Origin of the sequence: Lactobacillus sp. JM1 (assembly GCF_009834385.1) — a bacterium.
Lineage (GTDB): Bacteria > Bacillota > Bacilli > Lactobacillales > Lactobacillaceae > Lactobacillus > Lactobacillus paragasseri.
The window spans coordinates 807,401-863,115 of sequence record NZ_CP044412.1; the positions used below are offsets into that span (position 1 = coordinate 807,401).

Annotated in this window: 71 protein-coding genes, 1 tRNA gene and 1 pseudogene (2 of these 73 running past the window's edge); 71 read left to right on the forward strand and 2 right to left on the reverse strand. The window is 35.8% G+C overall.

The window, feature by feature from the left end; genetic code table 11:
* The 62 genes from F3I00_RS04105 to yjeM form a co-directional block, all read left to right on the forward strand.
* On the forward strand, window positions 1-914 hold the 3' portion of the coding sequence (locus tag F3I00_RS04105) for a site-specific integrase (RefSeq protein WP_065169450.1). The gene continues 34 nt to the left of window position 1, outside the view; only the last 914 of its 948 coding nucleotides appear in the window; its start codon lies beyond the left edge, outside the window; it ends in the stop codon at window positions 912-914.
* A gap of 1 nt (window position 915) precedes the next feature.
* The gene (locus F3I00_RS04110) at window positions 916-1,548 is read left to right on the forward strand and encodes a methylase (protein WP_065169449.1); all 633 of its coding nucleotides are present in this window, start codon (window positions 916-918) and stop codon (window positions 1,546-1,548) included.
* The gene (locus F3I00_RS04115; RefSeq protein WP_159310996.1) at window positions 1,539-2,159 is read left to right on the forward strand and encodes a helix-turn-helix transcriptional regulator; all 621 of its coding nucleotides are present in this window, start codon (window positions 1,539-1,541) and stop codon (window positions 2,157-2,159) included. Before F3I00_RS04110 ends, F3I00_RS04115 begins: the two co-directional genes overlap by 10 nt.
* A gap of 21 nt (window positions 2,160-2,180) precedes the next feature.
* Window positions 2,181-2,891 carry a Rha family transcriptional regulator gene (locus F3I00_RS04120; protein ID WP_159310997.1) on the forward strand — a complete coding sequence of 237 codons (711 nt, stop codon included), beginning with the start codon at window positions 2,181-2,183 and terminating at the stop codon, window positions 2,889-2,891.
* Window positions 2,891-3,040 carry a hypothetical protein gene (locus tag F3I00_RS04125; RefSeq protein WP_155761823.1) on the forward strand — a complete coding sequence of 50 codons (150 nt, stop codon included), beginning with the start codon at window positions 2,891-2,893 and terminating at the stop codon, window positions 3,038-3,040. Before F3I00_RS04120 ends, F3I00_RS04125 begins: the two co-directional genes overlap by 1 nt.
* Window positions 3,041-3,057: 17 nt before the next feature.
* Window positions 3,058-3,246: a helix-turn-helix domain-containing protein gene (locus F3I00_RS04130; RefSeq protein ID WP_065169446.1), complete on the forward strand. Its 189-nt coding sequence runs from the start codon at window positions 3,058-3,060 to the stop codon at window positions 3,244-3,246.
* Window positions 3,247-3,257: 11 nt separating this feature from the next.
* Window positions 3,258-3,473, forward strand: coding sequence for a hypothetical protein (locus tag F3I00_RS04135; protein ID WP_159310998.1), 216 nt, complete (start codon window positions 3,258-3,260; stop codon window positions 3,471-3,473).
* Window positions 3,474-3,482: 9 nt separating this feature from the next.
* Window positions 3,483-3,632, forward strand: coding sequence for a hypothetical protein (locus F3I00_RS10695; RefSeq protein ID WP_172620129.1), 150 nt, complete (start codon window positions 3,483-3,485; stop codon window positions 3,630-3,632).
* A gap of 277 nt (window positions 3,633-3,909) precedes the next feature.
* Window positions 3,910-4,254 (forward strand): hypothetical protein, encoded by a 345-nt coding sequence (locus F3I00_RS04140; RefSeq protein WP_065169444.1) that lies wholly within the window; start codon window positions 3,910-3,912, stop codon window positions 4,252-4,254.
* On the forward strand, window positions 4,248-4,514 hold the full coding sequence (locus tag F3I00_RS04145; RefSeq protein ID WP_065169443.1) for a hypothetical protein: 267 nt from the start codon (window positions 4,248-4,250) through the stop codon (window positions 4,512-4,514). The genes F3I00_RS04140 and F3I00_RS04145 overlap by 7 nt, the downstream gene beginning before the upstream one ends.
* Window positions 4,501-5,169: an AAA family ATPase gene (locus F3I00_RS04150; RefSeq protein ID WP_159310999.1), complete on the forward strand. Its 669-nt coding sequence runs from the start codon at window positions 4,501-4,503 to the stop codon at window positions 5,167-5,169. The genes F3I00_RS04145 and F3I00_RS04150 overlap by 14 nt, the downstream gene beginning before the upstream one ends.
* Window positions 5,166-5,492, forward strand: a complete 327-nt coding sequence (locus F3I00_RS04155) for a hypothetical protein (RefSeq protein WP_065169441.1) — start codon at window positions 5,166-5,168, stop codon at window positions 5,490-5,492. Before F3I00_RS04150 ends, F3I00_RS04155 begins: the two co-directional genes overlap by 4 nt.
* A gap of 9 nt (window positions 5,493-5,501) precedes the next feature.
* Complete coding sequence (locus F3I00_RS04160; protein ID WP_065169440.1) at window positions 5,502-5,762, forward strand: hypothetical protein; 261 nt, start codon at window positions 5,502-5,504, stop codon at window positions 5,760-5,762.
* Window positions 5,762-7,126: a DEAD/DEAH box helicase gene (locus tag F3I00_RS04165; RefSeq protein WP_159311000.1), complete on the forward strand. Its 1,365-nt coding sequence runs from the start codon at window positions 5,762-5,764 to the stop codon at window positions 7,124-7,126. The genes F3I00_RS04160 and F3I00_RS04165 overlap by 1 nt, the downstream gene beginning before the upstream one ends.
* Window positions 7,126-7,326 carry a hypothetical protein gene (locus F3I00_RS04170; RefSeq protein WP_065169438.1) on the forward strand — a complete coding sequence of 67 codons (201 nt, stop codon included), beginning with the start codon at window positions 7,126-7,128 and terminating at the stop codon, window positions 7,324-7,326. Before F3I00_RS04165 ends, F3I00_RS04170 begins: the two co-directional genes overlap by 1 nt.
* Before the next feature lie 165 nt (window positions 7,327-7,491).
* Window positions 7,492-8,121 (forward strand): DUF669 domain-containing protein, encoded by a 630-nt coding sequence (locus F3I00_RS04175; protein WP_065169437.1) that lies wholly within the window; start codon window positions 7,492-7,494, stop codon window positions 8,119-8,121.
* Window positions 8,122-8,131: 10 nt separating this feature from the next.
* Window positions 8,132-8,365 carry a hypothetical protein gene (locus F3I00_RS04180; protein ID WP_065169436.1) on the forward strand — a complete coding sequence of 78 codons (234 nt, stop codon included), beginning with the start codon at window positions 8,132-8,134 and terminating at the stop codon, window positions 8,363-8,365.
* 13 nt (window positions 8,366-8,378) lie between these two features.
* A complete protein-coding gene (locus F3I00_RS04185; protein ID WP_065169435.1) occupies window positions 8,379-10,721 on the forward strand; it encodes a phage/plasmid primase, P4 family in 2,343 nt (780 codons plus the stop codon).
* A 317-nt stretch (window positions 10,722-11,038) separates the two neighbouring features.
* On the forward strand, window positions 11,039-11,392 hold the full coding sequence (locus F3I00_RS04190) for a helix-turn-helix transcriptional regulator (protein WP_065169434.1): 354 nt from the start codon (window positions 11,039-11,041) through the stop codon (window positions 11,390-11,392).
* Window positions 11,393-11,413: 21 nt separating this feature from the next.
* Window positions 11,414-11,998 (forward strand): hypothetical protein, encoded by a 585-nt coding sequence (locus F3I00_RS04195; RefSeq protein WP_065169433.1) that lies wholly within the window; start codon window positions 11,414-11,416, stop codon window positions 11,996-11,998.
* Window positions 11,999-12,023: 25 nt separating this feature from the next.
* The gene (locus F3I00_RS04200) at window positions 12,024-12,305 is read left to right on the forward strand and encodes a hypothetical protein (RefSeq protein WP_065169432.1); all 282 of its coding nucleotides are present in this window, start codon (window positions 12,024-12,026) and stop codon (window positions 12,303-12,305) included.
* Window positions 12,305-12,769 (forward strand): hypothetical protein, encoded by a 465-nt coding sequence (locus F3I00_RS04205; protein WP_065169431.1) that lies wholly within the window; start codon window positions 12,305-12,307, stop codon window positions 12,767-12,769. The genes F3I00_RS04200 and F3I00_RS04205 overlap by 1 nt, the downstream gene beginning before the upstream one ends.
* 2 nt (window positions 12,770-12,771) lie before the next feature.
* Window positions 12,772-13,065 carry a hypothetical protein gene (locus tag F3I00_RS04210; protein ID WP_065169430.1) on the forward strand — a complete coding sequence of 98 codons (294 nt, stop codon included), beginning with the start codon at window positions 12,772-12,774 and terminating at the stop codon, window positions 13,063-13,065.
* Window positions 13,065-13,547 (forward strand): hypothetical protein, encoded by a 483-nt coding sequence (locus F3I00_RS04215; protein WP_065169429.1) that lies wholly within the window; start codon window positions 13,065-13,067, stop codon window positions 13,545-13,547. The genes F3I00_RS04210 and F3I00_RS04215 overlap by 1 nt, the downstream gene beginning before the upstream one ends.
* Before the next feature lie 226 nt (window positions 13,548-13,773).
* Window positions 13,774-14,019 carry a hypothetical protein gene (locus tag F3I00_RS04220; RefSeq protein ID WP_065169427.1) on the forward strand — a complete coding sequence of 82 codons (246 nt, stop codon included), beginning with the start codon at window positions 13,774-13,776 and terminating at the stop codon, window positions 14,017-14,019.
* Window positions 14,016-14,282, forward strand: coding sequence for a hypothetical protein (locus F3I00_RS04225; RefSeq protein ID WP_065169426.1), 267 nt, complete (start codon window positions 14,016-14,018; stop codon window positions 14,280-14,282). The genes F3I00_RS04220 and F3I00_RS04225 overlap by 4 nt, the downstream gene beginning before the upstream one ends.
* On the forward strand, window positions 14,269-14,541 hold the full coding sequence (locus F3I00_RS04230; RefSeq protein WP_065169425.1) for a hypothetical protein: 273 nt from the start codon (window positions 14,269-14,271) through the stop codon (window positions 14,539-14,541). The genes F3I00_RS04225 and F3I00_RS04230 overlap by 14 nt, the downstream gene beginning before the upstream one ends.
* On the forward strand, window positions 14,534-14,785 hold the full coding sequence (locus tag F3I00_RS04235; RefSeq protein WP_065169424.1) for a hypothetical protein: 252 nt from the start codon (window positions 14,534-14,536) through the stop codon (window positions 14,783-14,785). Before F3I00_RS04230 ends, F3I00_RS04235 begins: the two co-directional genes overlap by 8 nt.
* On the forward strand, window positions 14,769-14,996 hold the full coding sequence (locus F3I00_RS04240; RefSeq protein ID WP_065169423.1) for a hypothetical protein: 228 nt from the start codon (window positions 14,769-14,771) through the stop codon (window positions 14,994-14,996). Before F3I00_RS04235 ends, F3I00_RS04240 begins: the two co-directional genes overlap by 17 nt.
* Window positions 14,986-15,156 (forward strand): sporulation protein Cse60, encoded by a 171-nt coding sequence (locus F3I00_RS04245; RefSeq protein WP_144842183.1) that lies wholly within the window; start codon window positions 14,986-14,988, stop codon window positions 15,154-15,156. Before F3I00_RS04240 ends, F3I00_RS04245 begins: the two co-directional genes overlap by 11 nt.
* Window positions 15,157-15,235: 79 nt before the next feature.
* A complete protein-coding gene (locus tag F3I00_RS04250) occupies window positions 15,236-15,457 on the forward strand; it encodes a hypothetical protein (RefSeq protein WP_231110754.1) in 222 nt (73 codons plus the stop codon).
* Complete coding sequence (locus F3I00_RS04255) at window positions 15,457-15,783, forward strand: hypothetical protein (protein WP_065169422.1); 327 nt, start codon at window positions 15,457-15,459, stop codon at window positions 15,781-15,783. Before F3I00_RS04250 ends, F3I00_RS04255 begins: the two co-directional genes overlap by 1 nt.
* Window positions 15,767-16,120, forward strand: coding sequence for a VRR-NUC domain-containing protein (locus tag F3I00_RS04260; protein ID WP_065169462.1), 354 nt, complete (start codon window positions 15,767-15,769; stop codon window positions 16,118-16,120). The genes F3I00_RS04255 and F3I00_RS04260 overlap by 17 nt, the downstream gene beginning before the upstream one ends.
* Window positions 16,104-16,595 carry a hypothetical protein gene (locus F3I00_RS04265; RefSeq protein WP_065169421.1) on the forward strand — a complete coding sequence of 164 codons (492 nt, stop codon included), beginning with the start codon at window positions 16,104-16,106 and terminating at the stop codon, window positions 16,593-16,595. The genes F3I00_RS04260 and F3I00_RS04265 overlap by 17 nt, the downstream gene beginning before the upstream one ends.
* A 90-nt stretch (window positions 16,596-16,685) precedes the next feature.
* A complete protein-coding gene (locus F3I00_RS04270) occupies window positions 16,686-17,129 on the forward strand; it encodes an ArpU family phage packaging/lysis transcriptional regulator (protein ID WP_159311001.1) in 444 nt (147 codons plus the stop codon).
* Between the two features lie 309 nt (window positions 17,130-17,438).
* Window positions 17,439-18,293, forward strand: a complete 855-nt coding sequence (locus tag F3I00_RS04275; protein ID WP_065169419.1) for a terminase small subunit — start codon at window positions 17,439-17,441, stop codon at window positions 18,291-18,293.
* Window positions 18,280-19,554 (forward strand): PBSX family phage terminase large subunit, encoded by a 1,275-nt coding sequence (locus F3I00_RS04280; protein ID WP_065169418.1) that lies wholly within the window; start codon window positions 18,280-18,282, stop codon window positions 19,552-19,554. Before F3I00_RS04275 ends, F3I00_RS04280 begins: the two co-directional genes overlap by 14 nt.
* Before the next feature lie 15 nt (window positions 19,555-19,569).
* Window positions 19,570-21,066: a phage portal protein gene (locus tag F3I00_RS04285; protein ID WP_159311002.1), complete on the forward strand. Its 1,497-nt coding sequence runs from the start codon at window positions 19,570-19,572 to the stop codon at window positions 21,064-21,066.
* The gene (locus F3I00_RS04290; RefSeq protein WP_236547648.1) at window positions 21,011-21,283 is read left to right on the forward strand and encodes a ribosomal-processing cysteine protease Prp; all 273 of its coding nucleotides are present in this window, start codon (window positions 21,011-21,013) and stop codon (window positions 21,281-21,283) included. Before F3I00_RS04285 ends, F3I00_RS04290 begins: the two co-directional genes overlap by 56 nt.
* Before the next feature lie 6 nt (window positions 21,284-21,289).
* The gene (locus F3I00_RS04295) at window positions 21,290-22,372 is read left to right on the forward strand and encodes a minor capsid protein (protein ID WP_159311003.1); all 1,083 of its coding nucleotides are present in this window, start codon (window positions 21,290-21,292) and stop codon (window positions 22,370-22,372) included.
* Window positions 22,373-22,525: 153 nt separating this feature from the next.
* Entirely contained in the window at window positions 22,526-23,170 is a 645-nt protein-coding gene (locus F3I00_RS04300; RefSeq protein ID WP_159311004.1) for a DUF4355 domain-containing protein, read from the forward strand.
* A 12-nt stretch (window positions 23,171-23,182) separates the two neighbouring features.
* Window positions 23,183-23,548 carry a hypothetical protein gene (locus F3I00_RS04305; RefSeq protein WP_065169414.1) on the forward strand — a complete coding sequence of 122 codons (366 nt, stop codon included), beginning with the start codon at window positions 23,183-23,185 and terminating at the stop codon, window positions 23,546-23,548.
* A gap of 26 nt (window positions 23,549-23,574) precedes the next feature.
* On the forward strand, window positions 23,575-24,624 hold the full coding sequence (locus F3I00_RS04310) for a major capsid protein (RefSeq protein WP_065169413.1): 1,050 nt from the start codon (window positions 23,575-23,577) through the stop codon (window positions 24,622-24,624).
* A 26-nt stretch (window positions 24,625-24,650) separates the two neighbouring features.
* Window positions 24,651-24,950 carry a phage head-tail connector protein gene (locus F3I00_RS04315; RefSeq protein WP_065169461.1) on the forward strand — a complete coding sequence of 100 codons (300 nt, stop codon included), beginning with the start codon at window positions 24,651-24,653 and terminating at the stop codon, window positions 24,948-24,950.
* The gene (locus tag F3I00_RS04320) at window positions 24,947-25,300 is read left to right on the forward strand and encodes a hypothetical protein (protein WP_159311005.1); all 354 of its coding nucleotides are present in this window, start codon (window positions 24,947-24,949) and stop codon (window positions 25,298-25,300) included. Before F3I00_RS04315 ends, F3I00_RS04320 begins: the two co-directional genes overlap by 4 nt.
* Complete coding sequence (locus F3I00_RS04325; RefSeq protein ID WP_065169411.1) at window positions 25,293-25,841, forward strand: HK97-gp10 family putative phage morphogenesis protein; 549 nt, start codon at window positions 25,293-25,295, stop codon at window positions 25,839-25,841. Before F3I00_RS04320 ends, F3I00_RS04325 begins: the two co-directional genes overlap by 8 nt.
* Complete coding sequence (locus tag F3I00_RS04330) at window positions 25,842-26,210, forward strand: hypothetical protein (RefSeq protein WP_159311006.1); 369 nt, start codon at window positions 25,842-25,844, stop codon at window positions 26,208-26,210. It begins immediately after the preceding gene.
* A gap of 3 nt (window positions 26,211-26,213) precedes the next feature.
* Window positions 26,214-26,705 (forward strand): phage tail tube protein, encoded by a 492-nt coding sequence (locus F3I00_RS04335; RefSeq protein ID WP_159311007.1) that lies wholly within the window; start codon window positions 26,214-26,216, stop codon window positions 26,703-26,705.
* A 72-nt stretch (window positions 26,706-26,777) separates the two neighbouring features.
* On the forward strand, window positions 26,778-27,191 hold the full coding sequence (locus F3I00_RS04340) for a DUF6096 family protein (RefSeq protein ID WP_113779158.1): 414 nt from the start codon (window positions 26,778-26,780) through the stop codon (window positions 27,189-27,191).
* Between the two features lie 92 nt (window positions 27,192-27,283).
* Entirely contained in the window at window positions 27,284-27,571 is a 288-nt protein-coding gene (locus F3I00_RS04345; RefSeq protein ID WP_113779159.1) for a hypothetical protein, read from the forward strand.
* Window positions 27,571-33,639, forward strand: a complete 6,069-nt coding sequence (locus F3I00_RS04350) for a lytic transglycosylase (protein ID WP_159311008.1) — start codon at window positions 27,571-27,573, stop codon at window positions 33,637-33,639. The genes F3I00_RS04345 and F3I00_RS04350 overlap by 1 nt, the downstream gene beginning before the upstream one ends.
* Before the next feature lie 17 nt (window positions 33,640-33,656).
* A complete protein-coding gene (locus F3I00_RS04355; RefSeq protein ID WP_080558343.1) occupies window positions 33,657-34,013 on the forward strand; it encodes a DUF6711 family protein in 357 nt (118 codons plus the stop codon).
* A 13-nt stretch (window positions 34,014-34,026) separates the two neighbouring features.
* A complete protein-coding gene (locus F3I00_RS04360) occupies window positions 34,027-38,817 on the forward strand; it encodes a hypothetical protein (RefSeq protein WP_159311009.1) in 4,791 nt (1,596 codons plus the stop codon).
* A complete protein-coding gene (locus F3I00_RS10700) occupies window positions 38,810-38,968 on the forward strand; it encodes a hypothetical protein (protein WP_175532621.1) in 159 nt (52 codons plus the stop codon). The genes F3I00_RS04360 and F3I00_RS10700 overlap by 8 nt, the downstream gene beginning before the upstream one ends.
* Window positions 38,952-39,212, forward strand: coding sequence for a hypothetical protein (locus tag F3I00_RS04365; RefSeq protein WP_065169404.1), 261 nt, complete (start codon window positions 38,952-38,954; stop codon window positions 39,210-39,212). The genes F3I00_RS10700 and F3I00_RS04365 overlap by 17 nt, the downstream gene beginning before the upstream one ends.
* Window positions 39,212-39,607: a hypothetical protein gene (locus F3I00_RS04370; protein WP_065169403.1), complete on the forward strand. Its 396-nt coding sequence runs from the start codon at window positions 39,212-39,214 to the stop codon at window positions 39,605-39,607. The genes F3I00_RS04365 and F3I00_RS04370 overlap by 1 nt, the downstream gene beginning before the upstream one ends.
* Before the next feature lie 13 nt (window positions 39,608-39,620).
* The gene (locus F3I00_RS04375) at window positions 39,621-39,839 is read left to right on the forward strand and encodes a hypothetical protein (protein WP_065169402.1); all 219 of its coding nucleotides are present in this window, start codon (window positions 39,621-39,623) and stop codon (window positions 39,837-39,839) included.
* Complete coding sequence (locus F3I00_RS04380) at window positions 39,836-40,180, forward strand: holin (protein ID WP_065169401.1); 345 nt, start codon at window positions 39,836-39,838, stop codon at window positions 40,178-40,180. Before F3I00_RS04375 ends, F3I00_RS04380 begins: the two co-directional genes overlap by 4 nt.
* Before the next feature lie 2 nt (window positions 40,181-40,182).
* Window positions 40,183-41,136, forward strand: coding sequence for a GH25 family lysozyme (locus F3I00_RS04385; protein ID WP_065169400.1), 954 nt, complete (start codon window positions 40,183-40,185; stop codon window positions 41,134-41,136).
* A 193-nt stretch (window positions 41,137-41,329) separates the two neighbouring features.
* Window positions 41,330-41,467: a hypothetical protein gene (locus tag F3I00_RS10705; RefSeq protein WP_196767637.1), complete on the forward strand. Its 138-nt coding sequence runs from the start codon at window positions 41,330-41,332 to the stop codon at window positions 41,465-41,467.
* Between the two features lie 142 nt (window positions 41,468-41,609).
* Window positions 41,610-41,831, forward strand: coding sequence for a hypothetical protein (locus tag F3I00_RS04390; RefSeq protein WP_065169399.1), 222 nt, complete (start codon window positions 41,610-41,612; stop codon window positions 41,829-41,831).
* A 257-nt stretch (window positions 41,832-42,088) separates the two neighbouring features.
* Window positions 42,089-43,597 (forward strand): glutamate/gamma-aminobutyrate family transporter YjeM, encoded by a 1,509-nt coding sequence (gene yjeM / locus F3I00_RS04395; RefSeq protein ID WP_020806897.1) that lies wholly within the window; start codon window positions 42,089-42,091, stop codon window positions 43,595-43,597.
* Window positions 43,598-43,661: 64 nt separating this feature from the next.
* Here the strand turns inward: yjeM and cls are convergent, their stop codons facing one another.
* Window positions 43,662-45,149, reverse strand: coding sequence for a cardiolipin synthase (gene cls / locus F3I00_RS04400; RefSeq protein ID WP_020806896.1), 1,488 nt, complete (start codon window positions 45,147-45,149; stop codon window positions 43,662-43,664).
* A 135-nt stretch (window positions 45,150-45,284) separates the two neighbouring features.
* On the opposite strand from cls, the gene F3I00_RS04405 reads away from it, so the two are divergent.
* From F3I00_RS04405 to F3I00_RS04415, 3 genes are all read left to right on the forward strand, one after another.
* Window positions 45,285-46,241, forward strand: coding sequence for a thymidylate synthase (locus F3I00_RS04405; protein ID WP_020806895.1), 957 nt, complete (start codon window positions 45,285-45,287; stop codon window positions 46,239-46,241).
* A gap of 29 nt (window positions 46,242-46,270) precedes the next feature.
* Entirely contained in the window at window positions 46,271-46,780 is a 510-nt protein-coding gene (locus F3I00_RS04410) for a dihydrofolate reductase (RefSeq protein WP_020806894.1), read from the forward strand.
* A 166-nt stretch (window positions 46,781-46,946) separates the two neighbouring features.
* Window positions 46,947-48,290, forward strand: coding sequence for an SLC45 family MFS transporter (locus F3I00_RS04415; RefSeq protein WP_159311010.1), 1,344 nt, complete (start codon window positions 46,947-46,949; stop codon window positions 48,288-48,290).
* Window positions 48,291-48,376: 86 nt separating this feature from the next.
* Here the strand turns inward: F3I00_RS04415 and F3I00_RS04420 are convergent, their stop codons facing one another.
* Entirely contained in the window at window positions 48,377-50,644 is a 2,268-nt protein-coding gene (locus F3I00_RS04420; protein ID WP_020806892.1) for an HAD-IC family P-type ATPase, read from the reverse strand.
* Between the two features lie 123 nt (window positions 50,645-50,767).
* On the opposite strand from F3I00_RS04420, the gene F3I00_RS04425 reads away from it, so the two are divergent.
* The 6 genes and pseudogenes from F3I00_RS04425 to F3I00_RS04450 all read left to right on the forward strand — a co-directional run.
* On the forward strand, window positions 50,768-51,616 hold the full coding sequence (locus F3I00_RS04425; protein ID WP_020806891.1) for a LysR family transcriptional regulator: 849 nt from the start codon (window positions 50,768-50,770) through the stop codon (window positions 51,614-51,616).
* Window positions 51,617-51,894: 278 nt separating this feature from the next.
* Window positions 51,895-51,982 (forward strand) — tRNA-Ser (locus tag F3I00_RS04430).
* Between the two features lie 154 nt (window positions 51,983-52,136).
* Complete coding sequence (locus F3I00_RS04435; protein ID WP_020806890.1) at window positions 52,137-52,721, forward strand: phosphatase PAP2 family protein; 585 nt, start codon at window positions 52,137-52,139, stop codon at window positions 52,719-52,721.
* A gap of 177 nt (window positions 52,722-52,898) precedes the next feature.
* Complete coding sequence (gene eno / locus F3I00_RS04440; protein ID WP_003647458.1) at window positions 52,899-54,185, forward strand: phosphopyruvate hydratase; 1,287 nt, start codon at window positions 52,899-52,901, stop codon at window positions 54,183-54,185.
* A gap of 115 nt (window positions 54,186-54,300) precedes the next feature.
* Window positions 54,301-54,581: pseudogene (locus F3I00_RS04445) on the forward strand (hypothetical protein).
* 52 nt (window positions 54,582-54,633) lie between these two features.
* Window positions 54,634-55,715: the 5' portion of an ABC-F family ATP-binding cassette domain-containing protein gene (locus F3I00_RS04450; RefSeq protein ID WP_159311011.1), read on the forward strand. 541 nt of this gene lie beyond the right edge of the window; the window shows 1,082 of its 1,623 coding nt (coding positions 1-1,082); it begins with the start codon at window positions 54,634-54,636; its stop codon lies off the right edge, out of view.

The window sequence follows — 55,715 nt, forward strand, 5'->3', positions numbered from 1 at the left end:
AATACTTCAAAGAATGGGTAGATACATACAAAGTAGGCCAAGTTCGACCAGTAACTCTAAACAAATATTATTTAGTTGAAAAACGCTTGAAGGAACTTGTGCCTGATTTAGATCTTGGAGACATGACTAGAGCAGATGTTCAAAGATTAATCAATGAGTATGGTAAAACGCATGAATATTCAACTGTTTTAGATTTCTTGCATCATATTCAAGCTCCATTAAGGGATGCAGTTTATGAAGGCTGGATTGCAAAAGATCCTACTTATAAAGTACATGCTACTTCGCAAGTTAAACATAAAGAAACTAGGTTTAAGTATCTTGAATCAGATCAAGTATCAAAACTTGTAAAGGTGCTTGAAAAAGATGATTCACCTGAAGCTCTAATGTTTCTATTTGATTTAAAAACAGGCTTGAGATTTGCAGAAATTTTTGGATTGACTCCAAAAGATATCGACTTAAAGAACTTAACACTCTATGTAAATAAAACTTGGAATTATAAAGAAAAGGTCGGAGAATTTCAGCCCACCAAGAATAAATATTCTAATCGGGTTATCTCTATTGACTGGCAAACAGCCAATATTCTCCAACGTATGATGCAAGGTTATGAAGAAAATGAACCATTTTGGTTGAATAAACTGCAGAGTAAAAATGGCCGAATTTACAATTCAACTTTAAATCAAAAGCTTACCAAGTTTTGCAAAGAAGCAGCTGTTCCTAGAATTTCAATTCACGGTCTAAGGCATACGCATGCATCACTTTTAATTTCAGCTGGTGTATCTATTCAATCGGTAGCCAAGAGGTTAGGGCATGGCAACACGGAAACGACTCAACGAGTTTACATCCACTTGCTTGACGACCTTCAAGAGCGTGATAACAACAAAATGATGACAATTTTGACAGGGTTAGGTGCTTAATATGCAGTTTGACGTTAAAACAGTTAATCAAATCTTAGGTATTGATGATGCCTACAAAGCTCCTGAGAAACTACTTAACTTAATGCTCGATGATAACAAGAGAGTAGCAATTTTTAAAGAGTTTCTAAAAGTATCAACTGATCTAAGTTTTGATTGGTTTCATGAATACTTTGAAGACGAGCAAGCTGAACGCAAAACTAAGAAACAAGATTTTACTCCTGATGGTATTGCTTTATTGCTGAATAAATTAACTTCTAAGACTAATGGTTATTACTATGAGCCGGCAGCCGGAACAGGTGGAATTTTAATAACTAGATGGTGGCAAGATTGCCGAACTGATCCAGTACATCTACATGATGGGAAACTTAGTGAATTAGCTTGGATTACCTATGATCCACGAAATTACTGGTATCAGGTTGAAGAGCTAAGTGATCGAGCAATTCCATTTCTGCTCTTTAACATGGCAATCAGAGGAATGAATGGAGTAGCAGTTCAATGTGACTCGCTCAGTCGAGAAGCAAAAGAAGCTTACTTCATTAGGAATGATACGGATAACCTGTTAGGTTTTAGTGAAGTCATTAAAGTTCCTAAAACAAGTGATTTTGAAAAAGAGCTGAATATCAAATGGAATTAGGCAAGAGAGAAATTCACGATCATGAGCGATTTATAAATTATGGTCGAGAACATAGATATTCCAATGATTGGTTCCTTAGAAAGGCTTCTTATTTAGGTGAAGACTATGAATTACTAACTGATTACAAGGGCTGTAAATATAAGGTAACTTTTTATCACAAGAAATGTGGCAAATTGTGGACCGTTAGAGCTGGTGGCGTAGTTTTAGATCATTATCATTGTGTTCACTGTTTCAGAAGTAGAGGAGAAAGAAGATTAATTAAATTTTGCAAAGATAATAATATTGAAATTTTATCCGAATACGCTGGCATGAAAGCAAAAGTTAAGTTTAAGCCTAAAAGTTGTAACCATGAATTTTATAGATCACCTTCTGACTTAATTTGGGGAACTAAAGAATGCCCATATTGCAATGGACTTAGGCCTAAGGAAAACGTTAACAGTTTCATTCTTGAATTTATTAAATGGAGAAAAATACATGGCTGGACGCAAGCTGATATAGCTTATCAGTTGAAAATGTCTAACCATACCATCTCAGACCTTGAGCGTGGATATAAAGAGCCAAACAAGGAGCAAATTTCTCTTTTTAAATATTACATGGATTTTTATAAATAAGAAATGGCAGGTGAAACGACTTTGAACAATTTAGTAATTATGAAAGATCGTCAAGCTGTTACAGATAGTTTGAAAGTGGCTGAATCATTCGAAAAAGAGCATAGAAATGTATTAAAACGAGCTAGAAATTTGACTGCTCAAAATGGAGCAGTCGAAAAAATGTTCTTCGAAAGCACTTATATAAATCAACAATGTCATGAACAGCCAATGATCTACATGAACCGAGATGGGTTCACATTATTGGCTATGAGTTTTACAGGTAAGAAAGCTTTAGATTTTAAGCTTAAGTACATTCAAGCTTTCAACAAAATGGAACAACAAATTAGAAATCAAAGCGAACGTCCAAAACTAATGCAGAAAGAACGCATTGAAATTTCTAGACAAAATGCTGAGACCAGAAAAGCAAGCTTACTTTATCGAGTTGCTAAATCAATGAAAGATACCAAAAAGCAGCAAGAGTTACTAACTCAAATTGCAAATGACTTGATTGGCGAACCAGTTAAGGAAAAACAGCCTGAACCCAAGAACTTCCACACAGCAAATGAATTAGGCAAAATGTTTGGAACTAATGGCTGGGGAGTGGAGCAGATGGCGCAAAAGTTAAAGTTGCAGGCTCCAGTTCCAGAAAGCAATAGGTTTGGCAAGTGGATTCAAAACGGTGATTTTCCAGAATGGCTTTACACTGATGCAGCAATTCAACAGATTGAACAATATGGATTTTTGGTTAAGTAATGGAATTTAGAGAGCTATTATTTCACGATGCAAGATTAACACTAGATAAGTTAGAGCAAAGTGGAAATAAAGATGAATTAAAAAGATATGCACGTTTAATGCATACCTTAATAAATGCAATTGAAAAATTTAATAGTAAGAAACTTTAAAGAGTGAGGTGAATAGAATGCCATCAACAATGCCGGGACGAGAATTAGTAAAAAAATACATTAAAGAAAATTCTATTAGTATTGCTGACTTAGCAAAGGTATATGGCTTGAGTCGACAAGAAGCAACAGATTACATTTCAGGACGAATTCAAAGTCCAAAGAGTAATCAATTTATTTTAAGTATTATCAAGGATTTCAAGATTTAGAGGTGCTTAAAATGAGCGAAATTTTAACGCCAAAAGAAGTTCAAAAGAAATATGACTGGTCATACATGACTTGGTACAGAAAACGTGAGGAGTGCTTAGTGTCTCCGTATAAAGATGCAATTGTAATGGAGAGCCAGCGAAGATGTCATGTTAAGGCTAAAAGATTTGAAGAGTTCCTAGAGTGGAAATCGCAACAAATTTATAATGAACAGTTTGGTTTAGTTTAGGAGTTAATTATGAGTAAGTGGATTAACAGCAAGATTAACGAATTTATGGGCACTGATTTCACTATTAGAGAAACAGAACTAGCAACTATGTTTACTGCAATTCTAGCATTAGTTTCATTTACATTCGTTATGTATAATGCAATTTTTCCAAATATTTAAGAGGATCTTTATGAAAGAAAGTATATAACAACTTGGTCTGTAGTTATCACAATAATTTTAGGTGTAATAAGTCGAATGTTAGACATACCATTAGATATTTTTACCCTGACTTTAGTTGTATGGCTAATGTGTGATACCGAATGGAGATACAGGAAAAATGAAAAAAAATAAGTAATTTACTACAAGGGATTAAGCATACCAATCCTTTGAAAGAAAGTAATGAAGCAAAACTGCTGTGTAGTAACGCATTTTATAAATACAGAGAGGTGGTAGAACCGTGGAAGCAAAAACAGGCAAAGAGTTATTAGGCGCAATTCACGATAACGAAAACATGGAACGTCTTAATCGGCTAAAGGGTACTGACTCATTAGCGGTATGGTGCAGCGACAATCTGTACATCATTAGTAATTCAGAAATGGAATCTGATTTTCATACACCAGCCGAATTTTTAAAGTATCGTTTGAATTTACTAGGAACATCTGATTTTTGTGACGAGATAGATACAACCGAAAAAAATTTCTTTGAAGAAGTCCTAGATGCAATCGACAATGAGTGGACGGATGACTACATCAAAGAAATCCTGACAGGTTGCTATCACATGGAGGATTTAAGCATATGTTAGATGAATTTCAAGAATGGCAATATGAAATCAAAGAAGAGATTGAGACTTGGACGGATAGTTTGGTTAATGAGGCTCTTAAGCAGGGCAACGGCAAGAAAGCCGAAAGGTGGCTAAAAAGCAAGCGTCCAGATTATCCAGATAGCTATAATGGCAAGCCCAAAGAATACTTTACAGTCATTATTAAAGGAATCTATGATGAAGCAATTCATAAAGTACGTGATATAGCAATGGAACAGGAGTTTAGCGATGCCAGCATTTAAATGGGACGAAGATAAAGGTACAAAGTATCGTTGGTTAGTCTATGGTGTTCCAGGCGTAGGTAAAACTACTTTGAGTAAATACTTAAAAGGCAAAACTTATCTGCTTAGTCTTGATGATAGCTTCCACAGAATTGAGTTCTGGAGAGGTAAACCACTATGGCATATTGATCCAGAAAAGCCAATTGAAGATCTAGCCGACTTTGTAAAAGATTTTAAGCCAGATAAATACGATAACTTGGTTATTGATAACGTTAGCAATTTGCAAAAGCTTTTCTTTATTGAAAAAGCTAGAGAGACCAGAACCGGCTTAGATAATAAAATATCTGACTACAACGAATGGACCACACTCATTACCAGATTTATTGCTAAGTGCTTTAGCTGGAATATCAATATCCTAGTCACTGCATGGGAAGCACAAACTAAAGTAACTGATCCTAGTGGTCAAGAATTTATGCAGTATGGTCCGGATATTCGACCTAATCCCAGAGATTATTTGATGGGCAACAGTGATTTAGTTGGACGAATGATTCAAAAACCGCAGTCAGGAGAACGGGGAGTCATTTTGCAAGGTTCTATTGATACTTATGCTAAGAATCGCTTAGATGAGAGACAAGGTTGTAAAGCTGATGAATTATTTGAGGTGTCTGAAAAATGAGTTACTGGATAGGCTTGGTTGAACCTGACAGAAAATACAGAGAAATTGACGAGTTTGGCGTTCACTGCTCGTGGAATTTTAAAAACATGATGACACATCTGCCCTGCGGTTGGGTTAGAGATTGGCAAGGCAAACAGGCTAGAGACATGATAGTTTTGGCATTTCACAGTGCTCGACTATTAGTATCACGCCCAGAGCTATATCAGAAATATGAATTAGATCCCAATCGTAATCTAGGCACAGTGGATAATTGCTATGATATCTTAACTAGATGTTATTTCGGGTTTATCAAATATCCAGACGGAATTATCACAATTGATTAGGAGAACAAAATGGAAAACAACAAGGATGTAATTAAAATGCTTGAATATCTTGAAGAAATCAAAAATGCAGTTAGAGAGGGTCAAGTAGATACGTTGCTTGTTTCAGCTTGTGGAGACGATAAAGCGATCTTCCATGCATCGGGTAGTGCAGTTACTTTATTTGGCTTAAACGAGTTGCAATATAAGAGACTTAATAAAGAATATGAAAGCAAAGAACAAGAACGTAGAATCGCCAAACTTATGGCTTCAATTGCAGATAGTGATGACTAATGTATCAACTATTCGATTATCAACAAAAGCTCGTTGATGGAGCACGTAATGCACTAGCAGAAGGTCATCAGGGTGTTCTAATTGTGAGCCCTCCCGGTAGCGGAAAATCAGTAGTAATTGCCGAAATAGCTCGACTGACAACTGAAAAGGGTGGAGAGGTTCTGTTCTTCGTTCATAGAAAAGAGTTAGTAAATCAGATTAAGGACAGCTTTATTAAACAGGGCGTTAACTTGAATAACTGCACAATTATGACGGTTGGTAAGGTGGCTAACAGGTTAAACTACCTACCAAAGCCCAATTTAATCATCGTAGACGAGTCTCAACACTCACGAACTAAAACTTATCTAAAGATATTCAATTACTACTCAGATGTGCCCAGATTGGGCTTTACGGGTAGCCCCTGGCGGTTATCTGGTAAAGGATTTAAAGATATCTATTCAGCAATGATTGAAGGGCCAAAAGTTAAATGGCTAATTAAAAACCATAAACTTGCACCGTTTACTATGTATGGTTACCGATTAGGCGATGATAGCAAATTAAAGCGTGGTTCAGGTGGAGATTATACCAGTAAATCACTCGATGATTTTGGTAAAACAATTATCCGAGGAGACATTATAAAAAGCTGGCAGAAATTTGCTAATGGACGCAAGACGATTGTTTATTGCCACTCAGTACAATTTGCCAAGGAAGTAGCAAAAGCTTTCAGAGAAGCCAATATTAGCGCCTATGAAGCAGATAGTAAAACGCCTGCAAATGAACGTGACAGAATAATGAATGATTTTCGTGAAGGTAAGATTAAAGTTCTTTGCAATTGTGATCTTATTAGTGAGGGGTTCAACGTTCCAGATTGTTCATGCGTGGTATTACTTCGACCGACAGAGAGCTTAGTAGTGTACTTGCAACAATCTATGAGATGCATGAGATACCAGCCTGATAAAGATGCAATTATTATTGACCAAGTTGGAAACTTTACTCGGTTTGGCTTACCCAATGCTGACAGAGATTGGACGTTAGAAGATCGGGCTAAACATCCACAGAGAGAGGGCGGTAGTGATGGACCAGCTATTAAGACTTGCCCAGAATGTTTCGGAGTAATTTTAGCTAGCTGTCATGAATGTCCGCTATGTGGTCACAGCTTTGAAGCCGAATTTAGAAAGCTTGCACAAGATCGACGAGCTGAATTAGAAAAGATCAATCTTAATGCAAAAGAATTGCGAGAGCGTAAAAAGAAGGAACAGAAGCTATTGCTTCGTGATCCCAGCACGTTTACAAGTTTAAAAGAATTTGCAATTTATGGAAAAGCCACAGGTCATAAGCCAGGTTGGGCGTGGCACAGAGCTAAAGCGAAAGGATTAGTTAAGTAATGTTTGTAATTTTTGATAAAAATAAAAATTCCTTTGTAAAGGAAATTAATGAAAGAATCGTTAGTCGAGATTATTACGTTGATACGACTAACAATGTTAAAAACGCATTTAAGTTTACTAGTAATAATGAAGAGCGCTTAAGACACTTTGAAGAGCTTTTAAAGTATGAGCCATATACTTTGGAATTTAGAGAGATTTAACAAATGACCAAAATAAAAAATAAAGTTTATAAGTTCGATGACGAGCATACAGACCAAATTAATGATTTTATTGCGAATCACAACGTCATTCGAACTCACGGATACAGTAAAAATTATGAAGCATATTTAAAGATTTATTACAAAGAAGATAAGGAGAAATAAACAATGGCAGGATTTTTAGATTTTAACCCAGATAACGTAAATTACGAAACTGAAAATAAGCCACTTCCAGCAGGAACCTATGAAATGATTATCAAGTCAGTGGAGGTTAAAGCTACTAAAGGTACTAATCCTCACGAATACTTAAACTTTGATTTAGTGGTTCGAAAAGACCTAGATCAAGTAGCTGAGCTTTCTAAAACTAATGCTAAACAGCACGGGCGTCATATCTTTGTATCTGTTTGGACTTTAAAAGATAGCTCTGGCAATGATAGTGGCAAGTATGATCCTAAAGTACTTAATCATATTGCAAAAGTTGCAGGTGTTCCAGCAACAAACTTTAAGTCAATCGAGGAGTACATGAATGCTTTATTCAATAAACCAGTCCGTACATCTGTTACTGTTCGCGAAGATGAATATCAAGGTAAAAAAACAAAGCGTAACGAATCAACACCAATTTATTTTAAACCGGGGAATGACCAACCTTCATACATTGGCTGGTATAAGACTAAGTACAAGCTTCAAGCAGGGATTGCTCAGCAATTAGCAGATAGCAATCCAGCAACTAAGAATGGGCAAGATCCGTTTCCTGAAACCAATGGCAAGACCTTAACAGATAACGATTTACCATTTTAGGAGTTAAAAAATGATAAAAGTAATGTTGATACTTTGGTATCTATTTGTTGGAGGATTGTGGCTATTACTTTTAGCGATGATATTTAGCGATGCATTTGAAACACCATTCAAAAAAATCCAAAAACAAACAGTGATAGAAGGCATAATCCCAGCGCTTTTCATCACAATAATTTTCTGGATGATTGCTTTAATAGCAAACTTTATTGGAGCAGTAATCCAATGGATCGTCAGCTTGTTTCATTAAGTAGGTGATGCAGATGGAGAAATTTACTTATAACAATATCCCTGAAGAATTACGTAGTTTAAAGCAATGGGGATTGTTTGAACTTAAGTGGATTCCTGAAAGAAATAAAAATACTAAAATTCCAATCAACCCTTATGATGGATCAGCTGGAAAATCTAATGATCCAAGTACATGGTCAGACTTTGATACAGCAGTTCGGGCACTAGAGGAGGTAGAACGAGCGTCCGGGCTCGCCTTCTACTTTGCTAATGGATATGTCGGATTAGATATTGACCATATTGACAGTAATTTAGAAGACTGGAGACAGGGGGACAATGATCCAAATAATTTAGTTAATAAATTTCAAACTTTAACTAATAAAACGTATATGGAAGTTAGCCAATCTGGTACGGGAATACATGCGATCTTTAAAGGCAAAATTCCTGGCAAGAGAAGACGCAAGGGTAACTATGAAATGTATCAAACAGGGCGCTTCTTCGCTCTTACTGGTAACACGATCATCCCTGATCCTGAAATTCAATCTTTATCAAAAGATCAAATGAAGAAACTGTATGAGTTCTTGTTTGGTAAAGACAAAGTTATCCAATTGCATCCAACTGCGGACAATATCACGCCAGTGGACTTATCGGTTACAGAAATCATTAAAAAAGCTGAAAATTCAACCAAGACTGGAAAAAGGTTCACTATGTTCATGCAAGGCGGTTGGGAGCAGTTTTATGATTCTCATTCAGAAGCTGATTTAGCATTTGCTAATGATTTGGCATTCTGGTGCGGTCGAGACTTCCACAAGATGGATACGATCTTTAGAAATTCCAGCTTGATGCGTGAAAAGTACGATGAAAAACATGGTGCAGTAACCTATGGAACTTCACTTTTAAATAAGGCTATCAATGACACACAGAACATCTACAGTCCTGAAAGTGACAATCAGGATTCTGAGTCTTCCTATCAATTTTCTTTTAATGAAGACAAAACTAAGAAGTTTATACCTCGTTCTTGGGACGACCAAGGGAGAGGGCTTAGAATGCGCGATCAGTTTTCTACAGTACTTAAGTACAATGCAGTCGATAAGAAGTGGTTTTTCTTTAACGGCTCTTACTGGCAAGAAGATGTAGGAAATCAAAAAACAGAGCTTGCAGCTGAGCGCGTAGTTAACTCTATTAAAACTGAAAAGCCTGAATTAAGTTTCTCAACTAAAACCGAAGAGGACAAGATGATAAACGAATGGTACAGGTTCCAAAAGGATTCACGTTCTCATATGGCTAAAATGCACATGATTGACGAATTTAAGAAGTACGTGATTATCAATCATGGAGACTTTGATAAGGACGATATGCTGCTTAACACAGAATCTGGGTATGTTGATTTAACTTCTGGAGAACTCAAAGACCATGACATTGATAAAAACTTTAGCCATCAAACTGTATGCGAATACTCTGACAATGTGGACGCTCCACTATGGAATAAGTTTTTAAATCAGATCTTTAATAAAGATGAAGAATTAATTCATTACGTACAGAAAGCCATTGGTTACAGTTTTACCGGATCAACCGCTGAGCAATGTCTTTTCATTTTGAATGGCCGAGGACGCAATGGTAAATCGGTTTTCTCGAATGTCATTAGTGACTTAGCCGGTAATTATGCTAAGCAGATGAATGTTCAAACACTTGTTGCTAAGAAAATGCAGAGTGGGTCGGCTAACTCAGACGTAGCTCGACTTGAAGGTGCGAGAGTGGTCACTAGTTCTGAAATGAATGAGGGAGACAGATTTGATGAATCACTAGTTAAGCAGTTAACCGGTGGTGACAAGATCCTAGCTAGATTCCTTTATGGTTCTGAATTTGAGTACAAGCCTAAATTTAAGATCTGGATGGCAACTAACCACTTGCCAATTATCAGAGGATTAGATGATGGTATTTGGAGAAGAATTAAGATTATTCCTTTTAACGTTCAGATTCCTAAAAACAAGGTTGATAAGAACTTAGAAAGCAAGCTTAAGTCTGAATATACTGGCATACTCAATTGGGTTGTACAAGGTAGCTTAATGTGGCAACAAGAAGGCTTAGAAGATCCAGATGCAGTTCATAAAGTGGTTGAAGCTTATAGAGAACAAATGGATCCACTAGAAGCATTTTTAGGCGAACAATGTGTCACCGGTCCTGCTTTTGAAGTTAAGGCTAGAGAACTTTATGATGCTTATCATACTTGGGCTAGAAACTCTGAAGAGTACAGAATGAGTTCAACTAAGTTCGGGAGAGAAATAGGCAAGAAATTAATTAAAGTGCATAAAAGAGATGGCTGGTACTATGTTGGACTTAAATTGATAGATGAAAATTCAACGTTTGCTTTCAATTAAGAATGTGTGACAGGTTTGACGAGTTGTGTCGGGTTTGTGACAGGTTGTGAGGTGTCACGAACCCTAGAGCCACAAGGAATGTGACAAGATTGCCAAGTATGACGGGTTTAAAAAGACCTTTTATTATATTTATTTTTTATATTTTATAATTTGATTTTTTAGTAAATAAACTAGTCATACTCGTCACAACCATACAGGCTGTAAGGCTAAAACCCGTCACAAACTTGTCACGAACTAGTCACTTTTTTAGCCAACCCGTCACATTTTTGCAAAAAAATAAACGTTTGAAGTTAATAAGTAAACGCTAGAGGTTAACAATGAAAAACAGATTGAAACAGCTAAGAAAACAAAAAAATCTTACTCAAAATGATGTAGCTGAATTATTAAGTATAACGAACCAAGCGATTTGTTTGTTTGAAAAAGGTGAACGAACACTTAAACAAGAAAACTTGCAAAAACTAGCCGACTTCTTCGAAGTTTCAGTTCCATATTTACAAGGCGAGTTAGCTTACGATGACTTAATGCCAGAAGGAAAGAAATTGTGTAGTGATTTAGTTGGACGCATCAATGATGTAATCAATGATGAACTTAAATACTCAGAATTATCGAGTGAAGAAAATAAGCGTGCAATAAAACTAGCTTTGCAATCTGCTTTAGAGTATTACGCATAGAACTGTGGAGGTAATTATTTTATGGTTGATATTCTTGAATTTAAACCTGGAATCGATGATGGAAAATATAAATTTTATATTGTAAAAACAGGTTGGAGAGATCTGGCAGACTGTGTTGTAAGTGACTACGACTTAGTTTTATCTAACTCACCTAAGATTATTTTGCCCACTTTAATTCATAAATACTTACATTTACCTTGGACTACTAGCGATCATGGATATTGGAAGCATCCGACTCCAGGTTTTGAAGTTACGGAACTTGATTTATCTTCTGATGATAGTAAGTTTTCTAATAAATATAGAAATCTAGAAGATTTTTTAGAACCTTATCACGATGGTAATTGTAAAAGTATCCGATCCATCCATACTTTGGCTTATGATATTGAATCTAATGGCGTAAATGAAGAGTGTGCAAAGCATGAAGTTATAGAGTTTAGCTTTAAAATCCTTGATGAATTGATTAAGGCAGAAGATGAAACAATATCTAAGCGTAAAAAAGAAGCTCGTCAAAAACAAGCTGATGCAAAATTTAATCAATTAATTGACGACATTAGCAAATTATCAATTGCAAATAAGCAAAAGATTTTAGCAAAGTTAGTTAAATAGAAAGAATGGCAACGAGGACTAACAGATGGTAAGCAAAGATGTATACGTAGTAGAAATTATTGAGCAATACAATGTCGATGATCCAAGTAGTTGGACTGATTTTGATGTACAAACGGTGGTGTTTAAAAAACTATATGATGCAAGGATCTATCTAAAATTAGTTAAAAGAACTTGGTTAGAAGACGAAAGTATCGATCTTAAAGATATTTATGAAAATATAGATGATGGAATTGGAATTAAACCAGGCAAAGTATTTAAATACGGATTTAACTTACAGGCTAGCATTCGAGAAAAGGAGCTTAACTAATGAAAATTATTGATAAGACAAACGATACTTGGAAAATCGGAGATACAGTGATTGATAATGATGGAAGATTAGGAATGATTAAAAAGGATAAAGACGATGATTTCGTCATTATCCGTATAGACGATGCACATGTAGGAACTTACTGTAACGGACTGGCTTATGAATTTGGATGTAGTATGCAGCGATTACAAAATAATGCTTCTAAATTTCATAAAGTCAACAATAATAACGATGATGAGGACTGGCAACCTGGAGATTTTGTTAAAGATGATAAAGGCAATGTGGGATTAATTATGCAGAATGAAGATTTTGATTGGCAAATTGTATTCATTAAATCGTGTTCTAGTGGTGCAACTTTTAAAACATGGTCAACTGCTAACAGAGCAAAATATTTATTAAAAGATTTAAAGGAAGCTAACCCAGAGTTTCATAAAGTACCTTCGAAAGTTATTTTAGGAGAATAATAATGTTTTTAAATGGTGAAGATTGGAAATGTCCTAAATGTAAAACTGAAAATTATATTGGAGATAGTGTAAATGATGTAGCTGCATCAAAAAGTTTAGATTTTCTTGAAAATAATAATATTGAAGTACCATTTATTTGCGATAAGTGTGGTTTTAAAGAAGTATTACTAGTTGCGTATGACTTAGCTAAAAATCGTTATGAAGTGGACTATGAAGATACGGTGTTTTGTAATAAAGACACAAAATGGAGAGATAAGTTACTCAAAGAAGCTGGGTTAATCACGGGGAGTGAATAATGAAAACGCAGAAAACTAAAGATATGGAAAAAGCATTAATTAATGATGCTTTGCGTAAAGGTAAGCATCCTGCACTTGAAGTGCCGTATTACCATACGACAAACATAGGTGGAGATATTTATAGACCAGTAGGTAAGTATGAATACATAGATGCAGTAATTGAAAAACAGGGATATTTTACTTGTTTGGAACTAAAAGTATCTATTACAGACCTACATTCAAATGCTGCTCAAACTTATGTTGAAAATAAAAACTATATGGTCTGTCCTATCTCAATGGCTCGTAAGATAAAGCAAAATAATGATCCATGGCTTACCAATAACCCCACTATTGGAATTATTGGCTGGGATGGAGAAAATACTTTTAAAATAATTAGACGTTGCAAAATAAATTATTCGTTGTCTAAACAAGATTGGATAGTTTTAGCAAAGGGAATGATTTTAAGATTATCAAATTGCCTAAAAGAAAATCTAATTTCATAGTGAGAGGAGATTAGCAATTGACTAGAAAACAGCAACAATGTCCGTACTGCCATTTTAATAGACATCAGCAACCTATACTTAATAGCGATTTATCTACTAAATATATTAATTTGGCAGTAGAAATTGATGAGCCCTGTAAAATAATGACTTTTATTATAAATGATGAATATGGAATCAAGGGAGATAAAGTTTTTATCAATTATTGTCCAATGTGCGGGAGGAAACTATGAAAGTTAGAGTTTCGTGGGATTCGCCAGATTATTATCAACCCACAGAAGATACTTATGAAGATATTGAAGTAGATGATAATGCTACCGAAGAAGAGATTGAAAATGTTGTAAAGGAAACGGCATTTGAGCATTTTGAATATAGCTATGATATTTTACCTGCAAAAAGCAACCCGGACAAAAAAACGTTTAAAGATTTAATTGACAGCTGGCGCAAGGATATTAAGAGGAGACAAAATTTATGAAGCGATTCAAAATACCAGAGACTGGGGACAATGCAATTTTAAAAAGTAAAAAGACGGCTGACTATAAAGAAGTCAAAATAGTGGAAGTTGAAGATGAATTTTATGCTATTGAACTTGCTACAGGTAAAGCTTTAAAAGATAAGTCAGAGACTTTTATAGGTGAATCAATTCCAGATTTGCTAAGCTGCTTACAAGATAGATATGAAATTTACTTAGAAGATGAATTGGTAGAAGTGAGCTGTATTGATTATGAACCAAAATAAATGTATTTACTGCACTTTCGATCCCGTAACTCATATGGGTGCAGATTTCATAAGTGGTAAACCAATTAATAAGAAATTTAAAAAGAAAATTGATTCATGGGATGGAATGGATTGGGAATATGCAACGTATATCTATACTGATAAAAAATCGTTTACTTTAGAAACAGATGAGCCAGATAGTGAATGCTATGAACGTCAATATACGCATACTCTTATTGATTACTGTCCGAAATGTGGGAGAAGGTTAACTGATGAATGAAATGATAGTTAGGTATCAGTTGATGCATGTTAGACGAAAGCAGCTTGAAGAAAATGGCTTATTAAAATTGACAGATTATCTCGTTACTGATGATTATGTGGGCTTTGAAAAGTATCTTCAAATCTGGGCTGAAAAACATCATATGCCTGTTTCTAAAGCAGCATTTATTTTTATGAAATTTGAAGATGATTTTATAGATTTACAAACTCAATTAATGGAGAAACATCATGAAAGACTTACCTAACATTTATGACTGGAATAAGCCATACGATATTTTAGATGTGTTTGATACAAACATTTATAAAGATAAATTTGGAGTTAAATATGTGACCTCAGCAAGTGAACAAATGCTTTTATTTAAAATTAATGGACATTATGTACTTCCCAATAGAAATGATCTGGTTAAGTACATTGGCAACGGAAAATGGGAGATGGGCTGGAATAATGAAAGTTAAAACAATTGCAAACATGCGCGAAGATTGGTTTGATGATGAAATTAATGAATTTATTCAACATAAACATATTGTTGATATAAAATTCAGTGTTTTATTTGATTCGAATGACGATAGTTATATATTCAGTGCTCTAATCACATATGAAGAAGTAGGCATTTAACTATGCCCGATTGGATTTCTGTAGCAGCATTCTTAATTCTGCTAGCAATAATAATTTTAATAGTAGGGAGTATATGAAAATGACAGACAACACAAATAAGCAGCTAAAAGGCAATCAATTATCATTTGATGCAGGTATTAAAAATTTTAAAGCAGATGGTAGTGATGTAGTGATTACACTTGTTGCTGATTCTAAGAAAATGAATTTGAACACGCTTAACGAGATTGCACAAAATAAATTAACAGTTGACTTTACTAGTGTTCAAACTGAACTATTACCAAAGAAGATTGAGGAAAAATAATGGAAGATTTGAATTTAAATAAAGAAGAAAAATTGAAACACGAATTGAGAACTACTTTAGAAAAGGTTTATCCTGGTTTGGATTTTGTGATTAATGGTTTACAGCTTGAACCTGATTCTTTCCATCATGGTGACGCTATTTTTTATCTTGCAATTGATACTCATCTCTCTGAGCGTGTAGATGTTATTAATTTAACAAATATGCCTATTAAGCAATCAACCGTTAAGCAACTAAAGAAAGATCAACAAAAGCATGGCTATAAAGAATTAACCACTATGGTAGCAGACGTATTGGAGAAGCACTATGAAAATGAAACCAACATCTGAATCAGAGCATAGTATTCAATCTAAGATACAAATTGAGCTATCCAAACATGGTTGTACAGTCTTTAGAGTTAATGTTGGAAAGATGAGAACACCAGATGGGCGTTTCTTTTCTACAGGATTGCCTTCTGGCTTTCCCGATTTGTCAGGCTTTAGATGGATTGATGGCAAAGCTTTCTATATTGAAGTTAAGAATGCAACTGGTAAACCAAGAGAAGATCAGATACGTTTTCATCACATGCTTACATCTCATAACATAATTCATGGTATTGCACGAAGTGTTGATGACGCACGAATGATTGTGGAGGGAGGTTTAGTAGGTTATGGCTTTGACAGCTGAATTTTATGATTATTTACATGAATTAGAAAGAGATGGATCAATTAATCGTTTTGATATGGATAGCCCAGAACTTAATAAACTTCATGTTTTGGCTTCTGGAACTTTTGAAGATAGACGAGCTAATTGTATTAAGCTTCTTGAACGAGGATTTGATAAGTGGGAAATCTCTGCTGAAACAGAGTTTGCAGCGTCAGTTATTGAAAACTTTAGACGTGAAGCAAGAATTCCGATTGTACCTCACTATAACTATTTAATTGATGGTAAGTTTTATACAGATTTAAATGCACTACGTAAGGCTTTTAAAATACCTACTACTGCTGGTGCAATTGACTATCTTTGTGACAGACGTCATAAAGCTTACCATTTAAAAAAGTTTCATTGGGAACAGATACCATTAGGTTCGCACATGATCGATGGGCACGGTACAGAACGAGTTAAAGATTCTTATGATATCAGGACTTACAAGCAATTTTAGTCTACTTATTACCATACCTTTTAACTATTGTATGTATTAAAATATAGGAATGAGGTATCAAAAATAACAGCTAAATTGAGGAGTGGAACTGTGAGCTTACTATTTAAAGAATTAGACTGCAATAAAACATGTGACAAAGTTGATGAATTTTTAACTGACGATTTAGAAAAGCTAATTCTGATGGCCGGCCGTAATCTAACCGATTTGCGGTCTCCAAGCTTATCGCTTGCACCTGGTCATTCTAGTGGAGCTAATCATGCTGAAGCGAGCATAATTCGTGGACTTAATGCAGAAGCTGAAATAAGAGCAATTCATCACACTATTTACCACCTGCCTGAAATGTCAAAGATAATCATGCGCGATCTTTATATTTATCAGATGGAGAACTGGCAAATAGCTGAAGCTATTCAATATAGTCATACACAGTACAATGTTTTTAAAAGAAGGGCACAATTGTTTTTTGCGGATAGTTTCGATCACTGGCAAAGATACATGTCTTGTGAGCCGATTATTGATTTGCATCAATATAAATAAACTTGCAAGATCGCTGAAAGATACTTATTTTTTAGCGATAGTTATATTGCCACGTTAAAGGCTATAGTAGTATTGTGAGTTAATTCGGAATACGTAATACTTACACAAAACTCCTATAAAACAGGCTGGTAGTGGTGCAACTCCGCTATCAGTCATCAGATATCGCAAGTATCAGCGTTAATTGTTTTATTATTTAAGTCATTTGATTTTTACATGTTTTTGTTCGCTTGCGATATCGCTAAAGAGTTTGCTTATTGAAATAGCAAGCTCTTTCTATTTTGTACAAATTAAGGTGGTGGTGAATATGCGATGAGTAAGATGGAAGATGCAAAAGCAGATTATCTAGCTGGTATGAAGTATAAAGATATTGCTGCTAAGTATGGCGTTGCTCTTAGTACAGTCAAGTCGTGGAAGACAAGGAATAAGTGGCAACGGAATAATGCAACCAAAAAAAGTATGCATACAAAGTCGAAAAGTACGCGTACAAAGACTGAAAAGGTTGCACCATCATTGCCATCACCCGAATTGCCAGATAGTAATGAATTGAATGATAAGCAGAAAGCCTTTTGTCTGTACTATTTACAGCGATACAATGCCACCTGGGCTTATCAAAAAGCTTATGGTGGAAGCTACGATACAGCTCATACCAATGGACCTCGATTGCTTGCTAATGCTTGTATAAAAAAATATCTTACTAGTCTAAAAAAACAGCAATCTCAACAGCTATTCGCCACTGCTAATGACATTCTATTGCGTTATTTACACCAAGCTACTAGTAATATATCTGATGTTCTTTCATTTAGAACTAAGAAGCATTTAGTCTTTTATAAAGTACGCGATAAGAATGGTCCTTATGAGGATTCAAATGGCAAGTTTAGATATGAGCCAAAGATTAATCCTGAAACCGGTAAGCAAGATTTTTACTATGAAAATATTGTTAAGTTAAAAGATAGCAAGGATATTGATACATCTAATATTAAGAGCATTCGAATCGATAAAGGTGAAGCAGTTGTTGAAATGGAAGATCGTCAGAAAGCAATGCAGATCCTTCTTGATCGCTTGCCTGAGCCTGAAGTTAACGATGGTAGCACAACTTCACTACTCAATGCTTTAACTGGCGGAATGGCTAAGATATGGAGTAAAGATAACGATGAAAACAGTTAGATTTAATTTCACTCCATTTTCAAAAAAACAACTGCAAGTTTTAAGTTGGTGGGCTAACCCAGATTTAAAGGATTATGAGGCTATTATCTGCGACGGATCGGTTCGTGCCGGCAAGACCGTAGTAATGTCCCTCTCTTATATATTGTGGTCAATGACTAATTTTACTGGTCAGCAATTTGGTATGGCTGGTAAGACTATTGGATCTTTTAGACGTAATGTGTTGCGTCCATTAAGAAGTATGTTAGAGAGTGAAGGATACATAATACATGATTCTCGCTCTGAAAATATGATAACCATCAGCAAAAATGGGCATACGAATTACTACTTCATTTTCGGCGGTAAAGATGAAGCCTCACAGGACCTGGTACAAGGTATTACCTTAGCTGGGTTCTTTTTTGATGAAGTTGCACTTATGCCGGAATCCTTTGTTAATCAGGCTACTGCAAGATGTTCAGTCAGTGGGTCAAAGATGTGGTTTAACTGCAACCCCGCAGGACCCTATCATTGGTTCAAGCTTGACTGGATTGACCAGATGAAAGATAAACGTGCATTGCGACTTCACTTTACAATGCACGATAATCCATCCCTAGATAGCGTAACAATATGCAGATATGAGCGTATGTATTCAGGCGTATTTTATCAACGCTACATTCAAGGTTTGTGGGTTATGTCAGAAGGCGTTATCTATGACAACTTTGATAAAGATACTATGGTTGTCAAAGAATTACCTAATCATTTTGAAAAGTACTATGTTTCATGTGACTACGGAACACTTAACCCAACGGCCTTTCTATTGTGGGGGTTAAATCATGGTACCTGGTACTTAATTAAAGAATATTACTATTCTGGTAGAACTACGTCACGGCAGAAAACAGATGAAGAATATTGTGAAGACTTAAAGAAATTTCTTGGCAATATTAAAGCGGAAATGATTATTGACCCCTCAGCTGCATCATTTAGTGCAACCTTAAGACAAAATGGCTTTAGGGTTAGGAAAGCCAAGAATGATGTGTTAGATGGTATTAGAGTTACCCAGACAGCCATGAACGAAGGGAAGATAAAATTTAGCATGAATTGCCCTAATTTGTTCAAAGAATTAGCCAGCTATGTTTGGGATGACAAAGCAGCAGAACATGGTGAAGATAAGCCGGTTAAACAGCATGACCATGCATGTGATGCAATGAGATATTTCGTATACACAATTATTTACAAGAAAGTTACTGCAAAGGTTACTGTACGTCCTAGAGTACGTGGCTTATAGAAGGAAGGTGTAAAAGTGGCTGTTGTAATTGATAAAGATTTACTTGGTGATGTTAATGAGCCGAATATTAAGGCAATTAACTATGCGATTAGAGAATTGCAAAATCGCAAAAAACGGTTAGATAAACTATCTGATTATTACAATGGTAAGCAAGAAATTGAAAAGCATGAATTTGATAATGCTACCGTTGAAGCAGCTAATGTGATGGTTAATCATGCTAAATACATTACTGATATGAATGTGGGTTTTATGACCGGTAACCCTGTAAAGTATGTTGCTGAAAAGGGTAAGAATATTGATGATATCCTAGAAGTATTTAATCAAATTGATATTCATAAACATGATATTGAGCTAGAGAAAGACTTGTCAGTATTTGGCTATGGCTATGAGTTGCTTTACCTAAAAAAGACTGATCCAATATCTGTTAGGGATGAATTAGGAAACGAGAAACTTACTCCAAATACTGAATTAAAAATTGAAGTAATTGACCCACGGGCAACTGTTGTGGTTTGTGATGATACAGTTGAGCATGAGCCTTTATTTGCTGTATTTACACAGGAAAAGAAAGATCTAGCTGGTAATACTAATGGCTATAGTATTACTGTTTACATGCCTCAGCGAATTGTAGAGTATCGTACAAAAACAACTATGGAAGTTTCAGCAGATGATCCGATTGTTTATGATGGCGAGAATTTATTTGGTGCAGTTCCAATAATTGAATTCAGAAACAACGAAGAAAGACAGGGAGATTTTGAACAGCTCATCTCTTTGATTGATGCCTATAACTTATTACAAACGGATCGAATTTCGGATAAGGAAGCATTTGTTGATGCAATACTTGTTACCTTTGGTTTTGGTTTGGATGATAACGAAGATATTAAACGTTTGAATCGTGGCGCTATTGAAGCTCCTCCGCGTGAAGAGGGGGCTGATATTGAATGGCTAACTAAGAGCTTTGATGAAACTCAAGTCAACTTGCTTAGTCAATCCATTGAAAACGACATCCACAAGATTTCATATGTGCCAAATATGAATGATGAGAAGTTCATGGGTAATGTGTCTGGAGAAGCGATGAAGTTTAAGTTGTTTGGTTTAGAGAACTTATTATCAATTAAACAGCGATACTTTTTTGATGGCTTACGTCGAAGATTGAAACTGATTCAAACAATTGTAAACATTAAAGGTGCTAATGATGATGCTAGTGGATGTAAGATCTCACTTGCAGCTAATATTCCTTCTAATTTATCTGATGTAGTTAATAACGTTAAAAATGCGGATGGAATAATTCCTAGAAAATATACTTATAGTTGGCTTCCTGACGTTGATAATCCTCAAGATGTCATTGATGAAATGAATCAGCAAGATGCTGAAACAATTAAAAAGAATCAAGAAGCATTATGTGGGCAAGATCCAGATCGTTTAGAATTGGAGGATAAGCAAGATGATTCGAGTGAGAATGATAAAGAAACCGGATCAAACAATAATCAGAGTCACCGGACACGCGCAGTATAGTGTTAAGGGTTCGGATATTGTTTGTGCTTCATTTTCTACGCTTATTACTCATACCGTAAATAATTGCACTAAAGTAACTGTAACTGATAAAGATGGTTTGCTAACTGCTGTATTTTTAGATCCCAAAAGCGTTGAAAATAAGATACTGTTAAGTGCATTTGAAAATACAGTAAACCAATTAATTGACCAATATGGGCAATATATTTCTTGGTGTTGATTCTCTATGAAAGTTAATAAGAAGAAGTTTACTTATTGGCAATTACGTGATTTACAAGATGAGCAAAGAAATCAAGATGAAGCAACTAAGAGATTAAGAATAATTAATAATGCATATCAAAAAGCACAATCATACTTGAGCGACGAGGTTAAAAAGATCTATCGTCGCTATTTTTATGCAGATATTTCAAAAGAAGAAGTTGCAACTATCATGTCTTCGCACATTTCTCCTTCTGAATTGGTTACTCTTAAAGCCTTATCGTCTAGTATTACTGATAAGAAAAGTAGACAAGCAGTTGACAATTACTTAGGTAGGCTTGCAGCTAAAAGCAGAATTACACGACTTGAGGAAATGCAACTTAAAGCATACATTGCTGCAAAATCAGCTGGTGCAACTGAACTAGATCAAAATGTCAAATTGCATACTGACATAATGAAGCGTGCCTGGTCAGAAGCAGAGAAACAAAGTGCTATTTATGACACTACTAAGGATTACACTATACACTCTCCACACTCTGTAGAAGTTAAACAGGATAAAATAGTCATTAAAAATCCTGATACTGGTAAAAAAGTGGCTACTGTTCCAATGGATAAGGATGTTCCCAAGAGTAAAATCACGGAAATACCTAATCGCTATGTTGAAAAAGCACTAGAAACTCGCTGGAAAGGGAAGAACTTTTCATCACGTATCTGGGGTAATACAGATAAATTAGCCGAAAGATTGCAAGAATTATTTACAGTTAAAGAATTGAGTAATCTTCCTGAACGTGAAATGATTAAGCGAATTGAACAAGAATTCAATGTTGGCAAGTTCTATGCTAGTCGCTTGATTAGAACTGAAGCTAATTTCTTTTATTCTAAAATTAAGCTAGATAATTGGCGTAAACGTGGAGTTAAGCAATATCAACTGCTAGCAGTTATTGATAGTCGTACCAGTAAAATATGTAGGTCCATAAATGGAAATGTCTACAATGTTAAAGATGCAGTATTTGGTAAGAACGTTCCGCCATTGCATCCCTTTTGCCGTACAGTTCCAGTAATTTATTTAGGTAATGCTAGAAGTGCTAGTAATAAACCGGTAAAAAAGTAATTCGTAGACCTAGGCAAGTCATAAAACTGCCTTGAAAATAAAAATACGTATGTGGATTTGCTACTGCATATCTAAAAGTCACCGTGTAGAAATATGGGGTGGCTTTTTTCATGTTGTTTTTTTGCAAATGTGCATGGGTAGAAAGGACTAATTATGAAAAATAAATTTTATAAAGGTTTATTAAAACTTAATTTACAAAGATTTGCTGATGAAGGACAAGGTGAGGGAGGTGATGACAGTGACAATGCGCAAGATGAAGTAAAAGATAATGGTTCAACTGATGAGCAGCCTTTTAAAACCTTTAATACCCAATCAGAGTTGGATTCTTTTGTAGATAAGAAATTGGCTAAGGCTTTAGATACAGCTCGCTCTAAGTGGGAAAAAGAGCAAAATGATAAAGCTCAAAAAGCTAAAGATCTTAAGAATATGTCTCCAGAGGAACGACAAGAGTATGAATTTAAGCAAAGGGAGAAAGCCTTGCTTGATAGAGAAGCTGATGTAACTAAGCGTGAAAACAAGAGTAAATTGGCAACTCAGCTAATTACCGATGGCTTGCCAGCAGAGCTAGTAGATGTTTTCGATGATGTTCTAACTGATGAGGATAAAATGACAGCTACTTATCAAAAAGTTAGTGACGTTTTTAGAAGTGCTGTTCATGATGCTGTTGAAACTCGATTAGCTCAAGGTGCAAAACCACCAAAGATCTCAGATAATACTCAAACTAACAAAACTACTGGAGAAATCTTTGCTGAAAGAGCTAATGAATCTCAAAATGTAAAAAATGATTTTTGGAATTAGAAAGGAATAAATATGTACACACAATTTCAAAATGGTAAGCAATTAAATTTTCTTGCTTCTGAAAAATTTACTGCTTTTCCAGAAACAGTTAACAAAGATAATTACAATGTAAAAACTGACGATCTAGGTCGAAAATATATTCCAGCTGGTACTGTATACCCAACTAATGATGCTAAAGCTATTGGCATTACTGTTAATGACGTTTATGTGACAGATGATACTAATCAAATGGTTGCAGTAATGCGTGAAGGTTGGGTCTTAAATCAACGTCTTGATCCAGTACCAACAGCTGAAGCAATTAAAGCAATGACTGCAATTCATTTTAAGGACCTAGAAACAGAAACAACCTCATCAACTGATGATACACATAGGGGTTAATAATTCAATAAAGGAGAAAATAGTAAATGAAAGATAAAAAGTTAAAATTAAATTTACAACGATTTGCTACACCAATTCTTGATATGTTTAGTCAAAGCACTGTTCTTGACTATACTCGCAATCGTCAATATCCAGATATGTTAGGTGATACTTTATTTCCAGCTGTTAAAGTACCAACTCTTGAAGTAGATATTTTAAAGGCAGGCAGTCGAGTACCAACTATTGCTAATATTTCAGCATTTGATAGTGAAGCTGAAATTGGTAGTCGTGATGCAAGCAAGATGACTGCTGAGTTGGCATATGTAAAGCGTAAAATGCAACTTACTGAAGAAATGTTGATTAAGCTTCAAGCACCACGCAATACTGCTGAAGAAAATTACTTAAAGCAATACGTTTTTGATGACATTGATGCTATGGTTCAAGCTGTAAAAGCTCGTGGCGAAAAGATGACAATGGAAATGTTTGCCACTGGTAAGATTACTGATAACGCAAATGGTATCTCTATTGATTATGGTGTACCTAAAGCACATCAAACATCATTAACAGGCACTAGTACTTGGGACAAGGATAGTGCTTCGATCATTGAAAACTTGCAAGATTGGTCTGATAAATTAGACATTACTCCTACAAGAGCCTTGACTTCTAAGAAGGTACTTCGAGTATTAATGCGCAGCACCGAAATCAAGGAAGCAATCTTTGGCAAAGATACGGGCCGTGTTGTCGGTCAATCAGATTTAGACCAATGGATGACTGCACAAGGATTGCCAGTTATCCGTGCTTATGATGGAAAATATCGTACAGAAGATGCTAAGGGCAACCTTACAACTCAATCTTACTTCCCAGAAGATAGAATTGTGCTATTTAATGATGAAGTACCAGGTCAAAAGATCTACGGCCCAACACCAGAAGAAAACCGCTTAGTTTCAAGCAATGCACAAGTTTCTAATGTAGGCAATGTAATGGCTAAAGTATATGAAACAAGTGAAGACCCAATTGGTACTTGGATTCTTGCAGCTGCGACTATGCTTCCATCATTTGCCAGTGCAGATGATGTTTTCCAAGCTAAAGTACTCTAATTGTGGAGGTGCTTAATGTGGAGCAAATGGCAGAACTGGTTTCATCCCTAAGCACTAGATTACAGATTTCCGATAATGACTTAGTAACAGACTTAATTAAAGAAGCAATTGCTCAAGTGCTAGATTACACTGGTCAAAAGAAGTTAGTCGGCAACATGGATATTTATGTTAAAAAGCTAGCGACGATTAATTACAATCGACTAGGTATAGAAGGCGAAACCCAACGAACAGAAGGTGGAGTTACTAATTACCTTGAAGTCGGCATTCCTAAGGATATTCGATTGGGACTAAATCATTATCGAATAGCAAAGGTGACTAGGCTATGAGACTAAAAGAAAGTGACTTAACGACTGTCTATCTTAGAAAGCCTGCGGATATTCAAGATGATGAGGGGTACACAACTAAAGGTTGGGGTGATCCTCAGCAAATAAAACTGAATGTTCAATCTGCTGGTGGTTCTGTTAATGCTCAACTCTATGGCAAAGATATCAAGTACATTAAAATATGCAAATATCAAGGGAATTTGCTTTCAGAAGGACATGGAGAAGGATATGGAATTTGCTTGAAAGTTCCAAGCACGAGTGATCCAGATTATAAGATTACAGCTATTCAGGAGTTCTCTACTCATAAGAATGTCACTTTAGAGCGAATAAAAAGGGATGAGCAAAATGATTAATGTAGAGCTTAAGGGACTTGATGAACTAAAAACAAAACTCAAAAAGCTCCCTAGCGTAGTTGCTAGTGCTACAGCTAACGGACAAGAAACTGCCATAGAACAAGCAGAAGCCTATGCAGTGGATGAATTGCAATCTAGCATAAAGTATTCTACTGGCGAACTTGCACGGAGCTTTAAGCATGAAGTTAAAATTGATAACGATGAAGTTATTGGTCGCTGGTGGAACTCGTCTATGGTTGCAGTGTTTCGTGAATTTGGTACTGGTTTGGTTGGAGAAATGTCCGATAAACAACTTCCACAAGGTGTTGCAATTACTTATCGACAAACACCGTGGTTCTTTCCAGTGGATGCAGTTGATTTGGATTTAACTAAGATTTATGGCATCCCTAAGATTAAAATCAACGGTAAATATTTCTATAGAACTGCTGGACAACCAGCTAGACAGTTTATGACTCCTGCTGCTAATCGAATTGAAAAAGAAGCACCAGAAATTATAAAAAAATCTGTAGATCAAGAATTGCGTGATAAGTTAGGTGATTAGATGGAAATTTACAATGTTAAAGCACTTGTCTTTAAGACGCTTAAATCTATTCCAGAATTAAAAATAGTTTCACCTTCTTATCCTGATAAATTCACAGTATTTCCGACTGCGATTTATTCAACTAGTCAGTCTTCTTATATACGCAATGCCTATCAGGAAGAAACTGATACAGAATGGAAGATAACAATTGATTTATATAATGACAAAGGATCACTAACACAAATAAAAAATAAGCTCATTGCTAAGTTTTCAGCAATGGGTTTTTCTAATAGTATTGGCGATCAAGATTTGAATGGAGTAGCGCGAGTGGTACTTGTATTTACAGGAATTGTAGACAACACAAGTAAACGTGCATATCAGAAAGGATAAAAAATGAAAAACGTAAAATTATATAGCAACTTATTGAAATTAGATATTCAACGATTTGCAGTTGATAGTTCCGAAGGACTTGTAGGAACAGGAACTAAGTTAGAAAGATCAGAAGATGGATCTACCTGGGAAGAAATTGCAGATATTAAAACTATTCCTGAATTAGGTGGAGATACTGAAAAAATTGACGTTACTACCTTAGCAGATGATAGACGTAAGCAAGTGGAAGGTATCCAAAATGCGTCTAACGTACAATTCCAAGCTGTATATAAGGGCGCTAGTTTTGCTAAGGCATTAAGAGAAGCTGGTAACCGTAAGCAATATAACTGGAAAGTCACTTACCCAGATAGTATGACTGCAACAATGCGTGGATCTTACAACATTAAGTTTGGTGCCGTAGCTGTTAACGGGGCATTAGGTTACACAATTACTATTACTGTATCTGATGGTCCTCACTTTACTGCTGCTGGATCAACTCAAGCTACAAGTAGATAATAGCCAATGATAGACGTGGGTTCGATTCCCACGTCTATTTTTATAGAAATATTAAAAAGGAGAAATTAAATTATGGCAACAACAATTAAGAAAGCAACTAAGACAGTACAACTGGGTGATCTTGAACTTGATTTAAAACTTGGTGGTCGTGAAATTTTTAAGATTGAACGACGCTTAGGTAAATCAATGCTCTCCCTCTTCATGGATTCGCAAGGTGGCAACAAATTGCCACCAGTCAATGAAATTTTGATTGTTCTACAAGGCGCAAATCAAAGTCACGGTGTAACGGATAAGCGCGTTATTGAAGCATTTGAACAATACTTAGATGATGGTCACACTACCATGGATTTATTTAATGAGTTGATGGAACTATTTGATGAATCTGGTTTTTTCGGCAAGAAAAAGAAGAAGGGTACCAAGACCAATACGGAATCGGAAGAAGTAACTCTCGATTCAGTGGAAACCACCGAAGACGCATTGATGTAAACGAAGATCATTTTGATACAGTCTCTGACTTATTCAAACATCTATATCCAATTGCGGTTGAATCAGGAATAGACGCAGATCACTTTTGGGATATGGATTTTGGCGAAATCATGACGCAAATAAATGCCAATGAAAAACGTAGATTAGAAGATTTGCGTGCTAAGGCATACATGGATCATCGTTTAAGTGAAATGGTGGCATTTGCCTTTAATGATCCTGCTAAAATGCCAAAAGTTGAAGAGGCTTATCCATTTGTCAAAGATCCTGTGGAAGAGACTACCGAGCCAGATGAACCTGATTGGAAACAAGATCAGGCTCTATTAATGCAACAAGCTCAACGAATTAGACAGTTCAATAAAGATAAAGGAGGTGGAAGTTAATGGATTTAGAAGAACTTGAATTAAGGTTTACTGCCAATTATGGGGATGTAATGCGAAAGCTTGATGAATTCACTAATATCATTAGCCAAAAAACTAATGATATGCAATATAAGATTCAAGATGGCTTAGGCAAAATTAATCAGTCAATGAATGACAATGTTTCAAAAGCTAATGAATCTGCTAAGGAAGAAGTTCGTCAGCGTACTGAGGCAGAACAAGCCAAACAAAAACTGCTTGAACAGACTCTTAATACTCAAAATGATGTTACAGATAAAGTCATTCAAGGGAATAAAGAACAGGCTGAAAGTTCTAAAGAAGCTGTTAATCAATCAGAAAAAAGTTTAGATAGTTTGACAGCTCGTTTGCAAGAAGCATCTAATATGCAACAACGAATTGCACAACAAACTAGTGCAGCACGTGAAGCCGTATCTGATATTGCTAAGCCTAAAGAGCAGTCACAAAGACGAGAAAGAGCAACAACACGTCCACAATTTCTAAATTCAAGTTTTGATGATTACCAAGAAAAACGGATTCAAAGCTATATGCCTAAGCGTCCCGTTGATTTAGGTATTGATGATGAAATCCAAGCTGAAGCCTCTCGTGCTAAAAAAGAAGTTGATGGGCTGGTCACTCACATCAATGAAAAGATGGAACAGGCTCGGTCTATGCAACGTAGAATCGCTACTTTAACTGCTAACCGAGATAATCTTGATATGAGTAAGCAAGGAAGTAAAGTTAAGTCAATGAGACTAGACGATCAAATTGCTGATGCTCAAATTAAGATGGCGAGATACCAGAACCAAGCCAAAGCTCTTGCGCAAGAAATGTCGCAGGAACTTAATTCAATTCCATCATCCCTTAAGCGAATTGAAACCGAAATGGATCAAACAGAAGGTAAGATTGAACGAATTAGACGCTCAATTGCTGAAATGAGAGATAATGATGCCACTCTTGGAAGATCCGCGGGTAACGATAAGGAACTTAAGCAAGCAGAAGCTGAATATAAACGTTTGGTAGCTAGAAGTGATGAACTTGCTAAAGCTTATAGTTATGTAAGTTCTCGTGGAGATGAATTAAAGGCGAGTTCTTCTAGAATTAATACTGAGTTATCTGAGGAAATCAAAAATGTTTCAGGGCTTAGCTCCAAATTTAGCAGACTCCGAAATACTATCTCTAATGTTAACTCATCTTTAAAACGCTTTGGCAATAGTGGAAGTTCTTCTATGCGTCGAGCTAGTGGTGGTGCGTCAATGTTAAGCGAACGTCTTAAGGGCGTTCGGATGGCAATGCGTATGCTAGCTAGTCAATTAATTGTCTTTACGTTGCTCTACCAAGGAATCATGATGCTAGCCCAAGGCATGGGTGCAGCACTAATGACTAATAAGCAATTTGCAAGTAGTTTTAATGCAATTAAGGTGAATCTGCTTACTGCTTTTTATCCTATTTATAGCTATGTTTTGCCAGCTGTGAATGCTTTGATGAATTCACTAAGGAAAGCAACAGCATGGATTGCTCAATTTAGTTCTGCTTTGACAGGGATGAGTTTATCTAGTGCCAGAAGTGGCGCGCATGGTTTGTACGATCAGGTGCAAGCAATGAATGATACTTCTAAGGCGGCAAGTAAAGCTAATGAAGCTGTTAAGAAACAACAGCAAGAACAAGCTAAAGCTGTACAACGTGCTAATCAACAAATTGCTCAAGCTAATCGTCAAGGTGCGGCAGCAGTTGCAGCCGAAAATGAACGAATCAAGGCGTCTAATGAACAAGCTAAAAAAGCGTTCGAAGATACTAAGAAAGCTAATGAGGACTTGCAAGCTTCCTTGATGGGCTTCGATGAGCTTAATGTTCTTGATAACAGTAAAAATAATCAAGATAATGGTTCATTTGAGGCACAACCATTAGAGAAGTTTACTCCGCAACAAAAGCAAGACAGTCCTATTTTTGATGATGCTGGATTAGATGATAGTGATACAGGAGACGGCAACCAAGGACTTGACTGGAATGTTCCATTAGAAGCTTCACAGAATGCTATTGATGCAGCTAACAAGGTCAAAAAAGTTCTAGGTGAGATCTTTGACCCAATGAAGAAAGCTTGGGATGAAAAAGGTCAAACTGTTGTGGATGCTGCTAAATACTCATGGCAAGAAATCAAACGCTTGTTAGGTGATGTAGGTAATTCATTCTTACATGTCTGGGACAATGGTACCGGACAAAAAGTAATTGAGAACTTACTTCAATTGTTAGCTGATATGCTGAATATCATTGGCGATATTTCAAGGGCGTTTGCCGAGGCATGGGAAGAAAGTGGCCGAGGGACTAGATTTATTCAAGCCATCTTTGATTCGCTTAATAATGTTCTAGTCGCGATTCATCACATAGCTGAGTCATTCCGAGAAGCGTGGAATACTGGTGATCTTGGTAAGAGAATTTTTGCTAATCTCTTAGATTTAGCTACTAAACTAGTCGAATTCATTGGAGATATTGCAAAATCATTCGATGAGGCTTGGCAACACGGTAATGCTGGTACAAAGTTATGGCAAGCATGGCTAAATGCATTGAACAATATTTTAGATATCTATAAGAATATTGTTACTTCAATTGATGAAGCGTGGAAGCATTCAAATCTAGGTGTTTCAATCTGGAGTCATTTAATTCAAATTGTTATTGGTGTAGGCAATACAATTGGTAACTTAGCTGGTCAATTCGATAAAGCATGGCAACATGGTAATGTTGGTACATCAATTTTTAAGACTCTTCTAGGCATGGTTGATGATATGCTTGGTGCTCTAGGAGATATGGCGACATATACTTCAAATTGGGCTAAAAAGCTTGATTTCACTCCACTATTGAAGTCAATTGATAACTTGCTAAAATCCATTCGACCTGTAACAAAAGATGTTTGGGATGGCTTATCTTGGGCTTATAAAAACGTCTTACTTCCACTTGCGGGATTCACAATTACTCAAGTAATTCCTGAATTCTTTAATGCATTAGCTGCTGCACTTAAGGTTGTTCATAGTGTAGTCAAAGCGGCTAAACCAGTTTTTGAATGGTTCTATGATAGTTTTATCAAGCCATTAGCTAAAATAGCTGGATTTGCAATTGTGGAAGCTTTAAAGCTTTTAACTAAAGCACTTGAAGGATTATCTGATTGGATAGACCATCATCAAACAGCAGTTAAGATTATGACTGCAACATTGCTTACACTCTTAGGTATAAAAGTTGCTAGAGCTACTATTGCAGGCATTCAAAGCTTTACTGACACCCTTAAGATTCTGGCAATGCTTAAGTTCGATAAGCTAAAAGCTGGTGTTAAGTATGCGGATGATATGCTTGGTGTTGTAATTGAATTTGCCAAACATCCAATTCTTAACATCAAGGAACTTGCAAAATTAAGCTTTGAAAATATTAAAGGCGGTTATGCCCACATAAAAGATCTTTGGAGTGAAGTAAACCAAGGCTGGCAAGACAGTAACTTAGCTAAGACTGACTTCCTTAAATCAGCTCGCTCCTCTATTCAATCTGGCGAACCAATGAAGTTAGGTCAAAAATTGGGTACTGGATTATCAGGCGCAATGATTGCCGTAACTTCTGGAATTGATATCTACAAGGGAATCAAAGCTAAAAACAAAGAAGAAAAGTTCGCTGATTTTGGTTCTGGAATTGGTGGAGCAGTCGGAGGCGCAATTGGTCTTTGGTTTGGTGGTCCATTAGGTGCAGCGGTTGGTCAACAAGTCGGCTCATTTATTGGTAAATGGGGCGGTGTTGGTGCTTCTAAGTTTGGCGATGGCTGGGCTAAATATGGCAAAGGTAAAAAGCCTAAAGACTGGGTTGAAGCAATTGGCTTTAAGTCTCACGAAATATTAGACAACTTTACTTCTTGGGCTAAGTCTGTTGGTAAAGACATTAATACCAACATTACTAAGGGCAAGAAGGAAGTTCAAACTGCTAGCTCTAATATTCATAAGTGGTCCACTAATTTTATTTCTAGCGCTAAAAAAGATATTAAGAGTTGGGCACAAAATGTTGGCTCTAACATCAACAAAGATATAGACAAAGGTAAGAAACTTGCTAAACAAGCAGGTACTAAAGTTAAAGAATGGTCCACTGATTTTATTAGTGATGCTAAAAAGAAAGTTCATGACTGGTCTTCAAAAATTGGTTCTGACGTAAATAACAGCGTTGAAAATGGTCAAGCCATGGCTAAGAATGCTGGAACTAAAATTAAGAACTGGACTACAGGCTTTAGAGAGTCGGCAAGTGGACTGGTAAGGTCTTGGGCTGAAAGACTAGGCGACCACATTAATAATGGTTCTGAATCTTCACGCTCAGGAGCTACTAATGCGGGTAGCAAACTATCTAGTTGGACGCGTAGTTTCTTTGGAAATGCTAACCAAAGTATTTCTAGTTGGGCTGGTGGTTTAGGTGGTCATGTCGATAATGGAATTGGCAATGCTTATAATTCGGCTAGGAATGCCGGTGAACGATTAGGAAGTTGGGTATCTAGTTTCAGACATAACACTTCAAGAACCTTGGGATCCTGGGCTGGTACTCTTGGTAGCACAATTGGAAATGGTATAAGGGACGGCATCTACAACATTAGTAGTGCTGTTCGAAAAGTTGTGGATGCAATTGTTGAGCCAGTTCAAAATGCTACTAATAAAATTAAGGAAGGTATTGACTGGGTACTTAATAAATTAGGTGGCGGTTCAATGAACTGGGGGTTCTTCAACTGGAATTCCTATGCAACCGGTACAGATAATCACCCAGGTGGTTTAGCACTGGTTAATGACCAAGAAGGAGACATCTACAGAGAAAGTTATGAATTGCCAAATGGTGAGCAAGGATTATTCCCTGCTAAGCGTAATTTCTTAACGTACTTGCCAGCCGGTACCAAAGTTAAAACTGCTACAAGTACAGCTAATGAATTAGCCGGTATGGTTCCTAAGTATGCCGGTGGTATTGGTAACTTTAATTTCGATTTTAGTGGTATTTTTAGTGGAATTAGTTCAGCCTTAGGTAATTTGGATTTTGGCAATATTTTTGATGGAGTTGGTAGTTTTGTAGATGGTGTGATGGAAGAACTTGAAAAAGTTACTGATGATATCGCTCATCCAGAAAGACTGGTTAACTACATTGTCGATAAGTTTGTTACTTATGATTGGAGCTTAGGAGATGCCTCGCTTAAGTTTGCTAAAGGTGCTGTTAACCAAGAAAAGAAAGGTATGATGAACTGGGCTAAAAAGGTTATTAATCAATTTGGTGGCTCAACTCATCAAACTGGACCAGGAGCAGAAGGTTGGCGTAGTGCTGTTAAGAAAGCTTTACGTAAAAACGGATTGCCAGCAACTCCAGCATATGTAAATGCTTGGGTGCGTCAAATTCAGACCGAATCTGGTGGTAATGAACATGCCGTTCAAGGCGGATATACTGATATCAATACTCTTACAGGTGACTTAGCTAAAGGGTTACTACAAACTATTTCAGCAACTTTCAATGCTTATAAGTTTCCTGGTCACGGTAATATCTTTAATGGCTACGACAACATGCTTGCAGCAATTAACTATGCTAAGCACCGCTACGGTTCAGACATGCTGGCTGTTATCGGTCACGGACATGGCTATGAAGATGGCGGTTTAATTGCTAAACATGGTTTTTATGAGATTAGCGAAAACGACAAGCCAGAAATGGTTGTTCCTTTGACTAATCGTGAGTTAGGTATGCGAAGAATTAATGAAGCTATTGCATTTATGAATCAGAATTTTGGTGGTGGTTTGCAAATGCCATCTTCCTTAAACAGACGAACTGCTATTGATAGTTCAATTTATTCTGATACTCAATCTAATGATTCTACGTCTGTACAGCGTGGGGGATTTAAGGAAATGAGCACAGAATTAGTAAATGCAATAATTCAAGCAATTCAAATGCAAAACTTTAATAGTAATAACGGAAAACCTATTGATTTACACTTATCTGTCAAAATTGGTGATGAATCATTTGGAGAACATGCCATTAAGGGTATTAATACCATTAACCAAAAGAATGGTAGAAATATGTTAAATCTTTAGAAGGAGGAAATGAGTGATTGTATTCTTTAAAAATTTCTGGGACAGTGGTTAATCCTGCCCCGCAAACTATGCAGGTAACAATTCAAGATATTGACGCAAAAGCAACGCGTGATGCACAAGGGTTACTACATCGAGATCGAGTAGCTACTAAAAGAAAAATCACGTTAGCATTTGGTGCACTAACAGTTCCAGAATGTGCAAAGATTTTAGGAGCAGTTAAAAGTGAATTTTTTAGAGTAGATTACTTAGATCCACAAGATGGAAATATGCGGTCAGGAACATTTTATGTAGGAGATCGAACAACACCTGTTTACTCTTTTATAGATTCAGTACCTGTCTGGAAAGGCTTATCCTTTGATTTGATAGAACAGTAGGAGGTGAGAAATATTGCTAACACAGACAAAAGAAGTTAGAGATGCTTGGCGAGCATCACAGAGAATATTAGACATTAAGGTAGTGGTTAATGGAAAAACGTATAGTGCTACTGATATTAACAGCTTGAAATACGATTCAGGAGCTTATACTGGTGATACATTTGCTATCGGTTCAACTTATTCAAATAGTGTTCAAATTGAGTTTTCACATTTAATAGAAAATCTAAAACTTGGTATGGAAGTTTTACCAAGCATTGGAATTAAAACGTCTAAAGGTTACATTTACGAACCATTAGGCGTTTTTATTATCTCTAGTGAAATCAAGATGGATCGCAATAACAATCTTACTTCCATTAGTGCAAGTGATAGATTTTGCGGGTTAGAGGGATCCTATAAATCTAAATTGGCTTATCCAGCAAAAGTTTTAGATGTAATTGCTGAAATCTGTGCACAATCAGGAGTCGAGACTAATGTGGATGACTTAGCTAGACTTCCACATCAAGCTGACTTAGCCAGTCCCATTACAGGGCAGACTTATAGAAAAGCTTTAGGTTGGATTGCACAATTGTATGCTGGGTATGCTACCTTTGATCGCCATGGCTTATTTACAATTAGAACTATTGCAGAACCTAACTATGAGCTGGATCCCAGTCAGTATGAACAAGCTGGTTTAACTAAAAATGAAGCTCCATATAGAATTAGCGGTATTCAGTGCCAAACTACAATTACTACTAAAACTAGAGATGGCGAAGATACTGATGAAACTAAAACTTATCAAGTTGGAGATTCAAATGGATCTCAAATTAAGCTTGAAAATAATATTATGACGCCTGATAGGTTAACTAATATTTGGGAGCAGATTAAAGATGTTAATTTCTATCCATTTAGTTTGAACTGGTTTGGAAATCCTGCTGTTGAAGCTGGTGATTGGTTAAAACTGCAAGACAAGCAAGGTAATAAGTTTATTGTTCCCAACAATAGCTACACGCTTGATTTTAATGGAGGTTTGTCAGCAACTTCTAAGGCAGATCAAACTTCTTCCACAGACTCTGTAATAGCTTGGGAGGGAACATTCTCTCAAACCATTAGAGAACTTCAAGGTCGTAAAGCACCAGATGGAACAGTGATTTTTCCACCTAGTGTAACTGAACTACCTACGAATGCCAAGCCTAACGATGTTTGGTTCAAGCAAAATGGTAATTCAACAGAATTGTGGGTGTTTACTGAACAAGAAGATGGGATTAGAAAGTGGGTTAGGAGGGATTTAACTCCTGACGAGATTAAGAAGCAAGTCCAAGAAGCACAAGCCGGCTTGAAAGGTGCCAAGAAAGAAATAGCTGATAATCGCGTTAAGGCTGATAAAGATATTGCGGAGCTTAATGCAAGTATAGCTGGGCAAAATTCAAAGATTGATGGATTGAGTACTAGTGTAAATACCGTTGTGATTCCTAAAGTCACTGATATTACTAATCAGATGTCTGATGTTGTTACTAAAGTAAATGAACAAAAAAATATTGTTACCGGTTTGCAAAATCAAGCTACTCAGCAAGGTAAGGATATATCTAAGATCACTACTGATGTTCACGGTGTTACGGTTGATTTAGCTAACCTTAATGGAGATGTAAGTCAAACCAAGGCTACTGTGCAAGGCCTGCAGACTACATTAGGGAATGCTCAAGGGGATATAACACAAATAAAGGTAGATGCCAAAAAGCTTTCTACTATCTTATCTGGCAAGGTTGATAATTCCACGTATGCAAATTTTGTTAATGCTACTAATAGTGCATTGAATGCTAAGTTAGTGGCGAGTGACTTAAAAGGCTATGCAAAGACCACTGATGTTCAAGCTACAGCTGATGGCTTGCAAGTAAATATTAATAGTTTAAGCGGTAAGCTAGACAATTTAGTTATAGGTAATAGGAATTTAGTACGTAATTCTGGTTTTCCAAAAAATACTGATTATTGGAGTGGGCCAGCTACAACAAGGCATGATTTCTATTATTCTAGTAAACAAACTTTATTTGTTCTTAATAATTCTAATTCTAGTGAAAATTTTGCTGAATCTGCTTATTTTCCATTAGAGAGAAATACCGACTATGTGGTCAGTTTTAAAGGCTTTGCTTCAACGAATGTATCAAGTTATAATGCTTTTATTCTCGCCAGAAAATACGGTGAAAATACTAAATATACAACTGTAAAGCACCTAGTGGATGCTAAAAGGTTATCTCCAAGTAAAGTAGATTACATTAAAGATTTAATTTTTAATTCTGGAGAAAACGATGAGGCATATATCAGATTTGACAACAACGGATCATCTGATGGTAAACAAAGTGGTTTGTATTTTACAGAAGTAAAAGTTGAGCAAGGAAACAAGTCGACAGCTTGGACACCAGCTCCTGAAGACGAACAGGAGCGTATAAATGGAATAACTTCACAGTTATCTGCTCGAATAACAGCTAATAGCCAGCAATTTAGTTCTTATTATTCTAAGACTGATGTTGACCACAAAGTAAGCGGAGTGCAGAGTCAAATTACTCAGAACGCGACAGGATTACAGACTGTGGTTGCTAAAGTGGACAATATTAGAATAGGCGGAACTAATCTCATTAGAGATTCTGCTATGCGTGCTGACTCTCACACAGCTTGGCAAGAAGCGGGGGCAGTTACTTGGCATGACAGTAGTGTAGAAATAAGAAAAGGCGACTTAATACAAAATATACCTGCTAAGCCAAATACTACCTATACTTTTAGTTTTGATTTGTATTATCAAGATTTTAGTAATGCATGGGCTAATCAATTTTTCTTTGTGGAATATACAGATACGAATTTCAATAAAACTACACCTAAGTATGTAGACCATCGCTGGGCAGGTAATCAATTTCCTAATACAGCTGGTCGAAAAGACAAGAAGCTAACTTTTACTACTCAAGGTGATTGTAATGGGTTGAAAATGTATATCCGTCAAGAAGCTAATCAAAATCCTTTTCACATTTACAATCTTAAATTAGAAGAAGGAAACCAAGCTACTGATTGGAGTCCAGCGCCAGAGGATAAAGCTAATCAGTCTGATTACTCTGCTTTATCTCAAACAGTACGAACTATACGAAGCGAAGTTACTAATAACATTAATGGTTTGCAATCCCAAATTACCCAGAATGCAAATAACATCAACTTAAAGGTAAACGCTGTAGGGGATTTATCTAATATTTGTTTAAATCCTAATTTTATGGATGGTAGTACATTAGGTTGGGAAAACATATCTAGTTCTACTGGAAATGGAGGAAGTCCGTCTAAATTTTATGGAGGAATTAGTATACGAGATGGATTTTATGGAAATATGTTTTCAGTATCAGCGGGAGATAAATATTATTTTTCTGTTTTTGCATGGCAAGATCAATCTTCGCATAATTTTAGTATCGGTTTAACTTATTTACAAAAAGATGGTAGCTGGAACTGGCAATATGCTATAACATTTGCACCAAGTGAAGGCGGAAGAGAAAAAACAGGAACCATTACTATTCCTTCAAATGCAGTTAAAGCCAGAATATGGGTTCAAATTGATGCTTACTCTGATTACGGTCATTGGTGGTTCACTAATGTCAATGTGAGAAAAAATGATACTCTTGCACAAATCAACATGTCCGCCGGCACCACACTGATTCAGAATGACAAAATCTACATGGATGCAAGTTCTACTGTGTTCAGTGGTAAGGCGTTTATCCCTAACGCTGCAATCACTAATATCTCAGCAGACAAGATTAACACAGGTACTTTAGACGCGGGTAAGATTAACGTAATCAACTTAAATGCCAACAACATCACCACCGGTACTATTAATGGTGCTAACTTGAAGATTAATCTTAATAGTGGAGATGTAAATTTTCAACATGGACGTATCCATAATTGGAGCAATACATTAGATATAAATATTGATCAGAATTATATTTCTACTGCAAATAATGATACTAAAGCAATATTAAAAAATGGTGAACTTCAATTAACTCAACCACAATTGTTTGATTTAAGTCCTGATCCTTATTTAAGGCTTTGGAATAATGGAACAGCAGGAGATTTTTCAGTTGCAAGTCTAGATGTAAGAAATGGAATTGCTATTCAACCCAAAGATTATAGGGGAAATTCTATTTATGCCCTATTAGGACTTCTTGCAAATAACTCATGGGCCGGATTTTATACTGGTAAATGGGGCGGTATAGATAATAAGCTTTTAACGGCAATTGGTGGAGCTGATCAGGGAATTACTATTCATGGCGGTGCTCATTTCCAAGATACTAGTAGTTTGGGAAATGAGTCTTTTCCAATGATCACAGTTGGAAGCGATCGCTTGGGAACTACTTTTGGCAATACTAAAATAGTAATTAATGCTGAGTATACTTATTTTCCAATGAGTTATACCAAAACAACTGGCTCTGCTCCAAACGCTTTTATTGCAAGCGATGGTGCTCTAGTTCGTTCAACATCAGCATCGAAATATAAAACTGACATTCAACGTAGTTATTCAACAGAGTATGGTGACAAGCTTTTAAACCTACCAACAGCCATCTGGACTGATAAAGGTCAAAAGGAAAGATATGAAGCAGGTAAACGTCATATTAAACCTGAAAAATACTTCGGTATGATTGCAGAAGATTTAGCTGATGCTGGCTTAGATCTCTTAGTTAGTCGGAATCCAGAAACACATGAAATCGAAGGTATTCAATATGAAAGAATAGCGCCTGCGCTTTTACCAGTAATTAAAAAATTAAAAGATAAAGTAAATAGATTGGAGAAACAAATAAATGAATAATGATAACGCAATTTCGCAAAAATTAATTAACAAGTTAGCAACTAGTGAGTATAACAACGCAATTTTACAAGTAAGAATTGACGAATTAACTCAAGAAGTAAATCAATTAAAGTCAGAAAAGGAGAACAATAAAGATGTTAAAAACAAGTAAGTCAATTGCAATTTCAGGAAGATCAATGGTGGAAGATAAGCAGGTCGCTACTTTTAATGCGAATATTTATGAAGCTAACGCGTCTGGTGGTAGTGATAACATCAATATGATTATTACTGACCGTGATTTATATGATGCAAATAAAGCTACAGTTAGAAAAGATTTGCAAGACTTTCAAAGTAAAGTCTGGTCCGCTCAAGATGAAGTTATGGCGAGCGCTGATGAAAAGGCGAGTGAGGGATAATGAAACGAACTCATATAGGAAGTAATATAAGCGATAACTTCCAACTGTTTTTAATTGGGCTAGCCTTATCAGCTATGGGAATACTACTTTGGACAGATCATACATACTTCTTTTGGCCACCACAGTTTGCTAGGCTTATGAATGATGATGGTTTGGACGCTGTAGCTGTGGTTACTGGATTTGGATTACTATATTACGCAGTTACAAATGAAAAGAGCAATACAGTAGCAGGAGTTTTGTTAAGCATCTCAGCAGGCTTTACAGGGCTGGTTGCGTGCATTCAATTAATTCATGCTATTTTTGCAGGACAAGCACCTATGTTTTTAGGCTTTATCTTGTCCTGTTTTTTATTGGCGGAAATTTTATATACGGCAAGAACTAGAGATACGCGATAAGAGGTGAGGACACTTGCATGACTTAATTCAAGATCTAATTAATCTAGCACAAGTGTTGACACCTATAATTCTTGGAGTACTAACTTGGAACTTAAATTCTAAGAAGACTAAGCATGATGGCTTAGCAGATGATAATGACAGGATAGTGAAAGAAAATAAGCGTCTTACTAAGTTGAATGCTGAAAAGGATAAAGAAATAAATAATTTATTGAAAGAGAGAGATAGAAAATGAGATTAGATATTAATTTGATTTGGGCAATTGTTGTCCTATTAGTTGCAGGAATGGCAACTGCCTATAGTTTAAATAAACAAAAGTTAGAAAAATTGGCGCTCACACATCCCAAACTTGCAAAAGTCTTAGAAACAGCCGGCGTGTTAGCATTGAAAGCTACCATATATCAAGCATCCCTTGATAATAAAGATGGATCAAAGAAACTTTATGATGCAACAGATGAAGTTTTCTATCAATTACAAAAACTCTATCCAAATCTTCCTATTGATAGAGTTACTGTAAGGAATATTGTTCAACATGAGTATGAAAAGCTTGTAGTTGATTCAAAGAAAGAAGCTTAAAAATGACACAAACAATTAAAAACAGAGCCTATGGTGTTGACGTATCAGACTGGCAGGCATCTGACTTATCAGCTATGGCATCAGCTGGATCAAAATTTGCTATTGTAAAAGTGTCAGAGGGTTTAGATTATCGTAATCCTAAGGCACAATCTCAAATTTCTACTGCAAAAGCTAATGGTATGTTGCCAATGGCTTATCACTATGGAAGATTTAGTGGCAATAGCAATGTAGCCGTTCAAGAAGGTAATTATGCAGTTGCTTCTGCGAAAGCTGTTGGTCTTGAAGCAGGCACTTACTTAGCTGCCGACTGGGAAACAGGTAGTGGAAACGTTATTTCTGGTAATGCTGAGGCTAATACAAATGCAATCTTAGCTTTCTTAAATGTAGTCGTTAAGGCCGGATATACGCCACTTCTTTACTCTGGTGCGTCACTTTTAAAGAGCAAAGTAAATCTTGCTAAAATTGTTGCAGCATATCCTAATTCAATCTGGGTAGCAGCATACCCACTAGGTAGTGGCACTGCAGTAAGTGAACCAAACTTTGGTTACTTTCCATCAATGGACGGAGTAGCAATTTGGCAATTTACTAATAACTGGAAAGGTTTGGGGGTTGACGGAAATATTAGCTTAGTTGATCTTAAAGTTGACGGTAAAGCAGTATCTCAACCAGCTAAGCCAGCTTCTACTTCAAGTCAAAAGTCTTGGACCGATGTACAAGGTATGACCTGGCATGAAGAACATGGTACTTTCATCACTGGTGGAGCAATTAATCTTCGCTGGGGTGCCAATACGCAAAGCACGTTAATTGACACTTTACCAACAGGTTCAGAAGTTAAGTATAATGCTTGGGCTAGAGATAGTGCTGGGCGTGTATGGTTACAACAACCGAGAGAAAATGGTAAGAATGGCTATTTAGTAGGTCGTGTTGGTACAGAAGCATGGGGAACATTTAAATAATCTGATATAATAGGACTGACCAAGCTAAGGAACTCTAAGTGAGCTTAGCTAACGTAATCTAGTTTAGTAGGACTGGCTAGGTGCGTTCTAAATCCTACACAATAGCCACTCTGGAGAGATTATTTCTCTAGAGTGGCTATTTTTTTGTATTATTTTTAATAATTTTTATTGATAATTGAAAGGAGGAAATGAGATGGCAAAAAATAAAAAAAGGCTTGATAGAGAAACTCAAGTGAAAATAGCTAAATACACAGCAATTGCCGCTTGGTCAGTTCCCGCAACAGAACTCATCAAGTTAGCTAAATCTCTAATCAAAACCTTTTTCAAATAAATTAAAAACGGCAAGGCTTCGGTCTTACCGTTTTGCCATCTCAAATATACCATGACTAAGAAAGAAAAGAAATACTATACTTATGCAGGAATAGCTTTATTTATTGGATTCATACTATATTTAATTAGAAAGTTGGTTTTAAATGGCTAAAATTACAGAAGCAAGAGCTAAAGCTAATAAAAAATGGGACGAAAATAATAAAGCTAGAAAATTATATATAAATAAACGGTCAACTTGTAAAAGCTTTATTTTGAATTTAGCAACTGAGGAAGACTTAGAAAATATAAAGCAATATGTTGCTGATCGAGAAAAGCGATTAGGTATCCAAAAAGGGACAAGAAAGGGACAAATAATTGGCAAATAGTGAAATTTTATGAAAACTAGTGATAACTAATTTGTGCTTTGAAACATTGATAAAACAACGATTTTCCTTATATGCTAACAATGAAACACATTCATGTTATTTTCTCTCTTGTTAAGTACCACGGTGCATAAGAGTTATTAAGAAGGCCAAATTAAGGCCTTTTTTATTTTGCTCAATTTCAATCAGTTTTGTATTAATTTAATAAAAAGCGCATAATAGTTAATGTTTGTTTGAAAGAGGGAGTGTTTTAGTTTTTTATGAAAAAAGGCAAATCCGTCAAAATTGGATTAAAAAGTCTAGTTTTGATGATCTTTTCAGCCATTTTTGGCTTTAGCAATTCATTAACTGCCTATTATCAAATGGGGTATGCAAGTATTGTTTGGTATATTATAACCGCAATTTTATTCTTTTTGCCTTCTGCATTAATTTTTGCAGAATATGGAGCTGCTTTTAAGGGAGTTAAAGGTGGAATTTTTTCTTGGCTTAAAGGATCAGTTAGTGAAAAAACCGCATTTATTGGTACTTTTATTTGGCTAGCTGCTTGGGTTGTTTGGCTGGTGTCGTCGACTCAATTTTTCTTGGTGTCAGTGTCGACTGCAATTTCAGGTCATGATACAACGCAAAGTTGGCATTTTTTAAGTTTGTCATCAACACAATTATTGGGAATTTTAGAAGTAATATTTTTAGTAGTAGTGACTTTTTTTGCAGCTAAAGGTGTCGATAAAATTGCGGCTGTAAGTAATGTTGGTGGCTTTTTTACTTTAGCTATTACCATTGGCTTTACTTTAGTATCTATTTTGGTTTTCTTTTTGAATCATGGACATTTAGCAGAACCGTTGACTACGCAATCACTAGTTCATTCTCCTAATCCAGCTTTTCAATCTCCAATTGCTGTGGTGTCATTCATTGTTTATGCATTATTTGCTTATGGTGGTTTAGAGACCTCAGCAGGAGTAATTGATTCTGTTGATAAACCTGAAAAGACTTTTCCTAAAGCCTTGATCACAGCTATGATCTGGATGACAGCTTTATATGTCTTAAACATTTTAATGTGTGGAGTTGCTGCAAATTGGAGTAGCGAATTAAGTGGCAAAAATGTTGATTTGGCCAATGTGGAATATGTTTTGATTAACAATTTGGGGGTTGAAACAGGAAAGGCTTTCGGACTTTCTCATTCGGCTTCATTGACACTTGGTGCAACATTTTCTCGGTTTGCTGGGTTAGCTGATGTATTGGCTGGAATTTCAGCAGCATTTTTAATGGTTTATTCACCTGTTAAGTCTTTTATTGAAGGCTGTGACCCTAAACTTCTACCTAAAAACTTGGTTAAATTGAATAAACATGGCATGCCAGAACGTTCAATGTGGGTTCAGGCAGTGATTGTTAGTGTTATTATCTTATTTATCTCTTTTGGTGGTAATGCAGCGGGTCAGTTTTATACTATTTTGATGGATATGATGAATGTTTCATCGTCAGCTCCTTACTTATTTTTGATTGGAGCTTATCCTTTCTTTAAGATGAAGCAGGGAATTGATCGTCCATTTGTATTTATTGAGGGAAAAAAGCGTGTCTGGACAGTAACACTTGTGGTTTGGCTTGTGGTTGCAATTGGTATTATCTTTACTTGTGTTGAGCCGCTCTTTACTGGAGATTATGCAACATCCTTCTGGACTGCTGTTGGACCAGTAGCCTTTGGAATTATTGCTTGGATATATTATTCATATCAAGAAAGAAAAAGCGTTACTGTAGTTGATGAAGAAGAATAACGAAAAAATAAAAGAAGCTTCTATAGTTTAGAAAACTAGGAGGCTTCTTTTATTTTTACCAGTTTTATAAAATAGGTGATAGCAATCTTGAGAAATATTGTTTGAATTTGCGCCAGTGAGATTGATCATTAAAGTATTTTTTAGTTAATAATGTTGATTCTTTTAGATCTTTTTCAAATATTTCTTTTAATTCAGTTGCAAGAGCAGGATTGTATGTAAAAGCATTTACCTCAAAATTAAGCTGGTAACTCCGAAAATCTTGATTAGCCGAGCCAACGGAAGCAATATTAGAACCACTTACAATGGTTTTAGCATGTATAAAACCATTATCATACTTATAAACTTTTACGCCGTTATTAACCAGGTACTTGGCGTAATATTCAGTTGCTCGATAAACGAAGGGATGATCTGGCATAGATGGAATCATAATTCGAACGTCTACGCCACTTTTTGCAGCAATAATTAAGGCTTCTAAGATTGAGTCACCTGGAATTAAATATGGCGTTTGAATGTAGACGTAGTTTTGAGCTTGCGCAATTATTTCTTCATAGGCACGACGAATACCAAAATTACTGTTGTCAGGACCTGAAGAAACAATTTGCATTGGAACTAAGTTCTTAGCTTGAACAACTTTTAATCTGAAGTTTTCAATTAAATTATCAACACTATATGTAGGAAGATGAGATTTACGACAACTTGTATTCCAATCCATTGCAAAACGAATTTCCATTAGGAGGGCTGCCTGTCCTGTAACTCGCAAATGCGTATCGCGCCAATGACCGAACTTTTGGCTTCGATCAACATACTGATCCCCAATATTAAAACCACCAATATAACCAATTTGATTATCGATGATAACTAGTTTTCGGTGTAAATGATAATTAGCACGCGGGGTAGTAAAGAAACGATTACCAGCTGTTGAAATAAATGGTTGGGCTTTTCCACCTAGTTGTCGAAGCTTATTGAAAAAGGAGGGCTTTGTACCGCGGGAACCACTAGCATCGTAAAGAACTCGAACTTTAACACCGCGATTAGCAGCTTTTTCTAATGCTTTTAGAACTTGGTTACCTAATTGATCATCATAAAAAGTATAGAATTCAATATTGATGCTACTTTTTGCTTGTTCGATATTTTTAATGAGATTTTGAAATAAAACTTTTCCATCAATAAAAGTTTCTACCTCATTGTTAAAGGTAAGGAGAGCATCGTCATTGTTTAAATTTAATTCAACCAGTCTTCGTGCCCGGGGATTTTGATCTTTATTAGGTAATAGATCATGTAACTTTAATAATTTATTTTGCTCATTTAAAAACTGGTCTCGGAATTTTTGCTGTTCAGCTTTAATTGAAAAAATATCATCATGAGATAGTTGGCGACCAGTAAATAAATATAGAATGAAACCAACATATGGTAAGATCGATAGAATTAAAAGCCAAGCCCAGGTTGAGGCGATATCACGATGGCTGCGAAAAACTGTCCAGATAGCTAAGCCAACATTAATTAACCAAAGTATTTCAATAATGCGTCTGATGATATCCCAGGTTAAAATCATTAAAATCCCTCCAATTGTATAGATAATTAATTCTACCATATCTCGAAATATACAAAATATAGTATTTGTATTTACCAAAGCACTAAATCTATGATAATTTAAGTTATAACGTGCGCAATAGAAAGAAGAAAGACAATGGCAACTTTAGAGCAACCATACTTGGATTTATTAAATAAAATTATGACTGAGGGTCATGATAAGGAAGATAGAACTGGAACGGGGACAAGAAGTTTATTTGGGGCTCAAATGCGGTTTGATTTGAGTGATGGTTTTCCTATTTTAACTACTAAAAGAGTTCCTTTTGGTCTTATTAAAAGTGAATTATTGTGGTTTTTAAGAGGAGACACTAATATTCGATTTTTGTTAGAGCATAATAATCATATTTGGGATGAATGGGCATTTAAGAATTGGGTTGAAAGTGATGAATATCATGGCCCTGATATGACTAATTTTGGGCTCAGAAGTCAAAAGGATGCCAAATTTAAGAAAGTTTATCAAGAAGAAATGAAGAGGTTTGGCGAACGAATCTTAGCTGATCAAGACTTCGCGGCCAAATTTGGTAATCTTGGAGATGTTTATGGCGCTCAATGGCGTCACTGGCAAAAGCGAGAGGGAGGTTTTATTGATCAAATTCAAAATGTGATTGATCAAATTAAAAAGACGCCATACTCAAGAAGATTAATTGTTAGTGCTTGGAATCCAGAAGATGTCCCAAATTCAGCGCTGCCACCTTGTCATGTTTTATTTCAATTTTATGTTAATGATGGTCGTTTAAGTGTTCAGCTTTATCAGAGATCTGGAGATATGTTTTTAGGAGTTCCTTTTAATATTGCTAGCTATTCTTTACTAGTTAATTTAATAGCTCAAGAAACTGGTCTTAAACCAGGTGAATTTATTCATACTTTAGGGGATGCACATATTTATCGGAACCATTTTGATCAAGTAAAGGAATTATTAACTAGAAAACCTTATGATTCACCAAAGCTTTGGTTAAATCCTGATAAGAAAAAGATTGAAGATTTTGAAATGTCAGATATCAAACTTGTTAATTATAAGCATCATGGCACTATTAAAGCACCTGTCGCTGTTTAGTTTATACAATTTATAAGGGAGAGTTGAGAATGATAAGATTTATATGGGCAGAGGATGAAGACGGACATATTGGTTATCAAGGCACCTTACCCTGGCGTTTGCCAGCTGATCTAAGGCATTTTAAGGATTTAACTTCTAATCATGTAATTGTTATGGGAAGACGGACCTTTGAAAGTTTCCCTGGATTATTACCTAAAAGACAGCATATTATTCTCTCGACTAGTCCAACTTTACAGCGTAAATACCAAGATAATGTACACGTCCAAATTTTTTCTCAACTTGAAGAATTAAAGAACTGGATAAAGCATCATAGCAACCAAACAATTGATATTATTGGCGGAAGAAGAGTCTTTGAAGAATTTATGGATGAGGTTGATATTTTAGAAAAGACTAAGATTCACCATGTTTTTAAGGGTGATACTCTGATGCCAGAGATAAATTATGGAGATTTTAAATCAGTTAATTCTGAAATTCATCAAGCAGATGAGAAAAATAAATTTGCATACGATTTTTTAGAATATAAAAGAATAGAAAAATAATAAACTTTATAAAAAGCTAACAATCATTATTTAGTTGTAATAATTGTTAGCTTTTTTGATACATTTAGTTACCGGTAACACTTTATTTTCCGTTGAAAGCATTTTCAACCTCACTTAGTATAAAATATTGAAAGCGCTTGTGCGTTAAATAGCGAGGGAGAAAACTATGAATGAAAATGATAAAGTAGCTGGTTTACCAGAACTTGCTAAAAGTGTGATTTGGATGATTAATTTTGGGTATTTAGGTATCCAAATTGCTTTTACACTTGAAACATCACAAATGAGTCGTATTTTTCAAACTTTGGGTGCGGATCCTACGAAGTTAGGTTGGTTTTTCATTTTACCGCCTTTGGCTGGTTTAGTTGTTCAACCAGCCATTGGATCACTTTCTGATAAAACTTGGGCACCTAAGCTTGGCGGAAGAAGATTACCGTATTTATTAATTGGAATGATTTTTGCGGTAATTATGATGCTACTGCTACCAAATATCGGAAGTTTTGGTTTAGGTTATGGATCGGTTGAAGCCTTGGTATTTGGTGCTATTGCAATTGCTATTTTAGATGTATCTGCAAATATGGCTATGCAACCCTTCAAAATGATGATTGGTGATATGGTTAATGACGAACAAAAACCATATGCATATGGCATTCAAAGTATGCTTTCGAATTCTGGTGCAGTAATCGCAGCATTTTTTCCATTTCTATTGACTATTCTTGGAGTTGCTAATACTGCTAAAAAGGGTGTAGTACCACAATCAGTTGTAATTTCTTTTTATGTAGGTGCCGTAATCCTTGTTATTACTAGCTTGTTAACAGTAACAAAGGTGCATGAATATGATCCTAAAACTTATGCACGTTATCATGGTATTAATGAAGAAGATAATAAAAAAGATGGAATTTGGTTTGTCTTATTAAAAAAAGCACCGAAAGTCTTCTGGGAAGTTTCATTAGTCCAATTATTTTGCTGGTTCTCATTTCAATATTTATCAACTTATGCTACAGGTGCAATCGCAGCTAATGTATGGAAGGCATTTGACCCAGCCTCTGCTGGTTATCAGCTTGCAGGCAACTGGTTTGGCGTTTTGACTGCTGTGCAATCAATTGCTGCAGTAATTTGGTCATATATTTTGGCAAAAGTACCAAATAATCATCATAAGTTGGGGTATGGAATTAGTTTATTATTTGGAGCTGTGGGATATGGCTCGATCTTTTTTATTAAATCTCAAAATTTACTTATCTTGTCATTTATTTTAATTGGAATTTCTTGGGCAGCAATGAATACTTATCCTTTGACGCTGGTTTCAAATGCCTTATCTGGCAAACATATGGGGACATACTTGGGTCTATTTAACTGTTCAATTTGTTTACCGCAAATTATTGCTTCATTGTTGAGTTTCATCTTATTTCCACTCTTAAAATGTTCAATGCCTGCAATGATGCTAACGGCAGGAATTTCCGGGATTTTAGCGGCAATTTCTGTTTTATTTATTAAGGAAACGTATCGAAATTAATTTATTTAATAATGTTCATTAAAAATTCCATCTTAGCGAACAAAAAGAAGCAGACTACTTTCAAAATAGTAGTCTGCTTCTTTTAATTATTTATTTTTCATAATTGGTTGATAGAACAAATCAATTACGATAGCGGCGATTAAAGCTACAATTATTGTTAATCCAAGATTGGTAAAGTTGATTTTAGTCATCGCTAAGCCTAATAGTGCGAGTGTAAAAGTTAATAAAACATCAATAATTTGAACAATTGCAACTGATTTTGATGGAGCTGATTGCCAGAAAAATTTTCTAGTCCTAGTGATTAAGACAATTAACATTGCACTTAAAACGAGGTAAACATAAACCATTGTTGATACTGTTCCTTGAGCATAATTGTGAGAAACCAGATACCAAACAAAACCAAAACCGATCACAGTCCAACCAGCTGCCAGGGAGAAAGCAATTTTGGCTAATTTAAGCATATTCCAGCTTTCCGGCTTATAAGTGATATGCGTGTTATCGGTACCAATCATCATCGTTACCATATTATTCATGATAGTGTAAATAACCATTGCATTTAAGGCCATTGGGATGTAGTTGAAACATAAGTAGCCAAATGTTAGAAGCATAGTTAATTCTGCTGTACGAGATAATTTGGTTAAAGACCAAGTCGTCATTCTTTGATAAACGCGATGACCAGCATCTAAGATTTTAACAATTGGAGTAAGACCATCTTCTAGAAGCACCATCTTACCACTGCGTTTGGCAACGTCAGCGGCATTTGAAACGGCGATTCCAACTTCAGCTTGCTTTAAGGCTGGTGCATCATTAACACCGTCCCCAGTCATTCCAACAATATAACCATCTTCCTGGAAGAGTTTAACCATTTTTAATTTATCTTCAGGTAGCACATCAGCGATTCCTGCTAAATCATTAACATCAGTTTTATCATTAAAATCGTGAATTGAAATTACTTTTCCGGTTAAGCCAACTTCTTTTGCAACTGCTTCAGCAGTTCTGCGATTATCTCCAGTCAGCATAATTGGCTTGATTCCACGCTTCTTTAGCTCTTCTAAAGCCTTCTTTGAATCTGATCTGACTTTGTCGCGTAAAATAAATACACCGGAGAGTTTATCATTAATTAAAACAGCAACTGAGCGTCCCGATGTGAAATCAATGTTTTTGGCCTCTTGATCAGCATTTTTATCAATTAAAGATAGCTGCTTAAAAGAACCTAATTTAATATTGTAGTTTTTAGCTTCAGCCATCGAATAGCCAGTATTGGAAGTAAAAGGCGTAAAAGAGTTAGGTATATCAGGAGTAATTCCTTTTTCTGTCAGATAGTCGTTAATAGCTGTATCGATAATGCTTGGGCTACGCTTATCTATTGCAGCTCCAACTAAAGCTAAAACCTCTTTATTTTGAAGTTTGCTTAAATTATCCCATTGAGAAACAGCGGTTTTATTTTCGGTGATAGTTCCAGTTTTATCAAGTAAAAGCAAGTTTAAGTTAGCAGCGTCTTGAATTCCTGTTAAGTCTGAAGTTAGAACACCTTCTTTGCTAAGGCGCGTAGCTTCAAAGGAGTTAGATAAGGCAAAAGTAGATGGCATTGCAACTGGGATAGAAGCGATGAACATCATGGCCAAGAATGGCAACATTTCAATGACATTTTGTCCCCTAATTAAAGCAGCAATTACTAAAATTAAGGTTAAAACTCCATCTAATAAACAAAGGTAGTAAATAATTCTTGTAAGAAGTTGTTGCAAGTGACCTGGAGCTGCAGAATTATTAATTAAGTTAATAGTTTTACCTGAGCGAGAATTACTTCCAATTGCAATTACTGTCGCAAGCGCATCACCATCAACTACAGTAGTTCCAGCATAGGCAGTTTTGCCAACAGATTTTTTTATAGCTTTTGACTCGCCTGTGATAGAGCTTTCATCAACTGTAATTTGACCTTGGACAATTTTTACATCAGCGGCCAAAACATCTCCGCGTTTTAAACTAATTAAGTCTCCCGCAGCTAAAAACTTTGAATTAAGCTGCTTCCATTTTCCATTTCGTTTTACTGAAACAGTAGGAGTTAATTCGTGAGAAATTGTATTTAAAACTCGACGAGATTTTTTCTTTTGAGTTGCACCATTAAAAGCAGCAAACAAAAGCATCAGTAAAACAAATAGGGACTGAATCCACTTGCCCAAAATGCATTCTAAGATTAGGGCGGCTTCCAAGATCCAAGCAGATAAGTTCCATAATTTTGACATGAATTCTTTAAAGAAATTAAATTCAGGTTCAGGTACTTCATTGAGACCGTCTTTTTTTAGACGCTCTTTTGCTTGGGCGTCAGTCAGTCCATTTAAGTCTTTATTTTCCATGAAAATCCTCCATTAAATCTTTATTTCCTAAAGTATTTTAGCGCAGTTCTTGCTATTAAGAAAATATCAAATTAAGATATAAGATATTAAAAAAATAGATATCAATTAAGAAGATGAACGATAATGAATCTAAAACAATTAAAATATTTTTTAGTGGTAGCTGAAGAAAGACAGATTACATCGGCTGCTAAAAAATTATTTATTGCTCAACCACCATTGAGTTATCAATTGAAACAATTAGAAAAAGAAATTGGGGCACAACTTTTTATTAGAAATGCTCATGGGATGGAATTAACTGAAGAGGGGAAGGCTTTTCAAAAGTATGCTGAAAAAATTGTTGACCTTAGCTTAACTGCGACAAGTCAGATAAGGCAAATTAAAACAGGTGAATTAGGTAAAATTCGAATTGGAGTTATTTCTTCTTGCGGAGGAGTTGTTCCGAATAAGCAATTTAAGAAATTAATTGAATATTACCCCAATGTATCTTTTGAAATACATGAAGCAAATACCTTTGGAATTATTGAACAATTGCAAGATGGACTTATTGATTTAGGAATTGTAAGAACTCCGTTTAACCTTGAAGGATTGAATTTTAAAGATTTTCATCAAGAGCCGATGGTTGCAGTTACAAATAATAATGACTTTGATAGAGGAAAGATTGAACATTTAAGTCAATTAAAAGGTAAGCCAATTATTTTATATCGTCGTTTTCAGGAAATATTCAATCGGAGTTTTCGTCATCAAGGGATTCGACCTTTCTATGCAGTAACTTGCGATGATGCCCGAACGGCAATTCACTGGGCTGATGAAGGCTTAGGAATTGCTTTAGTTCCCCAATCAATAGCGCAGACATACGCAAAAAGTAGTATTGTTTCAATTAAACATGCGCACTGGGTTACTCATTTAAATATTGTATGGCGTAAGGATAGACAAGTTACACCGTTAATGGAAAAAATTATTGAAATGTTTTAACCAAAAAAGCCAACCGAAACGGTTGGCTAGAAATTTAATTGCTTTTAATAATTTTATGGTTTAGGTAACGCTCAATAGCCTGGCGCATTAATTTTATTTTGCGGGGCTTGTAAATAATTATCTTTGCCATAATATGAGTCCTTTCATTGTCAATCAGTATATTTTTAAGATACATGAAAAATATGAAAGAATAGTGACTTTTTGAAGACAAATTTTAGAATTGGGATTTTTTTATTTACCATTTATTTCTTAATTGCTATAATAAAAACGTTGCAATTGGAGAGTTGGCAGAGTGGTAATGCACCGGACTCGAAATCCGGCGAACCGGCTTATACCGGCGCGCAGGTTCAAATCCTGTACTCTCCTTAACTTCATATAGCCTAGCGGTATATTAGTATTATTTAATATTGATATACCGCTATTTTTATCTTAATTTGTTAAATAAATTTTAAAAACATATGTCTTTTATTTATTTGCTGTTACAATGAGCATTAGCACATTTGATTGAGGTTAGATAAAAGTGAAATTACATTGTTTAATTCAATTAATGATTTCAGCGATAATTCTGTTAGGATTAATATTTAATATTAGAAATTCACGTCTCTTTAATTTCTATGATCATTTATTGCACCATAAGCTTGTTAGAAATAGAGATAGCAAGATTTGGAAGATTATTACGATTTTAAATGAGCCTAAGGTGATTGTAGTTTGGGATTTTTTGCTAGCTGGACTTTTAGTTTTGCTTAATCATCCTTTGCTGGCAGTTTGGTCACTTGGCACTTTAGCAGTAACCGATGCAGTTGGAATTTTTTTGAAGCATTCAGTAAAAAGACAAAGACCTCTATCGATGAAAATATATCGAGATGGATATAGCTTTCCAAGCGGTCATGTTTTAAGTGCAACAATAATGTCATTAATGCTCTGGCAAATTTTTGGACATACTATGGGTATTTGGTTGTTAATCATTTTGATAATTGCTTGGGGATTAGTAGTTATATCACGCTTAAACATGCGAGCACATTATCCATCTGATGTTTTAGGAGCGACTAGTTTAGCTCTATTTTGTTTTACAATTGCACAACAACTTTTGGGATTGGCCTTTTAAAAGGTCAATCTTTTTTTGCAAAAAAATAATTGCCTTCTTTAGTTTACATACTCACAAAGTTGCTTTAAAATAAATCTGTAGTCAAAAGGGCTATGCCTAAAAGCGACGAAAGACACTGACTAGTGCCAATTCGGTTAGTTTGTATTTTTCGCCACAAATTTAAGGAGGATTTTTTTAATGCTCAAATCAGTTATTGAGAATGTACATGCACTTGAAATCTTTGATTCACGTGGTAACCCAACTGTTGAAGTTTTCGTTACCCTTTCAAACGGTGTCGTAGGTAAGGCCGAAGTTCCATCTGGTGCTTCAACTGGTGAAAACGAAGCTGTTGAATTACGTGATGGTGGTTCACGTCTTGGTGGTAAAGGTGTTATGAACGCTGTTAACAACGTTAACACTGAAATCAACGATGCTTTAAAGGGATTAGATCCACACGATCAACCAAACATTGACGCAACTATGATCGCTTTAGACGGTACTCCAAACAAGGGTCGTCTTGGTGCTAACGCTATCTTGGGTGTATCTATGGCTACTGCTTGTGCAGCTGCTAAGGATAACCACCAACCATTGTACCGTTACCTTGGTGGTACTGACCTTGAAATGCCTCAAACTTTCCACAACGTTATTAACGGTGGTGAACACGCAGACAACGGTATCGATATTCAAGAATTCATGATTACTCCAGTTGCTAAGACTTCATTCCGTGATGGTTTTGAAAAGATTGTTAACGTATACCACACTTTGAAGAAAGTTCTTGAAGACATGGGTTACGAAACTGGCTTAGGTGACGAAGGTGGTTTCGCTCCTAACATGAAGAACTCAGAAGAAGCTTTAAAGGCATTACATGAATCAATTATTAAGGCTGGTTACAAGCCAGGTGAAGATATTGCTATTGCATGTGACTGTGCTGCTTCATACTTCTACAACAAAGAAGACGGCAAGTACCACCTTGAAGGTAAAGTTCTTACTGACGAAGAATTGGCAGATTACTACGACAAGTTACTTGACGAATTCCCAGAATTAATTTCTATGGAAGACCCATACGATGAAAACGATGTTGAAGGTATGGTTAAGTTCACTGAAAGCCACAAGGACCGTATCCAAATTGTTCTTGACGACTTCATTTGTACTAACCCTAAGCTTTTGAACAAGGCTATTCACGAAGGTGCTGGTAACGCTTCATTAATCAAGTTGAACCAAATCGGTACTGTTACTGAAACTCTTGAAACTATTCGTCTTTCACGTAAGAATGGTTACAACACTATGATTTCTCACCGTTCAGGTGAAACTGGTGATACCTTCATCGCTGACTTCGCAGTTGCTGTTAACGGTGGTCAATTGAAGAGTGGTGCTCCAGCTCGTTCAGAACGTGTTGAAAAGTACAACCGTTTACTTGAAATTGAAGAAGAACTTGGTAAGGGTGAACGTTTAGCATTCTTCCCAGACAACGTTGACTTAGACTAATTTAGGTTAATATTTCTTTAAAAAGAGATTGATTTTTGATCAATCTCTTTTTTTATGCTTGAGTTAGTTATGGAAAGTAAGTAAACTAGATACTATAGATAGAAAGGAAGATTAGTTGAAAAAGAAAATTAAATCTTTTGATAATAAAACTGTGTTAACAATTGGACGAATTGGATCTGTCTTGTCTGTTTTGATGTATGTTTCTTATATCCTCAAATTATGAATAATTTGCAGGGAAATTATGGTAATCCAATTCAACCATTGGTTGCGGCTATTAACTGCTTTATTTGGGTTTTATATGCCCTATTAAGAGAGAAAAAAGATTGGCCGTTATTTGTAGCTAATTTTCCAGGAATCTTATTTGGATTAGCTACATTTGTTACTAGTTTGCACTAATTTTTCAGTCGATCGTTTTCTATAAAAAATAGATGTAAGAGGGGAAAATAATTTGATTACTGTCTCAGATTTGAGTTTAAATTTATCTGGTCGTACTTTATACGAAGATGTTAACTTAAAATTTACTCCCGGTAATTGTTATGGAGTAATTGGCGCTAATGGTGCGGGTAAGTCTACTTTTTTAAAACTTTTAGAAGGTAAAATTGAACCTACAACAGGAAATATTTCTATTGACGCTAATGAAAGAATGTCTAGCTTAAATCAAGATCACTTTGCGTTTGAAGATTGTACTGTTTTAGATTCAGTGATTCAGGGGCATAAAGAACTTTATCAAGTAATGAAAGATAAGGATGAGCTTTATTCTAAACCTGATTTTAGTGATGAAGATGGTGTAAAGGCAGCTGAACTTGAATCCAAGTTTGCGGAGCTTGATGGCTGGAACGCAGAAGCAGATGCTTCTAAGTTATTACAATCATTGGGAATTCCGGAAGATATGCATCAAAGTAAAATGAGTGAATTACCAGAAGCTGAGAAGGTTAAGGTACTTTTGGCTCAAGCTTTATTTGGTAACCCAGATATTCTTTTACTTGATGAGCCGACTAACGGTTTAGACGTTCACACCGTAAATTGGCTTGAAGATTTTTTAGCTGATTATCCAAATATTGTTATTGTTGTATCTCACGATCGTCACTTCTTAAACCAAGTATGTACACAAATGTGTGATGTTGATTACGGCAAAATTCAGCTCTATATGGGTAATTATGATTTTTGGTATGAATCAAGTAAGCTAGCTTCAGAATTAGCAGCTAACCAAAATGCAAAGAAGGAAGAAAAAATCAAAGAACTTCAAGAGTTCATTGCTCGTTTTTCAGCAAATGCATCTAAGTCTAAGCAGGCTACATCAAGAAAGAAACAATTAGAAAAAATTACGCTTGACGATATTAAACCATCTTCTCGTAAATATCCTTATGTTAAGTTCGAAATGCATCGAGATTTAGGAAACGATTTATTAAAGGTTGAAGACGTATCTTACAGCGTTGATGGCGAAAAAATCTTAGACCATGTTTCATTTATTGTGCGACCTGGAGATAAGGTTGCCTTTTTATCACGCAATACTTTAGCAACTACTGCTTT

What these genes read in the sequence shown, in the direction of transcription:
- F3I00_RS04210 (WP_065169430.1), top strand. Translation starts at nt 12,772, where the DNA reads ATGTTTTTAAATGGTGAAGATTGGAAATGTCCTAAATGTAAAACTGAA.
- F3I00_RS04345 (WP_113779159.1), top strand. Translation starts at nt 27,284, where the DNA reads ATGGATTTTGGCGAAATCATGACGCAAATAAATGCCAATGAAAAACGT.
- F3I00_RS04165 (WP_159311000.1), top strand. Translation starts at nt 5,762, where the DNA reads ATGTATCAACTATTCGATTATCAACAAAAGCTCGTTGATGGAGCACGT.
- F3I00_RS04300 (WP_159311004.1), top strand. Translation starts at nt 22,526, where the DNA reads ATGAAAAATAAATTTTATAAAGGTTTATTAAAACTTAATTTACAAAGA.
- F3I00_RS04415 (WP_159311010.1), top strand. Translation starts at nt 46,947, where the DNA reads ATGAATGAAAATGATAAAGTAGCTGGTTTACCAGAACTTGCTAAAAGT.
- F3I00_RS04390 (WP_065169399.1), top strand. Translation starts at nt 41,610, where the DNA reads ATGGCTAAAATTACAGAAGCAAGAGCTAAAGCTAATAAAAAATGGGAC.
- F3I00_RS04280 (WP_065169418.1), top strand. Translation starts at nt 18,280, where the DNA reads ATGAAAACAGTTAGATTTAATTTCACTCCATTTTCAAAAAAACAACTG.
- F3I00_RS04235 (WP_065169424.1), top strand. Translation starts at nt 14,534, where the DNA reads ATGAATGAAATGATAGTTAGGTATCAGTTGATGCATGTTAGACGAAAG.
- F3I00_RS04260 (WP_065169462.1), top strand. Translation starts at nt 15,767, where the DNA reads ATGAAACCAACATCTGAATCAGAGCATAGTATTCAATCTAAGATACAA.
- F3I00_RS04320 (WP_159311005.1), top strand. Translation starts at nt 24,947, where the DNA reads ATGAGACTAAAAGAAAGTGACTTAACGACTGTCTATCTTAGAAAGCCT.
- F3I00_RS04325 (WP_065169411.1), top strand. Translation starts at nt 25,293, where the DNA reads ATGATTAATGTAGAGCTTAAGGGACTTGATGAACTAAAAACAAAACTC.
- F3I00_RS04155 (WP_065169441.1), top strand. Translation starts at nt 5,166, where the DNA reads ATGAGTTACTGGATAGGCTTGGTTGAACCTGACAGAAAATACAGAGAA.
- F3I00_RS04150 (WP_159310999.1), top strand. Translation starts at nt 4,501, where the DNA reads ATGCCAGCATTTAAATGGGACGAAGATAAAGGTACAAAGTATCGTTGG.
- F3I00_RS04125 (WP_155761823.1), top strand. Translation starts at nt 2,891, where the DNA reads ATGGAATTTAGAGAGCTATTATTTCACGATGCAAGATTAACACTAGAT.
- F3I00_RS04200 (WP_065169432.1), top strand. Translation starts at nt 12,024, where the DNA reads ATGGTAAGCAAAGATGTATACGTAGTAGAAATTATTGAGCAATACAAT.
- F3I00_RS04115 (WP_159310996.1), top strand. Translation starts at nt 1,539, where the DNA reads ATGGAATTAGGCAAGAGAGAAATTCACGATCATGAGCGATTTATAAAT.
- F3I00_RS04175 (WP_065169437.1), top strand. Translation starts at nt 7,492, where the DNA reads ATGGCAGGATTTTTAGATTTTAACCCAGATAACGTAAATTACGAAACT.
- F3I00_RS04315 (WP_065169461.1), top strand. Translation starts at nt 24,651, where the DNA reads ATGGCAGAACTGGTTTCATCCCTAAGCACTAGATTACAGATTTCCGAT.
- F3I00_RS04425 (WP_020806891.1), top strand. Translation starts at nt 50,768, where the DNA reads ATGAATCTAAAACAATTAAAATATTTTTTAGTGGTAGCTGAAGAAAGA.
- F3I00_RS04250 (WP_231110754.1), top strand. Translation starts at nt 15,236, where the DNA reads ATGACAGACAACACAAATAAGCAGCTAAAAGGCAATCAATTATCATTT.
- F3I00_RS04170 (WP_065169438.1), top strand. Translation starts at nt 7,126, where the DNA reads ATGTTTGTAATTTTTGATAAAAATAAAAATTCCTTTGTAAAGGAAATT.
- F3I00_RS04135 (WP_159310998.1), top strand. Translation starts at nt 3,258, where the DNA reads ATGAGCGAAATTTTAACGCCAAAAGAAGTTCAAAAGAAATATGACTGG.
- F3I00_RS04405 (WP_020806895.1), top strand. Translation starts at nt 45,285, where the DNA reads ATGGCAACTTTAGAGCAACCATACTTGGATTTATTAAATAAAATTATG.
- F3I00_RS04290 (WP_236547648.1), top strand. Translation starts at nt 21,011, where the DNA reads ATGATAAAGAAACCGGATCAAACAATAATCAGAGTCACCGGACACGCG.
- F3I00_RS04275 (WP_065169419.1), top strand. Translation starts at nt 17,439, where the DNA reads ATGAGTAAGATGGAAGATGCAAAAGCAGATTATCTAGCTGGTATGAAG.
- F3I00_RS04245 (WP_144842183.1), top strand. Translation starts at nt 14,986, where the DNA reads ATGAAAGTTAAAACAATTGCAAACATGCGCGAAGATTGGTTTGATGAT.
- F3I00_RS04380 (WP_065169401.1), top strand. Translation starts at nt 39,836, where the DNA reads ATGAGATTAGATATTAATTTGATTTGGGCAATTGTTGTCCTATTAGTT.
- yjeM (WP_020806897.1), top strand. Translation starts at nt 42,089, where the DNA reads ATGAAAAAAGGCAAATCCGTCAAAATTGGATTAAAAAGTCTAGTTTTG.
- F3I00_RS04185 (WP_065169435.1), top strand. Translation starts at nt 8,379, where the DNA reads ATGGAGAAATTTACTTATAACAATATCCCTGAAGAATTACGTAGTTTA.
- cls (WP_020806896.1), bottom strand. Translation starts at nt 45,149, where the DNA reads ATGATTTTAACCTGGGATATCATCAGACGCATTATTGAAATACTTTGG.
- F3I00_RS04295 (WP_159311003.1), top strand. Translation starts at nt 21,290, where the DNA reads ATGAAAGTTAATAAGAAGAAGTTTACTTATTGGCAATTACGTGATTTA.
- F3I00_RS04370 (WP_065169403.1), top strand. Translation starts at nt 39,212, where the DNA reads ATGAAACGAACTCATATAGGAAGTAATATAAGCGATAACTTCCAACTG.
- F3I00_RS04230 (WP_065169425.1), top strand. Translation starts at nt 14,269, where the DNA reads ATGAACCAAAATAAATGTATTTACTGCACTTTCGATCCCGTAACTCAT.
- F3I00_RS04110 (WP_065169449.1), top strand. Translation starts at nt 916, where the DNA reads ATGCAGTTTGACGTTAAAACAGTTAATCAAATCTTAGGTATTGATGAT.
- F3I00_RS04265 (WP_065169421.1), top strand. Translation starts at nt 16,104, where the DNA reads ATGGCTTTGACAGCTGAATTTTATGATTATTTACATGAATTAGAAAGA.
- F3I00_RS10700 (WP_175532621.1), top strand. Translation starts at nt 38,810, where the DNA reads ATGAATAATGATAACGCAATTTCGCAAAAATTAATTAACAAGTTAGCA.
- F3I00_RS04195 (WP_065169433.1), top strand. Translation starts at nt 11,414, where the DNA reads ATGGTTGATATTCTTGAATTTAAACCTGGAATCGATGATGGAAAATAT.
- F3I00_RS04160 (WP_065169440.1), top strand. Translation starts at nt 5,502, where the DNA reads ATGGAAAACAACAAGGATGTAATTAAAATGCTTGAATATCTTGAAGAA.
- F3I00_RS10705 (WP_196767637.1), top strand. Translation starts at nt 41,330, where the DNA reads ATGGCAAAAAATAAAAAAAGGCTTGATAGAGAAACTCAAGTGAAAATA.
- F3I00_RS04215 (WP_065169429.1), top strand. Translation starts at nt 13,065, where the DNA reads ATGAAAACGCAGAAAACTAAAGATATGGAAAAAGCATTAATTAATGAT.
- F3I00_RS10695 (WP_172620129.1), top strand. Translation starts at nt 3,483, where the DNA reads ATGAGTAAGTGGATTAACAGCAAGATTAACGAATTTATGGGCACTGAT.
- F3I00_RS04385 (WP_065169400.1), top strand. Translation starts at nt 40,183, where the DNA reads ATGACACAAACAATTAAAAACAGAGCCTATGGTGTTGACGTATCAGAC.
- F3I00_RS04340 (WP_113779158.1), top strand. Translation starts at nt 26,778, where the DNA reads ATGGCAACAACAATTAAGAAAGCAACTAAGACAGTACAACTGGGTGAT.
- F3I00_RS04365 (WP_065169404.1), top strand. Translation starts at nt 38,952, where the DNA reads ATGTTAAAAACAAGTAAGTCAATTGCAATTTCAGGAAGATCAATGGTG.
- F3I00_RS04350 (WP_159311008.1), top strand. Translation starts at nt 27,571, where the DNA reads ATGGATTTAGAAGAACTTGAATTAAGGTTTACTGCCAATTATGGGGAT.
- F3I00_RS04145 (WP_065169443.1), top strand. Translation starts at nt 4,248, where the DNA reads ATGTTAGATGAATTTCAAGAATGGCAATATGAAATCAAAGAAGAGATT.
- F3I00_RS04255 (WP_065169422.1), top strand. Translation starts at nt 15,457, where the DNA reads ATGGAAGATTTGAATTTAAATAAAGAAGAAAAATTGAAACACGAATTG.
- F3I00_RS04220 (WP_065169427.1), top strand. Translation starts at nt 13,774, where the DNA reads ATGAAAGTTAGAGTTTCGTGGGATTCGCCAGATTATTATCAACCCACA.
- F3I00_RS04190 (WP_065169434.1), top strand. Translation starts at nt 11,039, where the DNA reads ATGAAAAACAGATTGAAACAGCTAAGAAAACAAAAAAATCTTACTCAA.
- F3I00_RS04335 (WP_159311007.1), top strand. Translation starts at nt 26,214, where the DNA reads ATGAAAAACGTAAAATTATATAGCAACTTATTGAAATTAGATATTCAA.
- F3I00_RS04180 (WP_065169436.1), top strand. Translation starts at nt 8,132, where the DNA reads ATGATAAAAGTAATGTTGATACTTTGGTATCTATTTGTTGGAGGATTG.
- eno (WP_003647458.1), top strand. Translation starts at nt 52,899, where the DNA reads ATGCTCAAATCAGTTATTGAGAATGTACATGCACTTGAAATCTTTGAT.
- F3I00_RS04225 (WP_065169426.1), top strand. Translation starts at nt 14,016, where the DNA reads ATGAAGCGATTCAAAATACCAGAGACTGGGGACAATGCAATTTTAAAA.
- F3I00_RS04420 (WP_020806892.1), bottom strand. Translation starts at nt 50,644, where the DNA reads ATGGAAAATAAAGACTTAAATGGACTGACTGACGCCCAAGCAAAAGAG.
- F3I00_RS04205 (WP_065169431.1), top strand. Translation starts at nt 12,305, where the DNA reads ATGAAAATTATTGATAAGACAAACGATACTTGGAAAATCGGAGATACA.
- F3I00_RS04240 (WP_065169423.1), top strand. Translation starts at nt 14,769, where the DNA reads ATGAAAGACTTACCTAACATTTATGACTGGAATAAGCCATACGATATT.
- F3I00_RS04310 (WP_065169413.1), top strand. Translation starts at nt 23,575, where the DNA reads ATGAAAGATAAAAAGTTAAAATTAAATTTACAACGATTTGCTACACCA.
- F3I00_RS04410 (WP_020806894.1), top strand. Translation starts at nt 46,271, where the DNA reads ATGATAAGATTTATATGGGCAGAGGATGAAGACGGACATATTGGTTAT.
- F3I00_RS04130 (WP_065169446.1), top strand. Translation starts at nt 3,058, where the DNA reads ATGCCATCAACAATGCCGGGACGAGAATTAGTAAAAAAATACATTAAA.
- F3I00_RS04305 (WP_065169414.1), top strand. Translation starts at nt 23,183, where the DNA reads ATGTACACACAATTTCAAAATGGTAAGCAATTAAATTTTCTTGCTTCT.
- F3I00_RS04330 (WP_159311006.1), top strand. Translation starts at nt 25,842, where the DNA reads ATGGAAATTTACAATGTTAAAGCACTTGTCTTTAAGACGCTTAAATCT.